Genomic DNA, 56002 nt, shown 5'->3' with positions numbered 1-56002 from the left:
TGAAGACGAGCGCAACGTGAATGACGACGAAGACGCAGTAGAAGGCCATGCCCAGGAAGTGGATCGAACGCGCCGTCTGGCGGTTGCGGAAGATCTTGACATACCCGGGGAAGCGTCCCGCGAAGGTGGGGGACATGATGGGGCCGGTCGCGATCATGAGGGGCGCGACGATGAAGACGACCGTGAAGTACATGAGCTTCTGGAGGGCATCATAGGGCTGGAAGTGCTCGATGGAGGGAATCTGCAGGCCCATGTAGATCTTTGCGCTCTCCCAGGCCTCGGGGAAGATGGACCACGAGGTGGGGACGATGCGTCGCCACTGGCCCGTCCCGAAGAGGAGGGCGACGTATACGAAGCCGTTAATGAGCCAGATGGCCGTGACGAGCGCGTGCCACGCGCGGCCCAGGCCGATCTGTCCGCGTCCGGGCAGGGAGATCAGCGGGTGGAGGTTGCGTTGGTCGTCGCGCGCCGTGAACTCGCCGGGGACGGTCGACACCTTGTCCTTCGTGAACTTGAGCCACTCGGATCCGGGTGTGCAGTGATTGTTCCAGTACAGACGTGGGTGTGATGCGAGGACCTCCCAGCCGGAACGGATGAGGAAGCCCATCATGATGAAGTTGATGAAGTGGGTGATCCTCAGCCAAGCGGGAAAAGTGTCGAGGTCGACGGCACCGGCTGCGCTAGCCAATGCTGCGAGCGCGTGCATGACGGTTCCTCCTGTGTGACGTGATCGAAAGAACGCTTCGTAGATTAGAGGGGAAATGCACGCAAAAATAGCTGTCAAAACACAAAGTGTTGCAATGGGCTACAAGTTATGAGCTTGTCTAGCTCTCTTTAAGAGGGTAAAAACCATTCTTTTAGAAAAAAGAATATTGTTAAAATGCGGGTTTTAGCCATGAAAAACGAGGCCGGGGCCAGGTCGTGCGATGCAACCCAGCCCCGGCCTCGTTCCCGGAGATGTGAATGACCTACAGGCGCGGGATGTTGCGCATGTTGGAGGTGGCCATCGAGAAGGCCTCGGCTATGCCGCGGTTGAGAACGATTTTGCTCATCGCGGTCGCGAAGCCGACGACCTGGCCGCCCGTGATGGCCGGCGGGAGCGAGAGTGCGTTCGGATCCGTGATGACCTCGATGAGGGCGGGGCCGGGCGCGGCGAAGGCCTCGCGGTACGCGTCCTCCAGGCGAGACGCGTCCTCGACGCGCTCGGCGTGGAAGCCAATTGCACGGGCGATCTCCGCGTAATTCGTATCGGGGACATCCGTCTGGAAATCGGGAAGGCCGTTGACCAGCATCTCCAGCTTCACCATGCCCAGCGTCGAATTGTTAAAGACGACCACCTTGACCGGCAGGTCGTACATCTTCGCGGTGATGAGCTCGCCCAGCAGCATCGAGATGCCGCCGTCGCCCGACACGGACACGACCTGGCGATCCGGGTAGGCGACCTGAGCGCCCAGTGCCATCGGCAGGGCGTTCGCCATCGACCCGTGCAGCAGCGAACCGATGAGGCGACGCGTGCCGAGCGGATCGATGTAGCGGGCGGTCCACACGTTGCACATGCCCGTGTCTGCAGTGAAAATCGCGTCCTTCGCGGCCGTCTCGTTGAGGAGGTGTGCGGCGTACTCGGGGTGGATCGGACGCATCTTCTCCACGTTGCGCGTGTAGGCGCCCACGGGAGCGTGCATGATCTCCGAATGCTTCTTGATCTTGGACTTCAAGAATGAGTCGGAACGGTTCTCACGCAGGTGGGGGAGGAGCGCCTCGATGAAGGGCTTGACCTGCGCGTGGATAGCGAGGCCGACGTCCGTGCGGCGGCCCAGCTTCTCCGCGTGCGTATCCACCTGAATGGTCGGGGTGTCAGGCAGGAACTGGTCGTAGGGGAAGTCGGTGCCCAGCAGGATCAGCACGTCGGCGTCGTTCATGCCCTCGGCGGCTGCGCCGTAGCCCAGCAGGCCCGTCATGCCCACGTCGAAGGGGTTGTCGTACTGGATGAAGTGCTTGCCGCGCAGCGAGTGGCCGATCGGAGCCTTGAGCGCGTCCGCCAGGGCGATGACCTCGTCATGGGCGCCCTCGACGCCCGCGCCGGCGAAGATCGCGACCTTGTCAGCCTTGTTGAGGAGGGCTGCGGCCTCTTCAACGTCGGCGGCGTTGGGAGCCAGCGTCGCGGGGCGCGCAGGCGCGTAGGTGGGAATGTGCTCGACGGCCTTGAGGTCCGAGACGTCGCCGGGCAGGGTGATGACCGAGACGCCGCCCAGGCCGACAGCGTGGCGGATCGCCGAGTTCACCGTGCGCGGCGACTGTGCCGCGGAGGAAATGAGTTCGTTGTAGACCGAGCACTCCTCGAAAATGCGGTCCGGGTGAGTCTCCTGGAAGTACATCGTGCCGATCTGCACGCTCGGGATGTGCGAGGCAATGGCCAGGACGGGCGCACCTGTGCGGTTCGCGTCGTACAGGCCGTTGATGAGGTGCAGGTTGCCCGGGCCGCACGAGCCTGCGCACACGGCAAGCTTGCCGGTGAGCTGGGCCTCGGCCGATGCAGCGAACGCCGCCGCCTCCTCGTGGCGCACGTGGATCCAGTCGATGCCGCCCTTCTTTGAGCCGCCGGTCTTGCGCACGGCGTCAACGATGGGGTTGAGCGAGTCACCGACGATGCCGTAGATCCGGTGGACCCCAGCGTCAACGAGCTGAGCCACAATCTGTTCTGCGACGTTCATGCCATCTCCTTCATGTCTTTGGCTGTGAACTGCTCAAATAACCATAGGCATGACCAAGGTCCTATGTCGCTTCGGCGTGATCGACAGATCAAGGCGAAGTGTCGGTGGAAGAGGTCCGCGTTCCTCCGATAGGATGGCACCGCCCCAATAGCTCAGTCGGTCAGAGCAGCGGACTCATAATCCGTGGGTCGTCGGTTCAAGCCCGACTTGGGGCACCAATGCATCAGCATCTCGCCGCCTGGCAGATTTGAAGGGTGCGGGGATCCATCCGCCCATTCCGTCTGGGGTGGGCATGAGGTCCGCGGGCTCGATGCCAAAGAAGCTGGCGGCAGTTAGTAGTTCTGTCACCGACCAGCCGACGCTTCCTCGCAGCTTGCGACTTACTGTGGCTCCGGAAACCCCGATAACTGGCCCAAAACTATTGCCAGACATCTTGCGCGCAAACAAGTGTTGATTGATTGTCATGCCGATCGCTTCGTCGGGCGCTAGTCCGTGTTGAACCTTCATTGTTGCCATGCTGCAATAGTACACAAACGCTGCAGAAACTGCAATGATATCTCTTGACGGTAACACTGTATGGATGCATCATATATGGTATGACACTGCAAAAAATGCAACAGCTTATCACTTCTGGCGAGGCTGCCAAGCTTGTAGGTGTTTCTCCGGACACTCTGCGGCGGTGGGCGAAGGCGGGGCGTGTTCGGCATGTGGTGACGCCGTCGCGGCGAATTCTGTTTGACCCTGCGGACATTGAGGCGATGTACAGGACTGTTGATCCTGATAGCGAGTCGTCGGTGCCGGATGTTCCGCTACCTGGTTTGGGTAGGGCGGGGAGGTGACTCATTGTGAGCATCTACGGTGTCGCTTGGGCGTTGGATAGGGTTCGTGGGATCTCGGTTGGCGCGAAGATCGTGTTGATCTCGTTGGCGGAGTTCGCTAACGAGCAGGATGTGACGTGGGTGTCGCGAGAGCGTCTCATTAGCCGTGTGGAGTGCTCGACACGCGCGCTGAGTGGGTACTTCAAGGAGTTGGAAGCGTGCGGGGCGCTGACTCGCGAGGCGCGCTACGAGTGGTGCACGTCCGAATCGTGCTCGCGCACGGGTGAGCATAAGCATCGTCGTGGCACGGTCTATCGGATTCATCCAGAGCTGCGTATCGACATGCGCGAGGCCACAAGCGCAGATTCTGCGTCTGTGACGGAATCGTTGGAATCTCAACGAAAGTCTCACAGTGGCAGTATCTGCTCCAGTGAGGACACAGTGGCAAATTCACGTCGTTCACAGGCGCAGACGTCTGCGACCATTACTTATAGGAAAGAACCACCAATAGAACCACCAAACCTAACCCCCCCACCCCCTGTGGGTGACGGTTCGGTTGGGTTGGGGACCGGCTTCGCCGATCGAGTGGCTGCCGAGGGGGATTCTGCGTCGCCGGTGGCGACATCAGCGCCCCCAGAGGGTCGCAGAGGCCCTCAGAAGCCCCGTAGAAGTCCGAAGTCTGAGGCTGATCGTGGTGCTGAAAGTGCCTCAGAGGCTGATCTGGCGATTTTGGCGGCGTGTGTACCTGCGTCGATGCGGGTGATGGACGCGCGGGGTCTGGGCCTCGTCGTTGATTTGCTGCGCGAACGGCTGGATGCCGGATGGACGTCAGGGGAGATCAAGCGGTTGCTGGATTCGCCGTTGCCTGATCGCGTTGCTCGGATGTCGGGTTTTGTGGCTTCGCGGCTGCGTCGTCTGGTGGCTGTGGGGGAGTCTCCTCGAGCTCAGGCTGCAGCTGCCGCGCGTGAGCGTGAACGCCTTGAGGCCGAGCGAGCTGCCGCCGAGGATGAGCGCGTGGCGCAGACGGCTCCGTCGTTGTTGCACATGCGGATTCATGACCTGGCGAAGGAGATGGCTCCGGGGTTGTCGCCCGCTCGGTGCGCAGTGGTTGAACTTGCGGTTCAGCAGGCTCTTGTGGATGCGTGGCGTCGTGAGAACCCTCAAGGAGGGAAGCCGTCGCCGTCAGTGCTGCTGGAGGTTCTCGCGGCATCTGGTGAGCAGATCGCGGGTCGCGTGATTGCTGAGCATGTGGACGGGGAGGTGGCCTGAGATGGTGGATGTGGTCTTGTCTTGGCCTGCATGGGCCCGAGCTCAGCGAGGTTTGGGGGCTTCGGCCCGCGCGTGTTTGCGTGAGCTGGCTTCCTTAGCGGACGATCGTGGGGCCGCGATCGTGGAGATCAGCTGGTTGGCTGAGGCAACGGATCGGTGTCATCGGACGGTGTGGCGTGGTCTAGCGGAGCTAGAGGATCGCGCGCTGATCGTGCGTGAGGAGCGCCGAGAGGCGGGGCATCGCGCGCCGTCACGATTCCAGCTGGTCCGTGACCCCGCGGTTGCCGTTGAGCGGACCCGTGATCGGATGCAGAGCCTGGGTGTCGTCGTCGATGTCTTCACTGGAGGCGCGGTTGATCCGGATGACAACGAGGGGTTACGCGCTGTCCTTGTTGAGGCGTGCCAGGCGGGCTGGGTTGGACGGGGGGCAAGCCGGCTAGCTGTGACGTTACTGGAGCACGGTCCGAAGCAGTTTGGGCGTCTGGCGGTTCGCCAGGCACGCTTCGAAGGAGAGGTGGTGTCAAACGCTTTGGCTGATGTCTTGACGTTGGCGTGGCTGGAGGCGCGTGCCTCCGCTGCGTCGATGATTCGTGCCCGCCGACCGTGGGCGGTCTGGTCGCGGGCCGTTGAGTGCGCGGTTGCGGAGGAATCGTTGGCAAGCCTGGAGGATCGCAACGCTGTGACCACTGCGGGGATTGTCCCTGAGGAGGGCGTGCCTCTCGCTGGTGGGGCGGGGGAGTTGTATGTGGGGATTGATGAACTGACGGGACCGTTTGTGCGCGTCATTGACGCGTTGCGCGACGCAGGTATGCCGTCGACGCTCGCGTGGGCGGGTAGCGTGCGTATCGCGCAGATTGCGGCTCATGTCTCGGTCGCGAATGCTCACACGATGGCAGCGCGTGACGCCATGCTCGCTTCTCTTGGGGTGAGTCCTACAGCTGCCCGAGCGTGGATGACACTGCTGGTTGGGTCACGGCGTGGAACGGTCGCGAATGCTCTCGACGCTGATCAGAAATCGCTGCATGAACAGGCCGCTGTCGTCGCATCTGCGTGGCGCAACACAATGCTTATTGCGTAGATCACAAGGGCGCCTTGAGGTGCCTGACGAAAATGTCAGGTAGCTACGTTTCCGTTGGAGTTCCGGGCCTTTTATGGTTTGTCGGGAAATGTATAGCCGTCGATGTCGCGAATGTCTTTGATGATGTCGTCGATGAGTTCTTGATCGTCAATGGTGGCGTCGTGTTCGACCCATTCGCTCTTGATGGTGATTTCGAGGCGTTGGAAGACGCGCATGCGTGACATGTCGATGCCTTGGCGCATCGCTTTGTCGATGGCTTGCGCGATCGCGTAGTCGCGATCGGTGGAGGGCCAGCCTGCGGTGTTGAGCTGGCCACCGGCGCCGGGAGGGCGGCCGTCGAAGGTGACGGCCCAGTATTGGAGATGTTCAGGCTGGGAGTCATGGTTCATGAGGGGTGCTCCAGGAGGTGTCAAGTGATCTGTATTAATGATGCCATCTTGGCTGGTTGTCGGCGTGCACGTCGGTGTGCGTGTACGTGCTGACGGATAGGGCGTAGAGAGAGGAGCGCACATGCCGTCTTATCCGGATCTAGGTCTGACCTCACCTGCACAAGAATCGTGGCAGGCCCCTAAAGGTTCGTCTGTGCCGATTCCACCCCCGCCCGCTGTGGCCGCTGCGCGCCCGTTGGCCCCGGGCGTCGATGGGCTTGCTGTTCGTCGGCACATCCGGCGCTCCGCCGTCGATGGTGCCCCTCTCCTGTGGATTGTGGGTGCCCACGGCGGCGCAGGAGCCTCGACCTGGGCGCATCTGCTTGGTGCCGGTGATGCTGGTGTTGCGTGGCCGCAGCACGTCAACCCAACGCGACTTTTGCGCATCGTGGTCTGTTGCCGCTCAACTGCGGCGGGGCTGCGTGCCGCGCAGGACGTGGCTATCGAGTGGGCGTCGGGTGCCCTCCCTGGGCAACTCGTCGGCCTCGTTGTTGGGGCTGATGCCCCCGGGCGTCTCCCTCGTGAGCTCCGTGATCAACTCCAGATCACGTCGGGCGCATTCCCGCATTGTGCATTCGTTCCGTGGCAGGCGCACTGGCGCTTCGCCAAGGAAAGCGAAGTGAATACCGATCATTCGCGCCGTATCAATAAGATCGCCGCCACCGTAGCGGCATGGACCGAAAGGATACTCGGATGATGATTTCGACTCGACTGGCTACGCTACTCGGGACTGATACGTCGGTTGTTCCCGACGTGAAGCCGAAGACCATTGCAGGACTGGTGAGTCAGATCAGTGATCTGTTGGGCAATGCCATGTGGATTGGCATTATCTGCGGAGTGCTTGGATTAATTATCGCAGGCGGAATGATTGCCCTTCACAACCGGCAGGGCCCTGGAGCTGGTGGCGAAGCCGTAGAAAAAATCGGGTGGACCATTGCCGGTGTTCTCATCGTCGTGTCGGCGCCGATCATTATCAGGCAGTTTGTCTAAAGGAGCGATGCGATGAGCGAGAGCGATGAGGTAAGGGAACGAAGTCCATTCGCATCCCCATGGGTCATTGCGTCCGGGTTGGTTGTCATTGTCATTGTGGCGATGGGGATTGGACTGGGAGTTGGGCTGGCGCTGCGCGGCTCCAGTGAGGAGCCGTCGAATCAGTCAGGCCTGCCGACCGGCAGGCCAACGGTGATCACGCCGTCACCAAGTGCATCGCCATCGCTCATGCCCTCCCCGACACCCACGGAGGGGGTACTCGGAATGGACTACGTCTCGCAGCCATGTTACGTCGACGAGGTCAATATGTTGCCATTGGGGCAAACCCCTCGAGCGACGCGCGTGAGCACTGTCCAGGGAGGGCGGTCGGTCGAGGTGGCAACTAAGGCGGGACCCTTCGCTGCTGCAGATCGCACAAATCTGTCGTACTGCTACTCACATACGGCCGAAGGTGCGATCACAGCAGGTGCGAACTTCCTCCTGCATTCAACATGGGATGCCGAACGACGCGACTCGATCGCGATGGACCTTGCAGACAATTCCGACGGCGCCCTCGCCGGTAAGGTTTTTGACTCGAGTCGCTCGCAGGCCGGTGTCTACTCCATGCAGCAGGCACATATCACGGGCTACTACTACGAAATCCGTGATGAGAACAATGTGCTTGTCGTCTATACCTTCACGCTCGGAGACGATCCAAAGACGCTGACCATTCCACTGCGCATGACGTGGGTGAAAGACTGGAAAGTCGTCTACCCCGAAACCCCTGATGCCTGGGGAATCGGTGAACTCACTGATGAGGCAAAAACGCGCATCACCCCATGGAGCGTGAACTAGCATGGGGATGCTCGAAAACTTTGTCAGTGAGGTGACAAAGTCGCTAGGAGAAATCGTTCTCAATCTGGGAACGTGGTGGGTGAAAGCACCTGTCCCCTCGCTCATCATCACGACTTCTCCAGCATATAAGCTGCAGGATTACTTGCGCTTTCTCCTCGCTGCCGTGATGATCGCGTCCCTCATATGTGCTGGAATCAAAGTCATCATCGACGGTCGTGGTGATTCACTACGCCAAGTCGCCCAATCTCTTGTCACAGTCGTCGTCATTTCGGGAGCTGGGCTCGTGTTGGCATCCGCGCTCATTAGTATTTTCGATGACACGGCGGTGTGGCTCTTGGATTCGGTCACGGAAGAAAGTGCAGAAACCTTCGGTAAACGAATCATTCCGGTTCTATGGGAGAGTACCCAGGTTCCGGGTGGTACAGTCCCTGTTCTCTTGCTCGCGCTGGCGGGGATCCTCGCGAACGTCATTCAGATGGCGATGATCTGGATTCGATCGATCCTACTCATGGTGATCATGGGGTTGGCACCGATCATCGCTTCAACGATTAGCACGTCATGGGGGCGCGCATGGGCGGGGAAAATCCTGGGCTTCTTCTCAGGACTTGTCCTATACAAGTTGGCCGTATCGGTCATTTATGCGACAACAATCCTTTTCCTGACCTCGGAGAGTGGCCTGGAGGGGTTTGTTTCTTTTCTTGTTGGTGTCATGCTCATGGTTTTCGCGGCCGTGTGTCCGTTTGCGCTCGTGGGGCTGCTTGTGCCCACGGGAGCGATGATTGCTTCCTCAATGGGTGGGGTCGGCGGCGCGGCTACAGGCGCAGCGACGGTCGCCTCGGGCGCGGTCGACGTGGTGCATAGGGGGCATGTATCGGCAGATGCATCACCGGCGCCGTCATCTCATGACGGTGGAACAGGTGGATCTCCGTCAGGAGCTACTACTGCGCCCGATGCCGGAGCGGTGGGCTCGAGTGGTGCCGCCGGTGCAAGCAACGGTGCAGCCAGTGGAGCGGCTGCCGGGGCGGCCGAAGGTGGTGCCGCTGCAGGCGGCGCAGCTGCTGGAGCAGCTACTGGCGGCGCGGCCCTCATCGTGCAGGCCGTCGCAGATGGCGCTTCGCAGGCACAACAAGGCATCAGCGACATGGTTGAGACCAGTGCGGAAGGAGCACACGCATGAGCACGATCGGTGCAACAGAGACACAGATCCGTACGTATGGGAACTGGCGTCACCCACGCCTAGCGGGCCTGGGCAAACTGAGCTTCTTCCAGACGATGGCGCTACTGGCACTGCTCATCGTGTCAATCCTCGTCTATGGATCGCTTGGCCTCGCGCACGCAGCTGTTCTGTTACTTTCAGGGCTGTCCGTTTTGGGGGCAATGGAGATCAGAGACGCCCACGGCGTGAGCGTGTGGGACAAGATGGTTGAGCGTGTGTCGTTTGCTCGGCGCCGTCGAACTCGGCGGACCGTGTACAGGTCCGGGCCGATCGGCGTTGTCCCGGGTGGGCGCGCGCGCCTTCCTGGCCTGCTCTCAGGATCGCGCATCAGCGAGCATGTTGATTCGTACGATCGACCGTTTGCCCTCACCCACCACGGTAATGGCCACGTGAGCATCATTATGGGCGTCGCTCCGTCGGGTATTGCCCTGGTCGATCAGGAACGCATCGACCAACAGGTCGCACACTGGGGTGCCTGGCTTGCCGACCTGGGAAGCGAGATCGGCATCGTCCAGGCCAGTGTCTGCGTGGAGACAGTACCCGATACAGGCGGTGCCCTCGAGCGCCAGGTGAACGCTCGCCTCGACGCGAACGCTCCGGCGATCGCGCTGAGCGTTGTGCGCGACGCTGTCTCGCAGTACCGCTCGGGCGCGGCGCAGCTGCGCTGCACAGTGACCCTCACCTTCGACACGAAGCGCATGAGCGTGAAGAAACGCTCAACCGACCAGGTAGCCCGCGAGATCGGGACACGCCTGCCCTACTTGACGCACTCGCTGGAAGCGGCCGGGACGGGACCTGCCCACCTCCTCACAGCCGCCGACGTGACACGCTTGGTGCGTGTGGCCTACGACCCGGCGTCCGAACCGCTCTTCGAAGAAGCAACGGCCGCTGGACAGGAGATTGACCTGGACTGGGAGGACGCTGGCCCCGTCGGTGCCCGCACCTCCTTTGACTCGTTCCGTCACGATTCGGGCCTGTCACGCACCTGGGTACTGACTAAGGCACCGACAGGCGTCGTACAGTCGGGTGTCCTATCGAAACTGGTGTCAATCTCTCGGGACGTTGAGCGCAAGCGCGTCACCCTCTTGCTTCGGCCCATTGATGCCGCCATGACAGGTGACATCGTCGAACGTGACATGACGACGGCCGCCGCGGCGGCCGGCATGTCGAAAAAAGTCACGGCGCGCGCCGCGCGCGAGGTCGCAATCGCGAGGAAGAACGCGCAGGAGGAAGCTAGCGGTGCGGGTCTCGTGGACTTCACAGTCCTAGTGACAGCGACTGTGACGGGGGATGAGCTCGACGACACGGCTGCGGCCGTTGCCTCGCTGGCGTCCGCATCGAAGTTGCGCATGCGGCCTGCCTACGGAGCGCAGGATTCTGCGTTTGCACTCGCCCTTCCCCTGGGCGTCGTCCCTTCGTGGCAAAAGGTGTGGTCGATATGAGCATGAGGATAACGGTCGCGGATCTCAACCGCCCCGGCGGTGGCGGTGTCACGCCGCTTCCCCGCATTCACGACTATCGCGGCACGAGCGTCCAGGTGTGTGGCCTGTACCCATTCGTCGCGGGTGGGACCCCGCCACCTGTTGGCGTTCCCCTTGGACGGGCGACGGACGGGACGGGCGCGGTATGCGCCGACCCTATTAGCTGGTTTCAAAAGGGGCTTATCTCTGCTCCGTCGGCCATGGTTCTAGGCCTAAATGGCTTGGGAAAATCCTCTTTGATCAGGAGAATGGTTCTCGGTGCCGAAGCATTCGGCATCCACTCCATGGTCGTCGGAGATGTCAAGGGCGAATACGCCGACGTTATCGACGCGCTGGGCGGACAAATCATCGCGATTGGACACGGGAAGACAGGCCTGAACCCATTGGACGGTGGTAATGCCGCCGAAGCGGCGGAGATGCTGCGGGCAGCCGGGCACGTCCGCGAGGCCCAGGAAGTGACGGAAGCAGCTCACGAGCGCAAGAAACAGCTGGTGTGTTCGCTGATCCAGATCATTCGTCGACAGGCACCCACTGATCGTGAGGAAACGATCGTCGACGCCGCTATCCGTGTCCTCGAGGAGACGCACGCTGGCACGCCGACTCTCGCCGATGTTCTCCGGGTCGTCCAAGATGGCCCTGAGCAGCTCCATGCGGCCGCCCTCGATAAAGGAAAAACCGGAGAGTATGAGCGGTTGACCAACGACCTCGAGGCCTCACTCCAGGCCCTGCTCATGGGCCGCTTTGGATCACTGTTCGCAGCGAAGAAAACCGTATCCATGCGCATGGATACTTCCGTCGTTTTCGACGTGTCCTCGCTCATGTACGCCGACGAAGACCTGCAAGCAGCGGTCCTGCTGTCATGCTGGTCATACGGTTTTGCCACCGTCGAGGTCACTCAGGTTCTCGCCGACACGGTGCTGATTGCCCGGCAGCGCTATCAGCTCATCATGGATGAGCTATGGCGCATCCTTCGGTCTTCACCGGGCATGGTCGAGCGCGTCGATTCGCTCACCCGCCTTAACAGGACTGTGGGTGTCGGACAGATCATGATCACCCACTCCGTTGCGGACTTCCAGGCCTTACCGTCGGTCTCTGATCGACAGAAAGCACAAGGGTTTATCGAGCGATCAAAAATGTTGTTCATCGGCGGTGTTCCCCCCAAAGAGGTGCGCGAGCTCAGATCTGTCATGGCGTTCTCACACCGTGAGGAATCCCTAGTGTCATCGTGGAACGCCCCTGGGGAGTACGACCCGATCACGGGGGGTAGTGCGGCCCCCATCGGCCGCGGAAAGTTCCTTCTTAAAACGTCGGACGCACCGGCCTACCCATTCCAGGTTGACTTCACGCCGGTGGAATACGAACTGTCCAATACAAACAAGAGGTGGTGACATGTGGGACTCAATGAGTGATAGCGGACGAGCCATCTGGCTTCTTCTCATCACACTCGGGGTCGGTGGAGCATGCCTGTATGGTGCACGCGCCCTGTACACCTGGTGGACGGGGATCGAGTTGCCCTCGAATCTTCTGGACCTAGCAGGGGGGATTATTCGCGGTCAGCAGCCACGCGCAGTGGCCGTTCTCGCTCTCCTCATTCTCCTGACCGGCTTCGCGTGCCTGGTCGGTGTCACCCGGTGGCGACACCGAGGCCCGCGTCGGCGTAAACGCGGAGATAAAGTTGCTCGCAAGGCTGCCGCACGGCGCGAGGTGGCTGTTCTGGGGGAACGGGCGGTGGCCTCGCAGGCATCCCGGCTGGGTGTCGTGGCCGATTCTCCTGGTTTGCCGATCGGGCGCATGGTGCGAGGAAACGCGTGGTTGTTTTCGTCCTGGGAGTTCGTGTGCCTGATGATTGCAGGTCCGAGGACGGGTAAGACCACGGCGTGGCTGGTCCCGCGGATTCTCGTAGCGCCCGGAGCAGTCCTCGCGACCTCGAACAAGCGTGACATCGTTGATGTGACTCGTCTGGAACGAAGTAGATCTGGCAGAGTCTGGGTATTTGATCCCCAAGGGATTGCGGGGGAAGACCAATCGTGGTGGTGGAATATCCTGGCGGGGGTGAAGAATCCCGTTGAGGCCATTTCGCTGGCGGAGGTTTTCATCGATTCTCAGCGCGATCCAGGTGCCATCAAGGATGCGTTCTTTGATGGGGCGTCGAAAGATCTTGTCGCTGCGCTTGTATTGGCGGCTGCCCTCGGTGGCCGAGACATTCGGATGGTGCATGAGTGGCTGACGCGGCCTCTCGATGATGAGCCGGTGGGGATCCTTGAGCGTGCCGGGCAGATGATGACCGCACAGTCACTGCGCGGGATGATGAATCTGCCGGCAGAAACCCGAGGTGGCGTGTATGGCGGTGCCTCCCAAACGATGTCATTCCTACTCAACGATGAGGCGCTGCGCTGGGTCCTGCCTCCGACAGCTAAGGACGGTGAGACCGACATGATGGAGTTTCGCCCCACCGACTTTGTGACATCAACCGATACGCTGTATTGCCTGTCGCAGGAGGGCCGTGGCAGTGCATCCCCGATCGTGACGGCACTGACTGTCGCGGTCATTGAAGCCGCCCTCGAAAGCGCAAAAACCCAGCCTGGTGGCAGGCTCGCTCTCCCGCTTTTTGTTGCCCTCGATGAGGCCGCGAACGTCTGCCGGTGGCGCGAACTCCCCGATTTGTACTCCCACTTCGGATCTCGGGGTATCGTCGTCGACACGCTGTTGCAGTCGTGGAGCCAGGGAGTGAGCGTATGGGGCGAACCGGGCATGAACAAGCTCTGGAGTGCTGCCAACGTCAAGGCGTTCGGCGGTGGCGTCTCAGAGGACAAATTCCTCCAGTCGCTGTCGACCCTGATTGGCATTGAGTATGTCGATCAGGTACAGACGTCCTCAAGTCGGCAGGGGACCTCGAGGAGTGTGTCTGTAGGGGCAGCTCAGCGTCCGATTGCCCCGGTGTCGGAACTTATGGCCATGCCCCCCAACCGGGCGTGGGTGTTTGCATCAGGGGCGCCTGCCGTCTACGTGCGTACCGTGCCCTACTGGGAAACCAAGAATCGATAGGAGAAACCCATGAGTGCTGACCAGATCGAGCATCAACTATCCACGCAAGCCGCGCAACTGATGCGGGCAGCAATCATGATTGCTCGTGCGTTCGCTGTGCGTGAGGTGGACGCTCGCCGTGCGGCCGCGCGCGCCTCCCTCGAGCACGCTCGCGCCCTGCGCGTAGTCACCGAACAGCAGCGGCGTCTCGCAGCGCCGATCTATCGTGCGGCGCGCCGCGACGGCTGGTGGGATGACCCCAAGATCAGCGCGACAGAAAGAGCTCGAGTAGTCGGCTTAGCCGAGCGTTTTGCGCACGTCGATGAGGATGCGCGGGAAGTAGCGGCGGAGGCGCATCGGCGCCTGGAAGCCGAGGCCCGTGCCCGACAGGCTGCTGAGGCACGAGCTCGCGAGGAATCCCGCAACCCACAATCATTCCGAGACCAGCGTAAGGATGAGTTCGTTGACATGACACTCGTCTCTGTGGCAGAGCTGGCCGCTGTCGCGCCCCTCGTCGACGGGGAAAAGCTCGAGCAATCCCTTGAGGAAATCCTCGAGGAAATTCGTATGTCGGATTCGGTAGCCGCGCCTAAGCCCGCGCCTGACCGCGGGGACATCTATACGGCGACACAGATGCTCGCCACCGCGCCGGATACCCCAGTGCCTGCCCAGGCGCTGGATTCGCCTGAGCTGACCGACAACACTACCGCGATAGCGTGGGATACACCGCAGGCGCGTCACGCCTGGGCACAGCATCTGCTCGATGCCGGCGTCGACGCCGAGGGAGTGAGGGCCTTCACAGTCGCATCGCAGGCCCAGCCTGCGCCCGCACAGGACATGGTGTCGACACCGGTGAATGTGGCTGCCGACCGAGTGCCGGCCGCACCCCTCGAGGAGGTACACACGATCCACCGCTAGAGTGAACGCGTGTGGGTGAGGTAGCCATATCGGCTACCCCACCCACACGTTTGCATCCGTTATTGGCGCTCGTCGACGAGCTCGGGCGGCGGTGGCGTCGTCGGCAGTACGCGCCCGGGGTGGGGCGCGGAGTCGTCTTTGTGTTCGCCTTTGCGGTGTCTCTCGTCGGGCTGGCACCCCTTGAAAGGTCCATTCTCGGCCATGACCCGATCCATGATCGGGTTTAGGTACTGCACGATCCACGTTGCCATTGCCGTGAGCTCGCCGGTTGCCCGCAATCCTTCCCATGAGTGCCACAGGGCGGTCAGGTAGAAAACCGCCTCAGTGTGCTTCCACCACTCCGAGCACCAGTTGAGGCCGGTTCCTAGAGGGCGGTCGTAGATCTGCGTGAGGAATTCGTCGACGAACGCATGCACGTCCCTGTAGTACAGCTGCGGTTCGTCCCTCGGGGGATGATCTGTGGGCGCTACGTCCTCGAGGTCGCTGGGCGGCTCGACGTCAATAGGAGGGACATCCTCGTATGGGTCACGAGCATTCACAGTGATCGCCCTTCAGCTTCGTAAATGGTTGGCGTGGGGACCCATTGCATTGGTCTCGTTGTGAACGCCTGAGTTCCGAGATGTGGAGCGATCTTCCCGAGCATCTCAGGGGGAATAGACGAACGTTGAGTAGCTCGAGCAGCTGCCTCAGTGGTGGGTTGTGCTCTCGTGGCTGCTTTGATCGCTTGGGCGAGGGTGGGAACTCCCGGCGCATGCATGGCATCGTAGTGGATCTTGTCCAGGTCGTCGGAGAGTGTGGTTAGAAACGCCGTGAGACTCTCACGCCGTATGCCCATCATGTGGGGGAGACGGGAGAAATCTGGACTGGCGATGATGTTGTCAAGTTCATCGAGTGCATGTCCGTGGAGGCGGGCCCACCCACCCCCAGCGATGCTAGAGGTGTGCAAATCGATCATGGGGTCGCCGTTGAGATCAGTGAGAGTGAGGGTGAGGTCTTCAGTGTCGATGTCGACGATGGGAGCATGTGCGAGTGCCCACGTAGTGAGGGTGGGGTTGTCCTCGGCTAACTCGGTGACGCGCGCCATGATGTGTGCATGTGCCGTGTCCTGGCGAATACGATCTGCGTCCTCGCTTTTCCAGGCAACAGCCTGGCGTACATACTCTCGACAAGCTGCCTCCCCGGCCACGGTGATCGCCTGTTCGTCATCAGTTGTCGTGGGATCGTATACGGTTGCTTCGAGGAGACGGCCGGTTTCGCTCGTTTTGATGACGGTTGGCCGGTTGAACGTCCAGTAGTCGTAGAAGATCGTAGAATCCTCATCCTGGACCGGAGTCGAATCAATGACATTTGGATGCCGTGTCCCCAGGTGTAGACCAAGGCGCGCAAGCTCATTGCGGCCCGCGTCGATCGCGTTCATACGAGTCCCTCCAATTTTGTGGTACGAAGGCACCCGTGTTGGGCACCTCTCACCACTCATCGTGAACACGTACACGCACAACGCGGAGTCTTACCTGGATGGGCCGGAGTCCTTGTGTTGTGCCCGCTGGGCGGCCTCGGCTGCGCGGCGCTGGGCCTCATCCGTGCTTATTGCCGCGGGCTTGAACGTGCGCGGCTGACCACCCAGAACGTCACGCGGAATACCTGGCTGTGCACCTCGAGGCCGAGAAGACGCGAGCGGCATGCGGGCCGCGTCTAGTACGGTGCGGACACGGTGAAGGTCATTGTCAACCGACGCGTCGGCGAGGGCCTGGGCGTCGCGGACGATCGCACTGTCCTCCTTGGGTGCCGGCGGCGGGGGAAGAGACGGTACAGCCTCACGCTGTGCGGGCGCGGAGGCTCGCTCAAGACGCTCATAGGCAGACGCGAGGGCGTCGACGTCGACGCGAGGGTACGTGTTCACCCGATCAAACATCGCCTGCGCGTCGCGCTCAATCGCTGCGGCGGTGGACGCCTGGCCTGCAGCCTCATGCAGATTAGCGATCGTCTGTACGAGGTCGGCAGTCGCGTGTGCGAGGGCGACGGCCGCCATGTGGGGGCTTGACGTAGCGGCGATCGTGAGTGCAAGGTCTGAGGCTACGCGTGCGCCCACGTCGACCAGACGCTTGTCGGTTGGCCGAGTTTTGAGCTGTGCGCACCTGCCTACCTGGACGGCCGCACGCTCGAGCATGTCCCGTCCGCCCGACGTGCGAGCCGTAATCGCCTGGGCGTGCAGGAGTCCCGCGATGTCAGCGGCGGCGTTTGCGAGTCCCACGTGGTCGGTGGGGGAGAGGCGATCGAGGTGCGTGCGGAAGTGCTCAAGGGCGCGGATGCGGTCCTCCCACAGTGGCCCATCGTAGGGCGCCCGCTTTGGGTAGTGACCCTTCCAGGCTTCCACGGCCTCGAGGGCGCTTGAGGGAGTGTCCTGCCAGCGTGTGCGCAGCTGTGTGAGGGTGAGGTCGCGGGCGATTCTGCCGCCGCCCCACCAACGTGTCTGTTGCCCGTCCTCGGTGCGGAGCGCGGCGCTGTACCCGACTACGATGTCGGTGCGCCCGCTCGCAAACCTGGGATGCAGACGTACCCCGAGCCGACGAGCTCGACGCACGAAATCAGCTTCACTCGCTGCCGCGGTTGCAGCTGCGCGCAAACGTTCCTCAAGGACAGCGCGGTCCGTGCGCGAGGCACCCGCGCGCTTCGCGGCGTTCTGTGCGGCCGCGCTGTCGCACCTCGAGCCGCGACCGTGCTCGCGTGACTCCACAACCAGGAGTCCATAACGGTGCTCGAGCACGTTGCATGCCTTCTGAGCTCGCCGCTGGTCGTACCACGAGCTCCATTTCGTGCCATCCTCACGTACAACGTTCGCCGCGATGTGGATGTGGTCTCCGCCGTTTTTCGCGCTCCCGTGATGGATCGCGACCCACCGGCATGGCGCTTTTCCGTCTGACCCGGTAAAGCCCATCTCACTCATGAAGTCCGCGGCGATGCGTCCCCAGACTTCGTCCCTCAAGGCAGCTTCTTCTGGTGACAGGGAGAGCGAGCAGTGCCAGACATGGGTGGCTTCGATCTCGCCATTCCACTCCACCGCTCCGGTGGCCGGATTGAAGCGGCGTGCCTTGCCTGTGGGGAAGGTGCCTGTTTCATGCATATACGCGTCCAAGCGCGTTGCGAGCTCGTCGGCCTGCGAGACGCTGATCGTCTCCCACTCACCCCACTTGCGCACGATGTCGCGCGAGCCCGCGATCACGTGCGGGTTCTCGTGCTCATTGGCGCGCCCCGGCCCCACCAGGTAGCGCATGAGCCCGCCAGTGTCGCCGCCGGTGACGATGTTGGGAATCATCGCCGTACCCCATCGAGGCGAGCGTTAATGTCTTCGATCGTATCGGCCACGCCCGACACGACAGACGCAAAATCCTTGGGCACCTCGTGCACCGTGTTCGCATGGTGCGCAATCTGATTAAGGTTCGTCATCGCGCCCTCAAGCTGACGCCGATAGACACGAAGCAACTCAATCAACTCTTCCGCCTGAGCTGGCCCAACAATCTCCTCAGAGGTGGCGACCGGGTGAAGCGCTGCCTCCACCACAAACCGAGACAGCGACACGCCACGAAGATGAGCGCCCTCCTCAATGAGCGCGCGCTCCGACGACGTCAACGACACAAGCAACCGAGACCGCTGAACCCCTCGCACCGACCGCTGCGCCCTGCGAGCCGTCCGAGAATGCGACACTGCTTCACTACTCATCTGACTCGCTCTCCTCACATGTTCTTCAAGCCAGCGCAGCGATCCTTCGGACCACACTTCCAGTGTGCCATGTGACGCCATATGCGTCGCGCCAAAAGCTTAATACCGATATCGGTATTATACAGCTTGCTACGCGAATCATAGGTAGTGGGATACAGCGAAGACCGCGCATGACAGTGCAAGGACACAACCTTAACGTTCGCCCCCGAAAACTCAGCACAGTTTCTTCGTTCCGGATGGACCGCGAATGCGGTTCGTCCGGGCCCTCGACGCTTACGCTCCGTGCTCTTTCGGGCCGATCTTTGCGTGCTTTGCCGATGCTTTTGTCGCCTTCGTGTCGCTCGAGTGAACAGACAAAACGCTGGGAGACAACACGAGCCTGATGCGCTCATGTCGTTTCGGTTTGGTTGGGGTGGGGCCGTGCCCCCAATGGAGGGGGGCACGGCTGCCGCGTCGCCCCGCTCATTCGCCCGGCCCGCAGGAGCTTCCTTGCGTCCTTATGCTCCTTGTGCGTGCACACCGACACGGCACTAGTACCCGGCACCACACCCGGTGGTGCCACTAATCGAAGGGACGCACATGGATCCTCTACACAAGCTGCTCAAGAAAGACGAAGACCGGGAGGCAGCGGTTCGTGCACTCGGCGATGCTCATCACGCCCTCGATGACGCCGTCGCGGCCTATCGCAGTGCATTCAAGGCAGCCACCTCAATCGGCTGGTCGAAAGCGGACCTCACCAAGGCTGGCTTCCCTGACCCCGTCCGCCTCCCCAAGACCTCGGGACGTACCGCCGACGCCGAAGCCTGACGACTCACTCAACCCCTGAAAGGACACATCAATGAACGGCGTCATTCTCTTTCACATCGCGTGCGGCATCGTCATTGCCCTCACCGGATACTCGATCACCACGCTGCCAGCGATGCACTCTGATGACAGTTTGGAATCTGCGGCGCAACGGCGTCTTCCCACCATGATCTACCAGGTCGTCGGGATCGGTATCTTTCTCGCAGTAGCTGCAGCGATCTACGCCGGCGCAACCTACCTCGCCGCGCACAACCCCGACGACAGCGCATACAGGTCACTCACAAGCGTCACCGGCGCCCTACTCATCATCGTCGGTTGCATACGCATCATGACCACACGAGGACCGCGCCGGGGGATCGGAACAAACACACTCACCCTCATCGTTCTCGGTCTCGCGCTCCTCATCAGCGGCCCAACCCTCCCATAACAACACGGTGGGGTGGCAGCCCACTGGGCTACCACCCCACCACCCAAGTAGATGCACCACTAGGATCCATCACGATGCTTGGCGAGTGCTCGAGTCACCGTCGACCGATGCACCCCCAAGGCGGCCGCGATCTGCTTATGCGTCATTCCCGCCTGAAACATCGTCTCAGCCGCCTCCAGGCGATCCCCAGTCACCCGTGGCCGCCGCCCACCAACACGTCCCTCAGCTCGAGCATGCGCAAGCCCCCTGCGCGTATTCTCGCGAATCGTCGACACCCGTAGTTGGGCCAACACGGCCATGATCCCAATGATCGCTTCACCCATCGGCGTGGACGCGTCGACGTCCAGGAACGGCTCGGTCAGGGACCGGAGTCGCACCCCACGCTTGCCCAGATCGTGGATCACGTCGATCGCGATTCTCTCTGAGCCTGCCAATCGATCGAGCGCGCGGACAACAAGCACATCACCCTCACGCAGGTACTCCATACATGCATCCCATGCGGGACGGTGCTCGAGCCGAGAACTCACGCCGTGGTCGACGAACACCCGTTGAGCGCCGGCCGCCCGCAGCTCTGCTTCCTGCGCGTCCGTGGCCTGCTCACGCGTCGATACGCGTGCATACCCAACGATCGCCACGCCAACCTCCTGAGACATCAACCTGATTACCGCACACCCTAACGTGTGTATCCGTCATACTGTGTCGGCGTATACGGCCGTGTCGACAGCTCATCCGTGCGCTGAACGTGCGCGCGACCGGGTGGTATCACCCCCGCCGGAAACGCAGCTGACGTCACGGCATGAGCCCTACGTGCCTCGACGGGCACAATCGGTCTATGCTGCTTCTCCGCCTCGGTGAGGGGACGAACCGCGTAGGACAACACCTCTGCCATAGGACCGGCATCATGGCGATCCTGGTAGTAGAAACGCGCAGCTACCAACCCGTCGCGTAGCGGGTTGGTCACTCCCGCGAGGATCTGCGCCTGGGACACAGGCGCGAAGGCATCGGCATCCACGTAATAACCTGCATGATGAGCGAGCTCTGAGAAGAACACGAACTGGCTGCGGGTGTTTCCCTCGCGAAACGCATGAATCTGGTTGATGGCGGCCCATCGTTGCGCGAGCGCGTCGACGAAATCATCGACGTCCAGGCCGCGCAGGTAGTCGGCATGACGAATTGCGTCGTACTCGCGCTCGGCTGCTCGCCTCAGCTCAGGACCGGCACGGTAGTACTCATGTGCAACGGAGCGATCCGTCGGATCGTAATCAGGGAATCTGGACACATCTGGTCCATACTTGACCAACGGACCAAGCATTGGGGTCGTACGCTCAACGCCCGCCCACTCGTAAACGTCCTGGAAGATATGCCGGTGAATGGCCTTCATGTGGTCGTAATCAAACAACCCCAGGATCGGATTATCTCGGAGCTCGATAAGGCGCAAGCTCGCCCAGTGTTCCTCCAACGCTCGCAACGCGCGTTCCGAATCAACCCCGTATGGCAACTCGCCGCCGCCGGTGAACTTGTTGCGCAGTACCTGAGTACCTGGGATGAAATACTCATCCCAACTCGGATCCTCACTCATGCGAATACCCGAACTTCTCGTACAGGTACCTTTCTCCCGCACTACCTGCTTCTTCGACCGTGAGCTCGCCCGTGGCCGTCTTCCACTGAAGGTCACGAAGATGAGCATCAGTAACAACGTGCCCAGCAAGATTCAGTGCCGCGTCAGCGAAAGCGATCGACGCTCGTGCTTCCTCATCGGTACGGATCTGATCGTTAGCCATAACGTTCTCCCTTGATTGATCGGCAACGCCGCCGTGAGCTTTCATCGTACGCCGGGGTGCATAAACGGTCAACCATCATCGTTTTGCACCGTTGGATTTGCACCTGGTTTCTGCACCCGATTTCTGGCGACCTTCCGTTCACGTTAGGACTGTTGCGTAGCGGGTGCGATAACGGCCGTTTACGCACCTGCCACCACGCCAAGATTCACGGCCGTCACGAACACCCACACACAGACGAACGCCGCTACTGAGGACACCACGAAAGCGGCGATCGCCGCACCGATATGAAAGCCGACGGACGGATTCATGTGTCTGACGCACATGACGTATAGGGCATGGATCAAGCAGTTCCACCACAGAGTCCCCAGAAACAGGAACGGAATGATCAGGGACTTGGGATCACCACGGTCGACTGCGCCCCCATAGAGCCGCACAACGGCGACAGTAACGACCGTAAGAAACGCCAGACTCGGCAGGGCCCACAAGCGCCACCACCTCCAACGCCACCGGCCCCTCGTCGGCACGGGCGTAGGACCAGGCGTACGCCACGGATTAAGCGGAGCGCTCGAGTGTGGAGTGACGATCGGCTCGAGGTAGCTCAGATCCTCCTGAGTGGCTGCTGGCGCTGCAACGGCTGTCTGCTCAGGCGCGTGTGTACGGCCCCGTTCCTCCTCGAGGGCCATGATCACCGCCCACTCCTCATCAATCGACAAGGCGCGAGGTGCCACGGGGTCACTGCTCTCCTGCGCGGACCGGAACGGGCTCGGTTTGCGGTGAGACTCGTCGTCGATGCTCATACCGTGATCATCCCCCATCGCATGCACACCTGCGTCCATCTCACACCGTCCGGCGAATCGGCCACCACGTCATACCCTGCCAATACGGCGTATCGAGGCGCGTCTCTTCGACAACGCCTCCAACATCGGGTGCATGCACCATGATCGGGTGCTCAGCCGCGTCTGTGCCGGCATAGACACCGATATGGTCAACGTAGCCTCCCGGCGTGTGTGAGAACCCGATCATATCGCCAATGACAAGCTGATCGCGGGCGATCGGTGCTGCGTCAGAGTACTTGGTGATCTGATCGGCCGTGCGCACCGATGCCGGGAACGGGTGGCCGAGCTCAGCATAAGACAGCACGATGAGGCCCGAGCAGTCCACGCCAGCGCTTGTTTCCCCGCCCCACACGTAGGGAGTACCCATGTGGGTACGCGCCTGCGCAAGAAGTGTGCCGTCGCCCGAGGGCTCCGAGGTCACTGTCTCAACAAAACTAGCCTGCGCCTCACGAATACTCTTCACATACCCCTGCGTCTCCCTAAACGGCGGAATCCCACCCCAGGACCTCACCGCGCCCGGCCCCGCATTATATGCCGCGAGAGTCAGGTCGACGCGATCCCCTGAGACGAGGCCGGAGGAAAGCCAGGAGTCAATGTTCTGAGCGAGCTCGCACATGTACAGGCCCTGCGAATAGATCGAATCAGACCCGTTGGTGATGTCAGCTCGCCCATCCCCATCCCCATCATGACCATGGGTGGCCCACGTGGCCGGCATGAACTGAGAGATCCCTCGAGCCCCGGCCGGGCTCGTAATCTGAGGGTCCCACGTGTGTGCGGACTCATGGTCAGCCTGCGCCGCGATCAGCGACGGCGATACAACGTCGCACGCTTGGCCAGCGCGCCACACCACATCCTGGTACGCCTCGGGCACACCCGACACGCGCCCACTCCCACCTCGAGCGTTCCCAGCTGGTGTATTCGACTCACTGAGCATCGCAAGAGGCATCAGAGCTGCTCCAGGAAGCACAAATAGTGCGATGACAAAGACACCCAGCCCCTTCTTCACAGTGCCCTGCCTCGATGTGCCTGCACCTCGGCCGCCGGAGCGGGCACATGGACCTGAGCTCCTTGAACAGTCAGGCGCGCTGGCGTAGCGGCATCAACGATCGCGCGAATCCGATCGGGGCGAAAACCCGCGCTCCTCGAGGTGCCATCGTCAAGGATTGGAGCCTGCAGCAGTCCCTCGCTGCGCATCTGCTCGACGAGATCCGGGCGCCCGCTCAGGTCAATCACCTCGTAGGTGATACCAGCGCGATCCAACGCCTGGCGCGTGAGGCGACACGACGGGCAATTCGGCGTCGTGTAGATCGTAAGCGTCGGGGTATCCGGGGTAGGGTTCATCATGATTCCTCCTTCGCCCCTCCCCGTAACACCGTGAACGCACACGCCCCCTTCTGCGTGGCCACGCCAATGTGGCATACTAAAGGGGAGCCGAACAGCGTCACCTGTCCGACTCCCCGGGTATCCGGGCTGGTCTCAGCGCCCGATGAGAGCGCTGAGTAGGAATGCAATCGCCCAGATCAGCTGCGGCAGTGTCGTTACCACTGCTACAGCGATCTGGGCTTTCTGCTTCCCATCCAGACCCGGCCGCCTCGAGTGAGGCGGCCGATGGCCTTTCGTCATCACCCAGTCACCTCCTCTCGTCGGTGTCAACTCCCCGGCAGGAATACTGCTGGTCCGGGGTCGACGCCGCGGAGGCCCCACAATTCTCTCACGCACACCCATCAACGGCACTAATGCTGCATCCCATTGCTGGCAGTGCTGGCAATACCGACATTGCTGGCATTCAGCGGGGGTGTTAGATCCGCCTGCGGGTGCCGCGTCAACTGTCTTTCGGGGGAAATGGAATTGGAGACTTCCACGTGGCCGCTGTCCCATCAGGCCGAATCCAACGCACGCGGATAGCCCTCGATCCTGACGCTCCCAATGTTTCGGCATATAGGAAGGGGAGGGAAGCATTGGAATCGATGCTCCTCGATTCCAGGCCGTCATCAACCCTGAAGTAGACGTGCTCCGCGAGGCATTCAATTTCAACATCGTCGACGGTCTCCGCACCCGTGTTCACCAGCAGGTAAAGATCGCCGCTGGCCCAGCGCAACTCCCACGGTGGTGCTTGCTGCTGTTTTGCGACGGCATCTGCCAGCACTTCCAGAGATTGGGCCACCTTCTCGGCTGCTTCTCTCTCTTCCTTCGACTTGCGCGCCTGAAACACCGAAACGACGGCGCAGGCAGCGGAAACCAAGCCACCAATGACTCCCAGCAGACTAAGGCACCCTTGAAAGTCCATGATCACCCTCTCTTCCCTCCCATCGAGGTTCTTCGATGAAAAGCACGTTGCTTGGAAACCAATCCTACCGTCGCCCCTTGGGAATCCTGTCTGCTGCAAGCGGCTCATACCTGCGCCCCCGCTTCTTCTCTGCCCGAGCGAGTGCGGCAGTCATCGCCTCGACGATCCACGCCTCGAATGAGGCAGGTCCCCCCTCGAGCACGCCGTCGATGTATGCCGCGCGACACCGGCCAGCAATGTCGGCACTCACTCGCGCAGTCACCTTGACAATACGCTCATCCGTATCGCCAGCATTGCCAGCATTGCCAGCGTTGACGGCTTTGCTGGCGCGTGTGGCACGGCTGGTAGGTGTCGTCTCCTGTGGGGGTGCGATAACGGCGGCGGGACCCGTGCTGAGGTCTGACTTGATCGGTGTTGGCCTACGCGGAGTCATCGGCCGTTCTCCTCGAGGTTGGTGAGCATGGTTGCAGCGTGGTGCGCGTAAGTCTCCAACAACTCGGCGGGGGCGCCGGGGTACTCATCGAGGCCCATTTGGGCCTCCGCAGCGTCGGAGATCACCACGCGCCGGGGGATCGGTGGGTCGAACAGAGGAAGTCCTTTCGACCTGCAGGCTTCTCGCACGTCGTCGATCCAATGCGAGCCAGCGACAGTACCCGCCTCGTGCATGTTTACCAGGACCCCAACGACGCATAGAGTCGGATTGAGGTAGTGCCGTGCAATACTGATCGTGTTGAGCAGATGTGCCAGGCCTGTTGTCGACAGTAGCTTCGATTGGGTGACGATGAGAACGCCATCGGCCGCGGCCAGTGCATTCGAGGTCAGTAGATCCAAAGCCGGTGCACAGTCGATCAGAACGACGTCAAAGTCTTCATGGATGAGGGCGAGTTGTTCGCCGAGTCTCACCTCGCGGCCAGGGCCAGCGATGACCAGCTCGTCGCGTACAGCTGCCAAGGCCTCACCTCCTGACGGAGCGAGGAATACGCGCTCCCACATGGTGGTTGTAATGACGTCGGGGAATGAAAGGTCGGAGCGTGTTGACAGGGCGTTGGCCACCCCTGCCTGATTCTCAACCAGTGGAGGGGAAGCAAGCAGAGAGCTGGCGTTGGCCTGGGGATCCAGGTCGACGACCAAGACGCGGTGACCGACGTGGGCCAGGGCGTTGGCAAGGTGGAAGGTGGTCACTGTCTTGCCGACTCCACCCTTCTGATTGGCGATTGCGATGACGTGCATGATGGTTTCTCATTTCTCTGAAATCGTTGGGACTGTTAACGGCTGGCATTGCCAGCCGTGCCGGTTAGGCTGGCTGTGCTGGCAATATCGGGCTGTTTGGAGATGCTGGCGAGTGGATGCGGGTTGCTGCGAGAACTGCGTTGCGAGCTCGGGGGGATGGCGCGATGTAGCGGACGGTAGTCTGGAGCGATGCATGGCCCAGGAGTTCGCGCACAGTGAGCAGGTCATGCTCGGCCGAGTACGCCTTCGTTGCGTACCGATGGCGTAGCTTGTGCAGCGTCCATGTGCCAGGCAGAATACGGCGTCCGATCTGTGAGACGGAATTGGCGGCCATATGTCCGCCGCAGCGCCCAGGAAATGCGAACTGCCCCGTCGATGCGCATCTGTCGGTGATTGCTCGAGCCAGGTCAGCCGTGATCGGTACAGTTCTCGTCCGTCCCCCCTTCCCTCGCACGAAGAGGTTCCAGCCGTCAGCATCCTCGTATACATCACCGGCCTCGACCTGAGCGATCTCCACGCACCGCAGGCCAGCCTCGGCCGCCAACCGCAGAATGAGAGCATCACGTGGACTCGCACGATCAACACAGTCGACCAGGACGGAGTCAGGGATGGGGCGTGGGGCTCCTGAGGGGCGGCGTATGCGCGGGAGCACAGCGGCGATGTTGCCACAATGGGAAGTGGAGTCGAGCCATCCGAAGAACTTCCGGAACGTGCTGTAGTAGGCGTGTCTCGTTTCATTGGCCCATGTCCGCAGGCCACACCACTCCACCAAGGATCCTGGATCAAGATCTGTGGGAGAGGTGTCGGGGAACGCGCGAGCCAGTTGCAGCACATGGTTCCGTTTAGTGCGGATTGAGGTCGCAACGAGCCCCTGAGAGCGCAGGAAGACGATGAAGTTGTCAACGTGCTCCTCCCACATCAGAGGCGTCGGCAGTTCCAAGACATGATGACGGTGAGTGCTCATGGTCCTCAACGTTTCCACCTACGCGGAAATGACAGGACCCAGCGTTCGCTGCTGGCAATAGTGGCGATGCTGGCTTAGCTGGCAGTGCCGGTAATGCTGGCATACATGACAATGCTGGCAAACAGGTAAGTATGTCGAGGATCGCCAAGGTCGCCAGTAAAGAAATATGACGGAAAGTCAAGGCGTATCCGTGGGTCGTCGGTTCAAGCCCGACTTGGGGCACCATCATCCCAGCCCGGGTATCGCCAGCATCGCGCCCGACGAACCAGCTGGCCACGGCCTCGTTCCCGTGAAACCCTGCACATATCACATCCTGCCTTGACTCGCGATGCGACTCACGGTAGCCTGAGTATTTGCGCCTTATCATGCCCGAGGTGACCCGTATCCAGCCGTCGTAACAGGCGCTTGACGGACCAGGACGCGTCAGATAATGGGTGATAAGGCAGCGTGCGCACCGTTCATGCAGGGAAGGATCCCCTTTGGCTGCCAACAGCACCGCCAAACAGCCCAAGCACCGCATCTCATTCGCTAAGCTTCGTGAACCCCTCCAGGCCCCCAATCTGCTGGGCCTGCAGGTCGAAAGCTTCGACTGGCTGCTGGGTAACGACGCGTGGAAGGCCCGCGTCGAAGCCGCTCAGGCATCCGGCCGTAACGACGTCCCCGACGTCTCCGGCCTCGAAGAAATCTTCCACGAGATTTCCCCCATTGAGGACGTTGCAGGCACCATGAGCCTGTCGTTCCACGACCACCGCCTCGAATCCCCCAAGTACTCCATGGAGGAAGCCAAGGCGAAGGACTACACGTACTCCGCACCCATGTACGTGACCGCCGAGTTCATGAACTACGAGACCGGCGAAATCAAGTCCCAGACCGTGTTCATGGGCGACTTCCCGCTCATGACCCCCCGCGGTACCTTCATCATCAACGGCACCGAGCGTGTCGTCGTCTCCCAGCTCGTGCGTTCCCCCGGCGTGTACTTCGAGAAGCTCTCGGATCGCTCGTCGGACAAGGAGACCTTTGGCGCGAAGATCATCCCCTCGCGCGGCGCATGGCTCGAGTTCGAGATCGACAAGCGCGACACCGTCGGCGTGCGCATCGACCGCAAGCGTAAGCAGTCGGTGACCCACTTCCTCAAGGCCATCGGCATGACCGAATCCGAGATTCGCGACACCTTCGCCGACTACCCGGTCCTCCTCGAGACCCTCGAGAAGGACACGGTCGCCACGCAGGAAGAGGCCCTGCTCGACATCTACCGCAAGCTGCGCCCCGGCGAGCCTGCGAACGTCGACGCCGCCCAGACGCTGCTCAACAACTTCTACTTTGACTCTCGTCGCTACGACCTGGCCAAGGTCGGCCGCTACAAGATCAACAAGAAGCTGGCCATCGAAGCCGACCCCAAGGCCTCGACCCTGTCCCTCGAGGACATCGTCGCGACCGTCAAGTACCTCCTCGCCCTGCACCAGGGCGACAAGACCTTCGCCGGCACCCGCAATGGCGAGCCCGTCGAGGTTCGCGTTGAGGTTGACGACATCGACAACTTCGCCAACCGTCGTATCCGCGCCGTCGGCGAGCTCATCCAGGGCCAGGTCCGCACGGGCCTCGCCCGCATGGAGCGCACCGTGCGCGAGCGCATGACCACCCAGGAGACGGACTCGATCACGCCCCAGACGCTGATCAACATCCGCCCCGTCGTGGCCGCGATCAAGGAGTTCTTCGGAACCTCCCAGCTCTCGCAGTTCATGGATCAGAACAACCCCCTCGCCGGCCTGACCCACAAGCGCCGTCTGTCGGCCCTGGGCCCCGGCGGTCTGTCCCGTGACCGCGCGGGCATGGAAGTGCGAGACGTCCACCCCTCGCACTACGGCCGCATGTGCCCGATCGAGTCCCCTGAAGGCCCGAACATCGGCCTCATCGGCTCGCTCGCGACCTTCGCGCGCATCAACCCCTTCGGCTTCATTGAGACGCCCTACCGCGTCGTCACGGACGGCAAGGTCACCGACGAAATCCGCTACCTCACCGCGGACGACGAGAAGGGCCACTTCATCGCCCAGGCCTCGTCGCCCCTCGAGGCCGACGGTTCCTTCGCCGAGCACGACGTCCTGTGCCGTGTCGCCGGTGAAGACCCGACCCTGATCGCCCGCGATCGCGTCGACTACATGGACGTGTCCGCACGTCAGATGGTGTCCGTCGCTGCGGCGTTCATTCCCTTCCTGGAGCACGACGACGCGAACCGAGCCCTCATGGGCGCGAACATGCAGCGTCAGGCCGTGCCGCTGCTCGCCACGGAAGCCCCGCTGGTCGGCACCGGCATGGAGATGCGCGCCGCGCACGACTCCGGCGAAATGATCCTCGCCGCCCACTCCGGCGTCGTCTCCGAGGTCTCCGCGGACCTGATCGTCGTCTCCACGGACGAGGGCGGCCGCGACTCCTACCGCCTCGAGAAGTTCGAGCGCTCCAACCCCGGTAACTGCACCAACCAGCGCGTTATCGTGGACGAGGGCGACCGCGTCGAGGTCGGCGACGTCCTGGCCGACGGCCCCGCCACCTCCAACGGCGAGGTCGCGCTCGGCAAGAACCTGCTCGTCGCCTACATGTCGTGGGAAGGCCTCAACTACGAGGACGCCATCATCCTGAGCCGTCGCGTCGTGGAAGAGGACATCCTCACCTCGATCCACATCGAGGAATACGAGGTCGACGCCCGCGAGACCAAGCTCGGTGAGGAAGAAATCACCCGCGATATCCCCAACGTCTCCGAGGAATCCCTCGCCGACCTGGACGAGCGCGGCATCATTCGCATCGGCGCCGAGGTCACCGCAGGCGACATCCTCGTCGGCAAGGTCACCCCGAAGGGCGAGACCGAGCTGACCTCCGAAGAGCGCCTGCTGCGCGCCATCTTCGGTGAGAAGGCGCGCGAGGTGCGCGACACCTCCCTGCGCGTCCCCCACGGCGAAGAAGGCATCGTCATCGGCGTCCGCGAATTCAACGACGACGAAGACGACCTCAACCCCGGCGTCCGCCAGACCGTGCGCGTCTACGTCGCCCAGCGACGCAAGATCACGATCGGCGACAAGATGGCCGGCCGTCACGGCAACAAGGGCGTCGTGTCCAAGATCCTCCCGGTCGAGGACATGCCCTTCCTCGCCGACGGTACGCCCGTCGACATCATCCTCAACCCGCTGGGCGTCCCCGGTCGAATGAACGTCGGCCAGGTGCTCGAGTACCACCTCGGGTGGCTCGCCCACCAGGGCTGGGACGCCTCGGCCGCTGTCGAGGCCGGCGAAGAGTGGGCGGCACACCTGCCCGCCGACGGTATTAAGACCAAGCCTGGCACCCACGTCGCCACCCCCGTGTTCGACGGCCTCGAGGCCGACGAGCTCGCGGGTCTGCTGCGCAACGTGAACCCGAACCGCGACGGCGACGTCCTCACCAACTACGAGGGCAAGGCGCGCCTGTTCGACGGCCGCTCCGGCGAGCCGTTCCCGTACCCGATCTCGGTGGGCTACACCTACATGCTCAAGCTCCACCACCTGGTCGACGACAAGATCCACGCCCGCTCTACGGGCCCGTACTCGATGATCACGCAGCAGCCGCTGGGCGGTAAGGCCCAGTTCGGCGGCCAGCGCTTCGGCGAGATGGAGGTGTGGGCCCTGGAAGCCTACGGCGCCGCCTACGCCCTCCAGGAGCTGCTGACCATCAAGTCCGACGACACCACCGGCCGCGTCAAGGTGTACGAGGCCATCGTCAAGGGCGAGGACATCCCCGAGCCCGGCATCCCCGAGTCCTTCCGAGTCCTCATCCAGGAAATGCGCTCGCTGTGCCTGAACGTCGAAGCTCTCGACGCGGCCGGCAACGTCATTGACCTGCGTGAGCAGGACGAAGACTTCAATGCGCGTGAGGACCTGGGCATCACTCTTGATGCTCGTCCGAACGCTGCGGCGACCATCGATGCGATCTGATAGGGAGAGATAACTTTGCTGGACGCCAAAACGTTCGACAGCCTGAAGATCACCCTGGCCACCGGCGACGACATCGCCGTCTGGAGCCACGGTGAGGTCAAGAAGCCGGAGACCATCAACTACCGTACGCTCAAGCCCGAGCGCGACGGCCTGTTCGGTGAGCAGATCTTCGGCCCCACCCGCGACTGGGAGTGCGCGTGTGGCAAGTACAAGCGCGTGCGCTACAAGGGCATCATCTGCGAGAAGTGCGGTGTCGAGGTCACTCGCTCCCGCGTCCGCCGTGAGCGCATGGGTCACATCGACCTCGCCGCCCCCGTCACGCACATCTGGTACTTCAAGGGTGTTCCCTCGCGCCTGGGCTACGTGCTCAACCTCGCGCCCAAGGACCTCGAGAAGGTCATCTACTTCGCTGCCTACATGATCACCGAGGTCGACGAAAAGGGTCGCCACGAGGATCTGGCTGAACTGCGCGCCGAACTCGAAGTGCAGAAGAAGCAGATGGAGAACAACCGCGACGCAACGATCAACGACTTCGCGGAGCAGCTCGAGTCCGATATCGCCGCCCTGGAAAAGGACGGCGCCTCGCAGGCCGAGCGCGAGCGCGCTCGCAAGCAGGGCGAGCGTGAGATGGCCAAGATTCGTCGCCGCTTCGACGGCGACATCGAAGGCCTCGAGGCCGTGTGGGAGCGCTTCAAGGACCTCAAGGTCGGCGACCTTGAGGGCGACGAGCGCCTCTACCGCGCGATGGTGGCCCGCTACGGCACCTACTTCAAGGGTGACATGGGCGCAGCCGCCATCCAGAAGCGCCTGGAGACCTTCGACCTGGAGGCCGAGGTCGCCGCGCTGCGTCAGACCATCGCCTCCGACTCCGGCCCGCGCAAGGCCCGCGCCATCAAGCGCCTGAAGGTCATCAACGCCTTCGTCGCGACCGGCAACTCGCCGGCCTCGATGGTCCTCACCAAGATCCCCGTGATCCCGCCGGACCTGCGCCCCATGGTTCAGCTGGACGGTGGCCGCTTTGCGACCTCCGACCTCAACGACCTGTACCGTCGCGTCATTAACCGCAACACCCGACTCAAGCGTCTGCTCGAGCTGGGCGCCCCCGAGATCATCGTCAACAACGAGAAGCGCATGCTTCAGGAGTCCGTTGACGCTCTCTTCGACAACGGCCGCCGCGGCCGCCCCGTTGCGGGCCCGGGCAACCGTCCGCTGAAGTCGATCTCGGACATGCTCAAGGGTAAGCAGGGTCGTTTCCGTCAGAACCTGCTCGGTAAGCGCGTCGACTACTCGGGTCGTTCCGTTATCGTCGTCGGCCCGCAGCTGCAGCTGCACCAGTGTGGTCTGCCCAAGCAGATGGCCCTGGAGCTGTTCAAGCCCTTCGTCATGAAGCGCCTGGTTGAGAAGAACTACGCGCAGAACGTCAAGGCCGCCAAGCGCAAGGTTGAGCGTCAGCGCCCCGAGGTGTGGGACGTCCTCGACGACGTCATCCGCGAGCACCCCGTGCTGCTCAACCGTGCACCTACGCTGCACCGCCTCGGCATCCAGGCGTTCGAGCCCCAGCTGATCGAGGGTAAGGCTATCCAGCTGCACCCCCTCGCCTGTGGCGCGTTCAACGCTGACTTCGATGGCGACCAGATGGCTGTTCACCTGCCGCTGGGCGCTGAGGCGCAGGCCGAGGCCCGCATCCTCATGCTGTCGACGAACAACATCCTCAAGCCCTCCGACGGCCGCCCCGTGGCCATGCCGTCGCAGGACATGATCATCGGTCTGTTCCACCTGACCTCGAACCCCGACCCGTCGGTCCCGGTCGAGAAGGACGAAGACGGAAACCCCGTGATTCCGTACTTCTCCAGCCAGGCGGAGGCCCAGATGGCGTTCGACGCCGGCAACCTGGACCTGAACGCGACCGCGCGCATCCGCTTCGCCGACGGCACCGTGCCGCCCGAGGGCTGGGAAGCCCCCGAGGGTTGGGAGAGTGGCGACGAGCTGATCCTCGAGACCAGCCTCGGCCGCGCGATCTTCAACGAGCAGCTGCCCACCGACTACCCGTTCGTCAACGAGGTCGTCGGCAAGAAGCAGCTCGGCAACATCGTGAACACGCTGACCCAGCGTTACCCGAACGTGCTCGTGGCGGACTGCCTCGACGCGCTGAAGTCGGCAGGCTTCCACTGGTCGACCTGGTCGGGTATCACGATCGCGTTCTCCGACATTCAGGCCTCGCCGCGCAAGCGCGAGATCCTGGCCCGCTACGAGGCCAAGGCCGCCGAGATCGTCGAGCAGTTCGAGACCGGTATCATCCTCGAGGAAACCCGCTACGAGGAGCTCGTCAAGCTGTGGCTGCAGTGCACCGAAGAGGTCGCGGAGGACATGCGCGCGAACTTCACCGAGCGTAACACCGTGTACCGCATGGTGAACTCGGGCGCCCGTGGTAACTGGTCGCAGGTTCAGCAGATCGCCGGTATGCGTGGCCTCGTGTCGGACCCGAAGCAGAAGCTGATCGAGCAGCCCATTAAGGCGAACTACCGCGAGGGCCTGACCGTTCTCGAGTACTTCATCGCCACGCACGGCGCCCGTAAGGGCCTGGTCGATACGGCTCTGCGTACCGCCGAGTCGGGCTACCTGACCCGTCGTCTGGTCGACGTCTCGCAGGACGTCATTGTTCGCGAGGCCGACTGTGGCACCCGCGCCGGCCTGAAGATCGACATCGCTCACAAGAACGAGTTCGGTGAGTGGGAGGCGTCCGAGACCATCGAGACGACCGCCTACGCCCGTAACCTCGCCCGTGACGCGGTGAACGAGGCCGGAGAGGTCGTCATGCCCGCGGGCACCGACCTGGGTGATGACCAGCTCGCCGAGCTGGTTGCCGCCGGCGTCGAGCAGATCGTCTGCCGTTCCGTCCTCACCTGTGAGTCGCAGGTCGGCACCTGTGCGGCCTGCTACGGCCGTTCGCTGGCCACCGGCAAGCAGGTCGACATCGGCGAGGCCGTCGGCATCATCGCCGCCCAGTCGATTGGCGAGCCCGGCACGCAGCTGACGATGCGTACGTTCCACACCGGTGGCGCCGCCTCCGCTGCGGATATTACGCAGGGTCTGCCCCGTGTTCAGGAACTCTTCGAGGCCCGTAGCCCGAAGGTCGAGGCGAAGATGAACGAGGCCGCCGGCCGCGTCCACATCGACGACGAAGACCCGAGCGCGCGTAAGGTCGTCATCACCCGTGACGACGGCAAGGAAGACCTGGTCATCGAGGTCTCGCGTCGCCAGAAGCTCCTCGTGTCCGAGGGCCAGCACATCGAGGCCGGCACCCCGCTGACCGAAGGCCAGCTGGATCCCAAGGAAATCCTGCGCATCATGGGCCGCAACGTGGCTCAGAAGATGCTCGTGGACGAGGTTCAGAAGGTGTACCGCGACCAGGGTGTGGGCATCCACGCCAAGCACATCGAGGTCATCGTCCGTCAGATGCTGCGCCGCGTCACCATCCTGGAGCCCGGCGACACGACGTTCATGCCCGGCGAGCTCGTCGACCGCATGGCGTACCTGACGCAGAACCGTCGCGTCGCAGCCGAGGGCGGCCAGCCCGCCTCCGGCCGCCAGATGCTGATGGGTATCACGAAGGCGTCGCTGGCCACGGATTCGTGGCTGTCGGCCGCGTCCTTCCAGGAGACCACCAAGGTCCTGACCGAGGCCGCCATGAACGGCAAGTCGGACTCCCTGGTGGGCCTCAAGGAGAACGTCATCCTCGGTAAGCTCATCCCGGCTGGCACCGGCCTGTCGCGCTACAACGACGTCATCGTCGAGCCGACGGCTGAGGCCATGGCGAACTCGAACTACTCCGAGGCCGACTTCGGTGACGGCTCCGTGTCCGAGGACTTCCTCGACGCGCTGGGCGCCATCGACTTTGGCATGAACTTCCGCGAGTAATCGGGATCGTTCACCTGTGAGGGCCCCGGCCTCGTCCGTGCGAACGCGACGAGGCCGGGGTTCTTTGCATGCTTGGGATCGGCTGGTGCGTGTGGTGGGGGAGCGTGGCTGGTGCCCGCGGATGCTCGCTGTCAGAAGCGCCAACAGGGGAACCCCGGCCGCGAACATGTGCGACGAGCCGTGCGGCGAGATGACGAGCCTGATGGCTGGCAGGCTGCGCCCGTCGATGCGCACGTTGGCCGCGAGACGTGCACATGGGCCCTTTGATTCGCACGTTAACCGCTAGATGTGCGCGTGGGCGACGTTGCCCACGTGCAAGTGATCGGGTTTGCGTGCGTATGAAGCGGTTAACGCGCGGGTTATCGGGCACAGTGCGATGGGGCAGCGCGTCGTGCGGCAGATACGGCCGGGTGTCATTCCGAAACTGAAGGTGTCGCTGCGCGCAGACGAGTATGGAAAGCCAGGTACTGCTTTACAGGTGGACTTTCCTCCGATGATGACGACGGTGGTGTGGGTAGAAGTGAATCTCCGCAGTGCTCTCCTACTTGAGAGTCCTTTGTGTGCGGGGTACATGCTGTTGTCGGGGCTCTGCCCACAGGCGGAGTGATTGCTGCGTTAGCGGCAGGTGCTCGATCTGTATCTGTGCTGCGATGTTCGTTCGGAAGGTAACGAGATCCTCCGTATCGTGCCAGCGGACGCGTATGACCCTCCACCCCGTGTTGGTCAGATCGTGCTGACGGGCGAGCCACTTACCGGTGTTCTCGCGTACTTCCTGCTCGGTGTCTCCGAACTTCTTGCGGCCGTCGGGTTCAATGATGACCTTGAGATCAGGGAGAACGATATCCCCGAAATAGATGTGGTCTTCGACCGCGATCGGGAACTGGGTAACGACGCGACCCGAGTACAGGCTTTTGATGATCCATAGCACCGTGGCCTCAAAAATGTTGTCGCATCCGCCGTCCGTTGCTTCGATGAGTGCCTTGGCGCGAGGAAAACCGTGGTGGCTGGAGAAACGTGAGAGTTCTTCAAGCATCTCGAGCCGAGTCTGCTCGCATCGACGTCGTGACTCTTCTAGCTTGAATCTGTCGAAATGCGTGAGAACATGCGTCGCCATGCATAAGGCAACGAAAGCATCGCGAGGTTGCTCATTGAGGGCGAGACGGACGACGGCCTCAATGGGAGATTCTGCTTCAAGGCCGCCGATGTGCACGATTGTGCGTGGCGGCCTGCTTCGACTGATAACCGGAGTACTGGGGACGACTGTTTGACGGTGTCGCACCGCAGGAAAAGGACGAAGGTGGAGGACCGTCTTGCTCGGCCATGCCTCGATCCATGAATTCGTTGACCAGGTCGGAATACCGTGAAGCAGTAGGGAGCTGTTCCCGGTGAAAACCACGCGTTGTGTGGACTGGTAGTCGAGTGCATGCAGACGTGCGATGTTGATACTCCGCCAGATTTCCCACGGCTGGGCATTGTGGTCACCGTGCAGACGCACGCGGTATCCACGGCGAATCACTAGGACATCCGGGTCATCAACGATATTGCGAGGACTGTGTCGGTGCGTTCTGAAAGTCTCGAGAGTGATCATGTGCTTGGTATATATCCCAGAGGAAGAGGAGTGCCAGCAGAATTTAGGCGTCTGTGGATAACTGTTGTAGTGCGCCGTTGCCTGTGGACAGACACTCTCACTAGCTGATTCGATGCCAATTGATCAGTCTGTCACTCGCGATCGCGCCCTGCGAAGAACCCGTAAAGGCGTGGATGTGCGCGTGGGCCCATTGATTCGCACGTTAACCGCTAGATGTGCGCGTGGGCGACGTTGCCCACGCGCAGGTGGTCGGGTTTGCGTGCGTATGAAGCGGTTAACACGCAGGTTATCCGGTTTGCGTGCGAGTTGGAAGCAAGGTCGGGGTCTTTGTATGCCCGGGCGCGGCTCCTGGGGCAGCCGGCTCGCGGGGGGAGTGGTGGGCGCGCGCTGCGCAGCGGACCGAGACGCTGTCGAAGGCGAGAGTGTGCGACAGATTGTGCGCCCAATCCGACAGAACGCACGAGGTCCCACATGAGGCGACCGACCGTGCAGTTGAATAGGGGGAATGAACTGCGCCCAGGGGTTTTCTGCATGCCAGAGGCTGCTCACCTGAGCGCCGCCACCAGCCTGCCGGTGAATGGTCGCCCAGTCTTCACCCGAGCCTTGCACCAAGTTAACTTTTTAGCCACATAACCCATAGACCATCAAAGTGCTCGACATTTCTACTTGTCAGAGCTTTCAAGCACATAGAGTATCCTTTGGAAAGGTGCGCCACCTGCGGGTGCTGCGCTTACGGATATTCACCAACCACATACGAAATGAGGACTTTCATGTCTGAAAACACCCCGCACCCGGTTGCACCGCAGCAGCCGCAGTTCACTCAGCAGGCACCCGCCGTACAGCCCGCATCCGGCCCTGTTGAGGCACCGAACAAGAAGAAGTGGGCGGCAGTGACCGCACTGGTTCTGGGCATTATCTCCGCCCTGACCGGCATCTTTGTCATTGGCTCGTTCCTGACCATCCCGACCATTATTTTCGCTGTGATCGCTCTGGTTATGGTCAAGAACGGCACCGGCAAGGGTAAGGGCATGGCGATTGCCGCTCTCGTGCTGGTTCTGGTGGCATATATTGAGACCTTTGCTTTCTTCCAGATTCGTGCGGCGAACCTTGAGAAGTCTAACCGAGAGGCTCGTGAGGTTATCCAGAAGTGCGAAAACCACGAGCCCGGCTATTACATTACTGAGGAGAACGGTAAGCGTTACTGTAACGCTGGCGGCTGGGTCTACGAGATGGATAAGTAAACCGGCTCTTCCGAGTTGAGTGTGGGTGACCGGTTGTTGGTCGGGGGTTGCAGGTAGAGGTCGAGGTCCTTGATGATGAGCGGCCTTCTACCCCCGCTGTCGTCAAGGACCTCGGGCGGTGTCTCACCCTACCTGCTGCTGCTCCGTGTCCGAGGACTTCCTCGACGCGCTGGGCGCCATCGACTTTGGCATGAACTTCCGCGAGTAATCCGGTTTGTGACCGCTTGGGGCCCCGGCCTCGTCCGTGAAAACGCGACGAGGCCGGGGCCTCTTATCGTGTCTGCTCGCTTGCCCTGAGCGCGTCGGGGATGCCTCACGGCGGCGCAGATCAAGCACCAGCGGCGACGGTCGAACATGACAAGTTCAACCATTTGGAAAGCTGGCGCGCGGATGCTAGATTGGCCGCACACTATCCATAAACGCTTAAGGATGTCCTCTCATGCGCCTGTCCAAGAAACTGGTCATTGCTGCGCTCGGCTCCGCGACCCTCGTTCTCAACCCGTTGGCGGCCCTTGCGGCTGGTCCCACGATTGAGGATACGGACGGACCGCTCGTTCGGATTGCCATCTCCGACACGCTCAACTGCTCGATCAACTACAAGGGCGATAGATACAACGAGTTCTACAACGGTAACTCCACTACGGATCCAGCCGACTGTGGAACGTTCCTCGCTGTAGGATCTGAGCTCTTCGGTCCGGGGGAGCTGAATTCGCGTCAGGCACGGTCTATGAGTGCGATCGCCTGGACGCCGGTCTCGCAATCCAAGTCAGGAATGGGCACTCAAGCCGATCCGTGGGTCCTCACGACTGTCGTTCGCGGCGGTGGATTCGAGATTACGCAGACGGACACCTACTCCACGGGCAATGACTTCTACGCGACGACCTCGTCGGTGAAGAACATTTCGGATGCCGCTCAGGACTTTACTCTCTACCACGCGGCGGATTGCTACCTCCAGGACGATGATTACGGCTTCGGCGAGTACGACGCGAACACGGGGACGGTCATCTGCCGAGCGAAGGATCCGGAAACCGGCGGGCATTCGGATCGTGGCCGAGTCGAGCAGTTCGTCCCGACGACCGCCGGTTCGAACTACTACTACGGTGGCTTTTACGAGGTCTGGGATAAGCTCAAGGATCGTGCGCCGCTGCCCAACATGCTCGCGTACGCAGATTCCAACCGAGATAACGGCATGGCTGTGAGCTGGACTCGTACGCTCGAGCCGAATATGACGGCCGACTACTCTCTCATCACCTCCTTCTCGCCGAAGGGCCAGGTCGCGCTGTCCTCCGCGACATGCGCCGTCGCCCAGCCGGGCGCCGACTCCACCGCAACGCGCACCATCGGCGTGACGATCACGAACCCGAACCGTGATGTCAAGTCGGTTCAGACGGTCATTGCGACACTGTCGGACGATGCCACCTACGTTCCCCAGTCGGCCAGCGGCGCCCCCGAGCCGGCGGTCGCGGGCAAGGTGCTTACCTTCAAGGATCTGGAGCTTCCCCCCAACGGGTCGGTGAAGTTCTCGTTCCTTATCACCGGCAGCGCTGAGGTTACTCCGCTCGTGAAGATCTCGGGGACGACGACGAGTGGCGCAGCCATTGCCGAGTCCGATACCTCGGCGTCTTCGACGTGCGATTTCCCCGAGCTTCCGACTCCCGAGCAGTCCCAGCCGACTCCTGAGCAGTCCCAGCCGACTCCTGAGCAGCCGCAGCCCACTGTCGAGCAGTCCCAGCCGACTCCTGAGCAGCCGCAGCCCACTGGCGGCAAGAGCACTGAAGGCAACAAGCTTGCCAGCACTGGCGCAAACACCGGAGTTGCCATCGCGCTCGTCGGCCTGCTAGGCGTCGCCGGCGTCGGCCTCGTAGCAGCGAGGCGTCGCGCACGCTGATCGTAAATCCGGCCGACAACGGTACAGGGCCCGGTCCCCGCGAGGGGGCCGGGCCCTCGCGCATCCCCTGTGGCTATCCTCGTCGGTGGCGGGGAGAGTTGCTGTCCGCGTAGGCGGTGAAACCTGCGGGGCACCAGGCTGCCCATTCTGACAGATTGTGCGCCCAATCCGACAGAACGCACGAGGCCCCACGGCGCAGGGCCGACCGTGCGGTTGAATAGGTGGTGGCGGTTCCCATCTGCCCTCTGGTCTGCGGCGACCCATGTCTATGGAGACACAAACGGGGATGGAAAGGGAGCCGATCTGGCTCTGGGATGCAGGGTTTCGGAACTGAAAGAGGACATCAACAATGCTTTCCATCAACTGGTCTGATGTGTGGAAGATGGTTGAGTCGATCAAGGTCCCCTTGATCGTCATCGGCGTGGCGCTGGCGCTCGCCATCATCGTCTCCCTCGCTGTTTTCAAGATGGGCAAGCCTGCCCGCAAGCTCACGCGCTCGACGGCCTGGGTCGCGGCGCTCGTCGCGGTCGTCGTGGCCGTCGTGTCGATGATGTACGGCGGCTTCAAGACGGTGCTCGACCTGGCGGCCGGCACCGGTGCCCTCACGGACGCATCGAAGGCCCAGGTGGAAGATCTGGGCAACGATATTTCTGACGAGGGCATGGTCCTTCTGAAGAACAACAACGGTGCCCTGCCGCTCGCCAAGGGCTCCGCGATCAACGTGTGGGGCTGGGGGTCGACGAACCCGATCTACGGCGGCACAGGCTCCGGCTCGCTGTCGAAGGACAACCCGACGACCTCCCTCCTGGATGGCCTCCACAACGCTGGCTTCACCACGAACGATGAGCTGACGAACCTGTACACCTCCTACCGCGCTGAGCGCCCGGAGGTCGGCATGTTCAAGGCCGATTGGTCGCTGCCCGAGCCGACACAGGACAAGTACTCCGACGACCTGCTCTCCAACGCGGCTGCCTTCGGCGATACGGCGGTCGTGACGATCGCTCGCTCCGGCGGCGAGGGATTCGACCTGCCGCGCGATGTCAATAAGGAGATGGCTGACAACCCGTACTTCAGCTACACGAACAACTCCGATGAGTACACGGACTTCGAGGACGGCCAGGGCTACCTTGAGCTGACGCGTCCCGAGAAGGACATGATCGAGCTGGCGAAGAAGACGTCGACGAAGACGGTTGTTGTTATCAACGCTGCGAACGCGTTCCAGCTGGGTGACCTCCAGGATGACCCGGAGATCGACGCGATCGTGTGGGCGATCCCCGGCGGTCAGGTGGGCTTCAACGCGCTGGGCCGCATCCTGGACGGCGAGGTGAACCCCTCGGCGAAGACCCCCGACACCTTCGCGCGCGACATTAAGGCTGGTCCCTCGGCGAACAACTTCGGCGACTTCCAGTACACGAATATGACGGAGTTCGCCCAGGATGACCCCTTCAACAAGGGCACGCAGACGCAGCCGTCCTTCGTCAACTACAACGACTCGATCTACGTCGGCTACCGCTGGTACGAGACGGCGGCTGCGGAGGGCGTCATCGATTACGCAAACGCGGTCGTCTACCCCTTCGGCTATGGCCTGTCCTACACGACGTTCTCCCAGTCGATGGGCGATATCTCGGTCGACGAGGCCACGGGTGCCATGTCCGCGGATGTGACCGTGACGAACACGGGTCAGGTCGCCGGTAAGGACGTCGTGCAGATCTACGACAACCCGCCCTACACGGACGGTGGCATCGAGAAGGCTGCAGCTAACCTGCTGGCCTACGACAAGACCAAGGAACTCGCGCCCGGCGAGTCCCAGACGCTGACGGTTTCCTGGAACCGTGACGATCTCGCGTCCTACGATGCGACGAACGCGAAGGCCTACGTGCTCGAGGCCGGCGACTACAAGATCTCCGCGCGCTCGAACTCGCACGACGTCATCGATGAGAAGACGTACACGGTGGATGCGACGCAGACCTTCAACACCGCTGACAAGACGCACGATGGTGACAAGGTTGTGGCCACCAACCAGTTCGACGATGCGAAGGATGACATCATCTACCTGTCCCGTGCGGGCCACTTCGCCAACCTCGCGGCGGCCACTGCCGCCCCACGAACTTCGAGATGAGCGAGGCTGATAAGGCGAAGTTCCTCGCGAACTCGAACTACGACGCGGCGGCCGCTGACGCCGACTCCAATGCAACGATGCCGACCACGGGCGCGAAGAACGGCCTCGTCCTGGGTGATCTCGCGGGCCTCGATTACAACGACCCGAAGTGGGATCAGCTCCTCGACCAGCTGACGATCAAGGAGATGAACACGCTCATCTCCAAGGGTGGCTACGGCTCCCCGGCGATCTCCTCGATCGGCAAGCTGCGCGTGTCCGATGTGGACGGCCCTGCCTCGCTGAACAACAACTTCACGGGCGTCGGCTCGATCGGTCTGCCTTCCGCGGTCTCCGTGGCGGCCACCTTCAACAAGGAGCTCGCGCACTCCTTCGGTGACGCGATCGGCACGATGGCACACGACATGCAGGTCTCGGGCTGGTATGCGCCGGCGACGAACACGCACCGTTACGCATACGCGGGCCGTAACTTCGAGTACTTCTCGGAGGATCCGGTGCTGGCCGGCTCGCAGGTCGCCGAGGAGATCAAGGGTGCTCAGGCCAAGGGCGTGTACGCCTTCCTCAAGCACTTTGCCCTCAACGATCAGGAAACCAACCGCACGCATATGCTGGCGACTTGGACGAATGAGCAGGCGATGCGTGAGGTGTACCTGCGTCCCTTCGAGATCGGCGTCAAGGACGGCGGCGCGCACGCGATCATGAGCGCGTTCAACTACATCGGCCCCGAGTACGCGGGTGCGAACTCGGCGCTGCTGAAGAATGTCCTGCGTGACGAGTGGGGCTTCCGCGGCATGGTCCTGACCGACTACTTCGCCGGCTACGGCTACCAGAACGCCGACCAGATCACCCGTAACGGTGGCGACATGATGCTCGCGACGCTCGACATGCCGATCGCGACGGTGAACGTGCAGGATGCGGCGGGCGTGACCGCGCTGCGCACTGCCTCGCACGACATCCTCTACACGGTTGCCAACTCGTGGATGTACGAGAACGGCCAGCCCGAGGTCACCCGCAACGCGTGGGAGTACATCACCTGGGTGGTGGCAGGAATCCTGATCCTGTCGCTGCTGGGCCTTGAGGTGGTGGCGATCCGCCGCTACCGGACCCGCAAGGCGCAGGCCGTGATCACCGTCGAACCCAACGCTTCGATTGACGAGGCGGGGGCTGAGAATACGGAAGAGTGACCGATCCGGGATTGCCCGGACGGCGCGATCCTCGGGGGCGGTGAGTATCGCTGACCCGTGGGGGAGGGGCCCGCAGGCAAGCACCTGCGGGCCCCTCCGCGTCGCGAATAGGATGACATAACCGCTGAAGAACGCTGCAAGAGTGTCTCGGACGCGGCAGACATGTTCTCGGAGTGGAAAGACGAGCTACCCCAGTACTGAACGGCGTGAGCGCTACCCGGCCCCGGCCTCGTCGATGAGGGGGGAACCACACGTCAGCCCCTTTGACGAATGGCGACGTTTCCCACTATCCTTGAGGGTGGTTCCCGCCTCTGTGGGACCTCTGTGCCCGGGAAACCGGGAGCGGGCTCCGTCCGTCGGAGCTCCGGGCGTCATTCTCTGACCCTCGTGGTTATCATGGCGCGCCGGCCCCCAGCGGACACGTGTGCCCACGCGGGGGTCATGCAGTCGCGGAAGACTGACAATCAGGGCCGCCCCTCGACGTGAGGGGAGGCCGCCGACGGAAAGAAACTGGAGACCCAGTGCCTACCATTCAGCAGCTCGTCCGCAAGGGACGTGTCTCGAAGCGCGCGAAGGTGAAGACCCCCGCGCTGAAGGGCTCCCCCCAGCGTCGCGGCGTGTGCACCCGTGTGTACACCACCACGCCGAAGAAGCCGAACTCGGCTCTGCGAAAGGTCGCTCGTGTGCGCCTTTCGTCCGGCATCGAAGTCACCGCGTACATTCCCGGTGAGGGCCACAACCTGCAGGAGCACTCGATCGTGCTCGTGCGCGGTGGTCGTGTGAAGGACCTGCCCGGCGTGCGTTACCGCATCGTCCGCGGCTCACTCGACACCCAGGGTGTCCGCGGCCGTCAGCAGGCTCGTTCCCGTTACGGCGCGAAGAAGGAGAAGAAGTAATGCCTCGTAAGGGCCCCGCTCCCCGTCGCCCCCTCGTCGATGACCCGGTTTACGGCTCCAAGGTCGTGACCCAGCTGGTCAACCGCGTTCTCCTCGACGGCAAGAAGACCGTCGCCGAGCGCATCGTCTACGGCGCACTTGAAACCGTTCGTGAGCGCACCGAGCAGGAGCCCGTCTCCGTGCTCAAGCGCGCCCTCGAGAACATTCGTCCGGCCCTTGAGGTCCGCTCCCGCCGCGTCGGCGGTGCGACCTACCAGGTCCCCGTCGAGGTTCGCCCCGCGCGCGCCACGACGCTGGCCCTGCGCTGGCTGGTCGACTTCTCGCGTCAGCGTCGCGAGAAGACCATGACCGAGCGTCTCGCCAACGAGATCCTCGACGCCTCCAACGGCCTCGGTGCCGCCGTGAAGCGTCGTGAGGACATGCACAAGATGGCTGAGTCCAACCGCGCCTTCGCGCACTACCGCTGGTGATTTAAAGACGAGGCCTGGGCAACCGGGCCTCGTCTCACGCAGCAAGAACACCCATTACTTCGAACGAAGGAACCACACTCGTGGCACTAGAGGTGCTGACGGACCTCAACAAGGTCCGCAACATTGGCATCATGGCTCACATCGATGCCGGCAAGACGACCGTGACGGAACGCATCCTGTTCTACACGGGCATCAACTACAAGATCGGCGAGACGCACGACGGCGCCTCGACGACCGACTGGATGGAACAGGAAAAGGAACGCGGCATCACGATTACGTCCGCCGCCGTTACCTCTTTCTGGAACGGTAACCAGATCAACATCATTGACACCCCCGGTCACGTTGACTTCACCGTTGAGGTTGAGCGCTCGCTGCGCGTCCTCGACGGCGCCGTCGCCGTGTTCGACGGCAAGGAGGGCGTTGAGCCCCAGTCCGAGACCGTGTGGCGTCAGGCCGACAAGTACGACGTCCCGCGTATCTGCTTCATCAACAAGATGGACAAGATGGGCGCCGACTTCTACTTCTCGGTTGGTACCATTCGCGACCGCCTGCACGCGACCCCGATCGTCATGCAGCTCCCGATGGGCGCCGAGAACGACTTCGTCGGCAACATCGACCTGCTGACCATGGAGGCCCTGACCTACCCGGCCAAGGACGACAAGGGCAACGACACGCTCGGCTCCATCGTCGAGCGCGGCCCGATCCCCGCCGAGTACCAGGAAAAGGCTGAAGAGTACCGCGAGGCGCTCGTTGAGGCCGCCGCCGAGGGCTCCGACGAGCTGACCGAGGCCTACCTGGAGAACGGCGAGCTGACGATCGAGCAGATCAAGGAAGGTATCCGCCTCCTGACCATCTCCTCGCGCGCGTTCCCCGTCTACTGCGGTACCGCTCTGCGCAACATGGGCGTGCAGCCCGTCCTCGACGCCGTCGTGGACTTCCTGCCCTCCCCGCTCGACATCGGCGACGTTCGCGGCTTCCTCCCCGGCTCTGAGACCGAGGAAGAGACCGAGGTCCGTAAGCCCGACGAGAACGAGCCCTTCTCGGCTCTGGCGTTCAAGATCGCCGCTCACCCCTTCTACGGCAAGCTCACCTTCATCCGCGTGTACTCCGGTAAGGTCGAGTCCGGTTCCCAGGTCCTCAACTCGACCAAGGGCAAGAAGGAGCGCATCGGCAAGATCTTCCAGATGCACTCCAACAAGGAGAACCCCGTCGACGTGGCACACGCTGGTCACATCTACGCGGTCATCGGCCTGAAGGACACGACCACGGGTGACACGCTTGCCGCTATCGACAAGCCGATCGTCCTCGAGTCGATGACCTTCCCCGCCCCCGTTATCCAGGTCGCCGTCGAGCCCAAGTCGAAGGCCGACCAGGAGAAGATGGGCGTTGCCATCCAGAAGCTCGCGGAAGAGGACCCGACGTTCACCGTCGAGCTTGATCCCGAAACCGGCCAGACCATCATCGGTGGTATGGGTGAGCTCCACCTCGACATCATCGTCGACCGTATGCGTCGCGAGTTCAAGGTCGAGGCCAACGTGGGTAACCCGATGGTTGCCTACCGTGAGACCATCCGCAAGACGGTCGAGAAGTACGAGTACACGCACAAGAAGCAGACTGGTGGTTCCGGCCAGTTCGCGCGTGTCATCATCGCCCTGGAGCCCCTCCCGGCCGACTCCGAGGAAGAGTACGTGTTCGAGGACAAGGTCACCGGTGGACGCGTTCCTCGCGAGTACATTCCGTCGGTCGACGCGGGCATCAAGGACGCCATGCAGTCCGGCGTTCTCGCCGGCTACCCGATGGTTGACATCAAGGCCACGCTGCTTGACGGCGCCTACCACGAGGTTGACTCCTCCGAAATGGCGTTCAAGGTTGCTGGCTCGATGGCGCTGAAGGAAGCTGCTAAGAAGGCTAACCCCGTCCTCCTCGAGCCGATCATGGCCGTTGAGGTTCGTACTCCCGAGGAGTACATGGGCGATGTCATCGGCGACCTCAACTCTCGTCGTGGTCAGATCTCGTCGATGGACGAGCAGCACGGCGTGCGCGTCGTCAAGGCCCAGGTGCCGCTGTCCGAGATGTTCGGATACGTGGGCGACCTGCGCTCCAAGACGCAGGGCCGCGCTGTCTACTCCATGGAGTTCGACAGCTACGCCGAGGTTCCGCGCGCCGTCGCGGACGAGATCGTCGGCAAGTCTCGGGGCAACTGAGTCCCACCGGGGGCTCGCGGGGCAGGTCATCTGCCCTGCGAGCCGCCTCACACACAAGTAAACCCAGTAGGTCTCAAGCCCCAGGGGTGTTAAAGTGGCACCTAGCCGTAGGCTGAGAATATCTACCCGAGTCCAGGAGGACACAAGTGGCGAAGGCCAAGTTTGAGCGCACCAAGCCGCACGTCAACATCGGCACGATTGGTCACGTTGACCACGGCAAGACGACGCTGACGGCAGCTATCACCAAGGTGCTGCACGACAAGTACCCCGAACTCAACGAGTTCACCCCCTTCGATCAGGTCGACAACGCTCCCGAGGAGCGCGATCGTGGTATCACGATCAACGTCTCCCACGTCGAGTACCAGACCGAGGCGCGTCACTACGCGCACGTTGACGCCCCCGGCCACGCCGACTACGTCAAGAACATGATCACCGGCGCGGCCCAGATGGACGGCGCGATCCTCGTGGTCGCCGCCACCGACGGCCCCATGGCCCAGACCCGCGAGCACGTTCTGCTCGCCCGTCAGGTCGGCGTCCCCACCATCCTCATCGCCCTCAACAAGGCCGACATGGTCGACGACGAGGAGATGCTGGAGCTGGTTGAGGAAGAGTGCCGCGACCTGCTCGAGTCCCAGGACTTCGATCGCGACGCCCCGATCATCCAGGTTTCCGCTCTGAAGGCCCTCGAGGGCGACCCGGAGTGGGTTGCCAAGGTCGAGGAGCTCATGGACGCGGTGGATTCCTACATCCCCACCCCCGAGCGCGACATGGACAAGCCCTTCCTCATGCCGATCGAGGACGTCTTCACGATCACCGGTCGTGGCACGGTCGTCACCGGTCGTGTTGAGCGTGGCAAGCTGCCCATCAACTCCGAGGTCGAGATCCTCGGTATCCGTGAGCCCCAGAAGACCACGGTGACCGGCATCGAGATGTTCCACAAGTCGATGGACGAGGCCTGGGCTGGCGAGAACTGTGGTCTGCTGCTGCGCGGCACCAAGCGCGACGAGGTCGAGCGTGGCCAGGTTGTGGCCGTTCCCGGCTCCATCACGCCTCACACCGAGTTCGAGGGCCAGGTCTACATCCTCAAGAAGGAAGAGGGCGGCCGTCACAACCCGTTCTTCTCGAACTACCGTCCGCAGTTCTACTTCCGTACCACGGACGTGACCGGCGTCATCACCCTCCCCGAGGGCACCGACATGGTCATGCCTGGCGACACCACCGAGATCTCCGTTGAGCTGATCCAGCCCATCGCTATGGAGCCCGGCCTCGGCTTCGCCATCCGTGAGGGTGGCCGCACCGTTGGTTCCGGTCGTGTCACCAAGATCATCAAGTGAATCGACCTCTGAGACTTTCTCAGATTTGATTCGCTGCTGATCCAGCGGCATTGAGGGCCCCGCCTCTTGTGAGAGGCGGGGCCCTTAGCTCTCTTCAGCCGGGTGTCGCGTCGGTGGGGAAGGTGGGGTGGAAGATGGTGGGGTAGTGGTGGGTGCCTGCCTGGGAGACGTTTCCCCCGAGGAGCCCAGGCCTCGTTGACGAGAATGTGACCGATCCCCGGTTGCGACACGCCCGAGTGCGGGGTACGGTAGTTTCTTGGTGACGGTCCGGACTGTTTCACGCAGCTCAGACCATTGTCGCTGCCACTCTGTCGGTGGTTTCACATGCGAGAATCCCCCTCCGGGTTTGTACTCGCGGGTGGAACTCCGACAGAATGGCACGGATGCCCCAGCGTCTCTGGGGTGGTCCATGCGTGCCATCACGTATGGATCGGGCAATATGCCCAAGATCTTTGGACAAGACGTCGGTCCAGCGCGAGCAATCGCGCGCACAACGGCTGCGACACGCCCGAGTGCGGGGACCGGCGGCGAATCTGTACGAGAAGAGGTAAGACGGCATGGCGGGACAGAAGATCCGCATCCGGCTCAAGTCGTATGACCACGAGGTCATCGACAGCTCCGCGCGCAAGATCGTGGACACCGTACAGCGTGCTGGCGCCACGGTCGTGGGCCCGGTGCCGCTGCCGACCGAAAAGAACGTTTTCGTCGTCATTCGGTCGCCCCACAAGTACAAGGACAGCCGCGAGCACTTTGAAATGCGCACGCACAAGCGGCTCATCGACATCATCGACCCGACCCCCAAGGCCGTCGACTCGCTTATGCGCCTCGACCTGCCTGCGGACGTCAACATCGAGATCAAGCTCTGAGGACATCTGCAATGACTAAGAAGAAGCAGCACGCTGCCGCGCCCGTCAAGGCGCTGCTCGGCCGCAAGATCGGCATGACCCAGGTTTGGGATGCCGACGGCCACCTCGTGCCCCTGACTGTCGTGCAGGTCGGCACCAACGTCGTCACCCAGGTTCGCACCGACGAGGTCGACGGCTACTCCGCTATCCAGCTTGGCTTCGGTGAGATTGACTCCCGTAAGGTCACCAAGCCCCTGCAGGGCCACTTCGAGAAGGCCGGAGTTGCTCCGCGCCGTCACCTCGTCGAGGTCCGCACCTCCGAGCACGACTCTTACGAGCTCGGCCAGGAGCTCGACGCCGCCACCTTCGAGGCTGGCCAGGCTGTCGACGTCTCCGGCACCACCAAGGGCAAGGGCTTCGCCGGCGTCATGAAGCGTCACGGCTTCGCTGGTGTTTCCGCCTCCCACGGTGCGCACCGCAACCACCGCAAGCCCGGTTCGATCGGCGCCTGCGCGACGCCCGGTCGCATCTTCAAGGGCCTGCGCATGGCCGGCCGCATGGGTGGCAACCGTCGTACTGTTGAGAACCTGACGATCCAGGCCGTCGACACCGAGAAGGGCCTGCTGCTCATCAGCGGTGCCATCCCCGGCCCGAAGAACGGCGTTGTCCTGGTTCGCTCCTCCGTGAAGGGTGCGTGATCATGGCTGACGATCGTAACGTTGACGTCATCGACCTCAAGGGCAAGAAGGCGGGTTCCGTCGTTCTCCCCGGGTCCATCTTTGACGTCCCCACCAACATTCCGCTGATGCACCAGGTTGTCGTCGCTCAGCTTGCGGCCGCCCGCCAGGGCACGCACGCGACGAAGACCCGCGGTGAGGTCGCTGGTGGCGGCAAGAAGCCGTTCCGCCAGAAGGGCACCGGTAACGCCCGTCAGGGCTCCATCCGTGCGCCTCACTTCACCGGTGGCGGCATCGTCCACGGCCCCCAGCCGCGTGACTACGACCAGCGCACCCCCAAGAAGATGAAGCAGGGCGCTCTGCGTTCCGCTCTGTCCGATCGTGCGCGCGCCGACCGCATCCACGTTGTCACCGCCCTGTTCGAAGGCGACAAGCCCTCGACCAAGGCTGCTCTCGCCGCTCTGCGCGCGATCGTCGAGGACCGTCAGGCTCTCGTCGTCCTCGAGCGTGGCAACGAACTGACCGCGCTGTCCCTGCGCAACGTTCCCGAGGTTCACGTTCTGTGGGCCGACCAGCTGAACACGTACGACGTCCTGGACGCCGATGACATCGTCTTCACGCAGGCCGCCCTTGAGTCCTTCCTCGGTACCAAGGAGGAGACCAAGTGAGCACGATTGAAGCGGGTAAGAACCCCCGCGACATCATCCTGAAGCCGGTCACCACCGAGAAGTCGCTCGCCCTCATGGACCTGGGCAAGTACACCTTCGAGGTTGACCCCCGCGCGAACAAGACCGAGATCAAGATTGCCCTCGAGCGTATCTTCGGCGTCAAGATCGGTTCCATCGCGACCCAGAACCGCAAGGGCAAGACCTACCGCACCCGTAACGGGATCGGTAAGCGCAAGGACGTCAAGCGTGCCATCGTCACCGTGCGTGAGGGCACCATCGACATCTTCGGCGATCAGGCCTGAGGACCGAAGGGACATTTGAACAATGGGAATTCGCAAGTACAAGCCCACGACTCCGGGCCGTCGCTTCTCGTCCGTCTCTGACTTCGTCGAGATCACCCGCGACACCCCCGAGAAGTCGCTGCTGCGCCCGCTGCACAAGACCGGTGGCCGTAACAACAACGGTCGCGTGACCTCCCGCCACCGCGGCGGCGGCCACAAGCGCCAGTACCGCGTGATCGACTTCCGTCGTCACGACAAGGACGGCGTCCCGGCAACGGTCGCTCACATTGAGTACGACCCCAACCGCACCGCTCGCATCGCTCTCCTGCACTACGCGGATGGCGAGAAGCGCTACATTCTCGCTCCGACCGGCCTGAAGCAGGGCGATCAGATCGAGGCTGGCGTTGGTGCCGACATCAAGCCCGGCAACTCGCTGCAGCTGCGCAACATCCCCCTGGGTACCGTTGTGCACGCCGTTGAGCTCTACCCGGGTGGCGGCGCCAAGATCGCTCGTTCCGCTGGCACCTCCGTGCAGCTCGTCGCTAAGGAAGGCCGCTTCGCCCAGCTGCGTATGCCGTCCGGCGAAATCCGCAACGTGGAGGCCACCTGCCGCGCCACCATCGGTGAGGTCGGCAACGCCGAGCAGTCGAACATCAACTGGGGCAAGGCCGGCCGTATGCGCTGGAAGGGCAAGCGCCCGCACGTCCGTGGTGTCGTCATGAACCCGGTTGATCACCCGCACGGCGGTGGTGAAGGCCGCACGTCCGGTGGTCGTCACCCCGTGTCGCCTTGGGGCAAGCCCGAGGGCCGTACGCGTCGTCCGAAGAAGGCGTCCGATCGTCTGATCGTCCGCCGTCGCAAGACCGGCAAGAACCGCTGAGTAGGAGTCGATTGAAATGCCGCGTAGTTTGAAGAAGGGCCCGTTCGTCGACGACCACCTGCTCAAGAAGGTCGACGCCGCGAACGAATCCGGCTCGAAGAACGTCATCAAGACCTGGTCGCGTCGCTCGGTCATCACCCCGGATTTCCTGGGCCTGACCATCGCCGTCCACGACGGCCGTAAGCATGTGCCCGTTTTCGTCACCGAGTCGATGGTGGGCCACAAGCTCGGCGAGTTCGCTCCCACGCGTACTTTCCGCAGCCACGACAAGGACGATCGTAAGGGACGTCGGCGCTGAGCCGGCCCCACGGAAGAAGAGGCAGATACATGGAAGCCAAGGCGCAGGCGCGATTCATCCGCGTCACGCCCCAGAAGTCCCGCCGTGTTGTGAACGAAGTTCGCGGCAAGCGTGTTCTGGAGGCCGCCGACATTCTGCGGTTCGCCCCGCAGGCCGTCGCCACCGATGTCCGCAAGGTGCTCCTGAGCGCCGTCGCCAACTCGAAGGTCAAGGCTGAGAACGCCGGCGAGACCTTCAACGAGGCCGACCTGCTCGTCCTGGAGGCATACGTGGACGAGGGTCCGACCATGAAGCGTATTCGTCCCCGTGCACAGGGGCGCGCCGGTCGTATCCTGAAGCGCACCTCCCACATCACCATCGTGGTGGGGACCAAGGAAGACAAGAAGAAGGGAGACCGCTGATATGGGTCAGAAGGTCAACCCCCGCGGGTTCCGTCTGGGAATCACCACTGACCACCGGTCTCGCTGGTTCTCCGACTCCACCACCAAGGGACAGCGCTACGCGGATTACGTGGCGGAAGACGTCGCGATCCGCAAGTTCCTGACCGACAACCTCGAGCGCGCTGGTATCGCCGAGGTCGACATCGAGCGTACGCGTGACCGCGTTCGCGTCGACCTGCACACCGCTCGCCCCGGCATCGTCATCGGCCGCCGCGGCGCCGAGGCCGATCGCCTGCGCGTGCAGCTCGAAAAGCTCACGGGCAAGCAGGTTCAGCTGAACATCCTCGAGGTGAAGAACCCCGATCTCGAAGCGCAGCTCGTTGCGCAGGGCATCGCCGAGCAGCTTGCTGCCCGCGTGTCCTTCCGTCGTGCGATGCGTAAGGGCATCCAGTCCGCGCAGCGCGCTGGCGCCAAGGGCATTCGTGTCCAGGTGTCCGGCCGTCTGGGTGGCGCCGAAATGTCCCGCTCCGAGTTCTACCGTGAGGGCCGCGTGCCGCTGCACACCCTCCGCGCGAACATCGACTACGGATTCCACGAGGCCCGTACGACCTTCGGTCGCATCGGCGTCAAGGTGTGGATCTACAAGGGCGACATCACCGAGCGCGAGTTCGCTCGCCAGCAGGCCGAGCAGGCCCAGCGTGGCGGACGTCGCGATGGCCGCCGTGGCCCCCGCCGCGGTGGACGCCCCAACCAGGAGACCGCTGCGCAGCAGGCACCCCGTGAGGCTTCCGCCTCCGAGGCCGCTGCGCCCACGACCGGATCGGAGGCCTGAGCCCCATGCTCATTCCCCGTCGGACTAAGTACCGCAAGCAGCACCGTCCTCACCGCACTGGCTTCGCCTCCGGTGGCACCGAACTGGCGTTCGGCGATTACGGCATCCAGGCCCTCGAGCCCGCCTACATCACCAACCGTCAGATTGAGGCGGCTCGTATTGCCGTGACCCGTCACATCAAGCGTGGCGGTAAGGTCTGGATCAACATCTTCCCGGACCGTCCGCTGACGAAGAAGCCCGCCGAAACCCGAATGGGTTCCGGTAAGGGTGCTCCGGAGTGGTGGGTTGCCCCCGTCAAGCCCGGACGCGTCATGTTCGAGCTGGCAGGCGTCCCCGAGGAGCTCGCTCGCGAGGCCCTCAGCCGTGCCCAGCACAAGCTTCCTATCAAGACCCGCTTCGTGGTCCGAGAGGGTGGTGACATCTGATGGCAGATAAGGGTCTGACCACCGAGCAGCTCGACGCCATGGACAACTCCCAGCTGTCCAAGGAGCTGGAAAAGGCTAAGGCCGAGCTGTTCAACCTGCGTTTCGCGCAGGCCGTTGGCAACCTCGAGGATCACGGTCGTATGAAGACCGTGCGTCGCGACATTGCCCGGATCTACACCATCGCGCGTGAGCGGGAGCTTGGCTACCGCACCGCCCCGAGCACTGAGGAGTGAGCCTGATGGCAGAAACCACCGCTCGTAACGAGCGTAAGGTCCGTCGCGGCTACGTCGTCAGCGACAAGATGGACAAGACCGTTGTCGTCCAGATCGAGGACCGCGTCAAGCACGCCCTCTACGGCAAGGTCATGCGCAAGAACAAGAAGGTCAAGGTTCACGACGAGCACAACGAGTGCGGTGTCGGCGATCTCGTCCTCATCATGGAGACCCGCCCGCTGTCGGCCACCAAGCGCTGGCGCGTTGTGGAGATCCTCGAAAAGGCGAAGTGACCTTCGCTCACAGACCGAAATCCGTTCGGCAAGGCTCGACCGGTACAATCCGGGAGAGAACCGGCACGACGACAGGAGTCAATAGAAAATGATCCAGCAGGAGTCGCGACTGAAGGTCGCCGATAACACAGGGGCCAAGGAGATCCTGACCATCCGTGTTCTCGGTGGCTCGGGTCGGCGCTACGCGGGTATCGGCGACACCATTGTCGCTACCGTGAAGGACGCCATCCCCGGCGGCAACGTCAAGAAGGGCGAAGTCGTCAAGGCAGTGATCGTTCGCACGCGTAAGGAAACCCGCCGCCCCGACGGTTCCTACATTCGTTTCGACGAGAATGCGGCCGTCATCATCAACAACAATGGCGAGCCGCGTGGCACGCGTATCTTCGGCCCCGTGGGCCGCGAGCTGCGCGACAAGAAGTTCATGCGTATCGTCTCCCTCGCTCCGGAGGTGATCTGATCCATGGCAGCCAAGATTCGTAAGAATGACCTCGTGGAGGTCGTTCGCGGACGCACGTCCGACGAGAAGGCGCTGGCCAAGCGCAACGCCCGCCGCGCGGAAGAGGGCCTCGAGCCCCTCAAGCCCGGCGACAAGGGCAAGCAGGGCCGCGTCATCCAGGTGTTCCCGGCCGAGGGCAAGGTCCTTGTCGAGGGCATCAACCTGAAGACGCGCCACGTGCGCCAGGGCCAGCAGGGCAGCGCCGGCGGCATCGAGACCATCGAAGCCCCCATCGCTCTGTCGAAGGTCGCTCTGGTCGACCCCGAGACCAAGAAGCGCGTTCGCGTCGGTTTCCGCGAGGACACCGTCGAGCGCGGCGGCCGCACCCGCACCGTCCGAGTCCGCGTGACTCGCGGCGGCGCGCAGCGCGGCATTGAGCAGGGCAAGGAGATCTGAGCATGGCCCCGCGTCTGAAGGAAAAGTACGTCTCCGAGATCCGCGAGGCGCTCCGTGCTGAGTTCAAGCACGAGAACGTCATGCAGGTCGGCGGACTGACGAAGATTGTCGTCAACATGGGTGTCGGCGAGGCCGCTCGCGACTCGAAGGCACTCGAGGGCGCTATCCGCGACCTCACCGCGATCACCGGCCAGAAGCCCGTGACCACCCGCGCCAAGAAGTCCATTGCGCAGTTCAAGCTGCGTGAGGGCCAGGCGATCGGTGCGCACGTGACGCTTCGCGGCGACCGCATGTGGGAGTTCCTGGACCGCCTCCTCTCGACGGCGCTTCCCCGTATCCGTGACTTCCGCGGACTGTCCTCTAAGCAGTTCGACGGTCACGGTAACTACACCTTCGGTCTCACGGAACAGTCGATGTTCCACGAGATCGACCAGGACTCGATCGACCGAGTGCGCGGCATGGACATCACGGTTGTCACCTCGGCCACCACCGACGAAGAGGGTCGCGCCCTTCTCCGTCACCTCGGCTTCCCGTTCAAGGAGGACTGACCCATGGCCAAGACATCCCTGAAGGTCAAGGCTGCCCGCAAGCCGAAGTTCGGCGTGCGTGCCTACACCCGGTGCAACCGTTGCGGTCGTCCGCACTCGGTGTACCGCAAGTTCGGACTGTGCCGCGTGTGCCTGCGCGAGCTTGCCCACCGTGGCGAGCTCCCCGGTGTCACCAAGAGCAGCTGGTAAAACGAACGTCGCAGGTCCCGGGTAACCGGAGAAACCGCGACGAGGAAGGGGAATAAACCCCCATGACAATGACAGACCCGATTGCAGATATGCTGACGCGTCTGCGCAACGCGAATCGTGCGCACCACGATGCGGTCTCCATGCCGTACTCGAAGCTCAAGAACGCGATTGCGAACATCCTGGTCGAGGAAGGCTACATTGCCTCGACCTCCGTCGAGGATGCCCGCGTGGGCAAGACCCTGACGATCAACCTGAAGTACGGCTCGCACCGCGAAGCCGCCATCCAGGGGCTCAAGCGCGTGTCCAAGCCCGGTCTGCGCGTGTACGCCAAGTCCACCAACCTGCCCAAGGTCCGCGGCGGCCTCGGCGTGGCGATCCTGTCCACGTCCTCCGGCCTGCTCACCGACCGTCAGGCAGCCGAGAAGGGTGTGGGTGGGGAAGTCCTCGCCTACATCTGGTGATGAGGAGGCTGAACAATGTCGCGAATTGGTAAGAACCCCATCGCTATCCCCGCCGGCGTCGACGTTGCGATCGACGGCCAGAACGTGACCGTGAAGGGCCCCAAGGGCACCCTCTCCCACGTTGTCGCCGAGCCGATCACCGCGAAGATCGAGGATGGCCAGGTTGTCGTCGAGCGTCCGAATGACGAGCGCACCTCGCGTTCGCTCCACGGACTGTCCCGCACCCTGATCGCCAACATGATCATCGGCGTGACCGAGGGCTACAAGAAGGATCTCGAAATCACGGGCACCGGTTACCGCGTGGTCGCCAAGGGCAAGGACCTCGAGTTCTCCCTGGGCTTCTCCCACACGATTACCGTCACCCCGCCCGAGGGCATCGAGTTCACGATCGCTCCGAAGTCCCAGACGCTGTTCACGGTGTCCGGAATCGACAAGCAGCTCGTCGGTGAGACCGCTGCTCGCATCCGCAAGCTGAAGAAGCCGGAGCCCTACAAGGGCAAGGGCATCCACTAC

Annotated in this window: 58 protein-coding genes and 1 tRNA gene (2 of these 59 only partly in view); 41 read left to right on the top strand and 18 right to left on the bottom strand. The window is 62.5% G+C overall.

Going from position 1 to position 56002, the window contains the following annotated elements; all coding sequences use genetic code 11:
* Together HMPREF1478_RS01780 and HMPREF1478_RS01775 are read right to left on the bottom strand one after the other, a co-directional pair.
* Positions 1–706, bottom strand: the beginning of a protein-coding gene (locus HMPREF1478_RS01780) for a molybdopterin-dependent oxidoreductase (protein WP_016460365.1). The gene continues 860 nt to the left of window position 1, outside the view; the window shows 706 of its 1566 coding nt (coding positions 1–706); it begins with the start codon at positions 704–706; its stop codon lies off the left edge, out of view.
* Positions 707–968: 262 nt separating this feature from the next.
* Complete coding sequence (locus HMPREF1478_RS01775) at positions 969–2711, bottom strand: pyruvate dehydrogenase (protein ID WP_016460364.1); 1743 nt, start codon at positions 2709–2711, stop codon at positions 969–971.
* A 141-nt stretch (positions 2712–2852) separates the two neighbouring features.
* On the opposite strand from HMPREF1478_RS01775, the gene HMPREF1478_RS01770 reads away from it, so the two are divergent.
* Positions 2853–2929: transfer RNA gene (locus tag HMPREF1478_RS01770), tRNA-Ile, on the top strand.
* Here HMPREF1478_RS01770 and HMPREF1478_RS10985 read toward each other — a convergent pair.
* The gene (locus HMPREF1478_RS10985; RefSeq protein ID WP_353579747.1) at positions 2886–3176 is read right to left on the bottom strand and encodes a helix-turn-helix domain-containing protein; all 291 of its coding nucleotides are present in this window, start codon (positions 3174–3176) and stop codon (positions 2886–2888) included. The genes HMPREF1478_RS01770 and HMPREF1478_RS10985 overlap by 44 nt on opposite strands.
* A gap of 131 nt (positions 3177–3307) precedes the next feature.
* On the opposite strand from HMPREF1478_RS10985, the gene HMPREF1478_RS10980 reads away from it, so the two are divergent.
* The 3 genes from HMPREF1478_RS10980 to HMPREF1478_RS10800 all read left to right on the top strand — a co-directional run bounded on the left by HMPREF1478_RS10980 (position 3308) and on the right by HMPREF1478_RS10800 (position 5876).
* Positions 3308–3550 (top strand): helix-turn-helix domain-containing protein, encoded by a 243-nt coding sequence (locus tag HMPREF1478_RS10980; protein ID WP_034474802.1) that lies wholly within the window; start codon positions 3308–3310, stop codon positions 3548–3550.
* Between the two features lie 741 nt (positions 3551–4291).
* Complete coding sequence (locus HMPREF1478_RS01760; protein ID WP_148332940.1) at positions 4292–4798, top strand: hypothetical protein; 507 nt, start codon at positions 4292–4294, stop codon at positions 4796–4798.
* Between the two features lie 517 nt (positions 4799–5315).
* Positions 5316–5876 carry a hypothetical protein gene (locus tag HMPREF1478_RS10800; protein ID WP_232207404.1) on the top strand — a complete coding sequence of 187 codons (561 nt, stop codon included), beginning with the start codon at positions 5316–5318 and terminating at the stop codon, positions 5874–5876.
* A 71-nt stretch (positions 5877–5947) separates the two neighbouring features.
* On the opposite strand, the gene HMPREF1478_RS01750 is transcribed toward HMPREF1478_RS10800, so the two are convergent.
* On the bottom strand, positions 5948–6265 hold the full coding sequence (locus tag HMPREF1478_RS01750) for a hypothetical protein (protein WP_016460361.1): 318 nt from the start codon (positions 6263–6265) through the stop codon (positions 5948–5950).
* Between the two features lie 193 nt (positions 6266–6458).
* Between HMPREF1478_RS01750 and HMPREF1478_RS10200 the strand changes: the two genes are divergently transcribed.
* The 8 genes from HMPREF1478_RS10200 to HMPREF1478_RS01715 are packed head-to-tail and all read left to right on the top strand — an operon-like array spanning position 6459 to position 14767.
* Positions 6459–7001 (top strand): DUF6668 family protein, encoded by a 543-nt coding sequence (locus tag HMPREF1478_RS10200; protein ID WP_148332939.1) that lies wholly within the window; start codon positions 6459–6461, stop codon positions 6999–7001.
* Positions 6998–7294, top strand: coding sequence for a hypothetical protein (locus HMPREF1478_RS01745; RefSeq protein WP_016460359.1), 297 nt, complete (start codon positions 6998–7000; stop codon positions 7292–7294). Before HMPREF1478_RS10200 ends, HMPREF1478_RS01745 begins: the two co-directional genes overlap by 4 nt.
* Before the next feature lie 12 nt (positions 7295–7306).
* On the top strand, positions 7307–8128 hold the full coding sequence (locus HMPREF1478_RS01740) for a DUF8175 domain-containg protein (protein ID WP_016460358.1): 822 nt from the start codon (positions 7307–7309) through the stop codon (positions 8126–8128).
* 1 nt (position 8129) lies between these two features.
* Positions 8130–9305 carry a TrbL/VirB6 family protein gene (locus HMPREF1478_RS10505; RefSeq protein ID WP_016460357.1) on the top strand — a complete coding sequence of 392 codons (1176 nt, stop codon included), beginning with the start codon at positions 8130–8132 and terminating at the stop codon, positions 9303–9305.
* Positions 9302–10786 (top strand): SCO6880 family protein, encoded by a 1485-nt coding sequence (locus HMPREF1478_RS01730; protein WP_016460356.1) that lies wholly within the window; start codon positions 9302–9304, stop codon positions 10784–10786. Before HMPREF1478_RS10505 ends, HMPREF1478_RS01730 begins: the two co-directional genes overlap by 4 nt.
* Positions 10783–12213 (top strand): putative type IV secretion/conjugal transfer ATPase, encoded by a 1431-nt coding sequence (locus HMPREF1478_RS01725; RefSeq protein ID WP_016460355.1) that lies wholly within the window; start codon positions 10783–10785, stop codon positions 12211–12213. The genes HMPREF1478_RS01730 and HMPREF1478_RS01725 overlap by 4 nt, the downstream gene beginning before the upstream one ends.
* A 13-nt stretch (positions 12214–12226) precedes the next feature.
* The gene (locus HMPREF1478_RS01720; RefSeq protein ID WP_232207403.1) at positions 12227–13870 is read left to right on the top strand and encodes a type IV secretory system conjugative DNA transfer family protein; all 1644 of its coding nucleotides are present in this window, start codon (positions 12227–12229) and stop codon (positions 13868–13870) included.
* Positions 13871–13879: 9 nt separating this feature from the next.
* The gene (locus HMPREF1478_RS01715) at positions 13880–14767 is read left to right on the top strand and encodes a hypothetical protein (protein ID WP_016460353.1); all 888 of its coding nucleotides are present in this window, start codon (positions 13880–13882) and stop codon (positions 14765–14767) included.
* Positions 14768–14826: 59 nt separating this feature from the next.
* Here HMPREF1478_RS01715 and HMPREF1478_RS01710 read toward each other — a convergent pair whose 3' ends face one another.
* From HMPREF1478_RS01710 to HMPREF1478_RS10915, 4 genes are all read right to left on the bottom strand, one after another.
* A complete protein-coding gene (locus tag HMPREF1478_RS01710) occupies positions 14827–15306 on the bottom strand; it encodes a DUF4913 domain-containing protein (RefSeq protein WP_016460352.1) in 480 nt (159 codons plus the stop codon).
* Positions 15303–16184: a hypothetical protein gene (locus tag HMPREF1478_RS01705; RefSeq protein WP_016460351.1), complete on the bottom strand. Its 882-nt coding sequence runs from the start codon at positions 16182–16184 to the stop codon at positions 15303–15305. Before HMPREF1478_RS01705 ends, HMPREF1478_RS01710 begins: the two co-directional genes overlap by 4 nt.
* Before the next feature lie 90 nt (positions 16185–16274).
* Positions 16275–18080: a relaxase/mobilization nuclease domain-containing protein gene (locus tag HMPREF1478_RS01700; RefSeq protein WP_016460350.1), complete on the bottom strand. Its 1806-nt coding sequence runs from the start codon at positions 18078–18080 to the stop codon at positions 16275–16277.
* Positions 18077–18484, bottom strand: a complete 408-nt coding sequence (locus tag HMPREF1478_RS10915) for a plasmid mobilization protein (protein WP_016460349.1) — start codon at positions 18482–18484, stop codon at positions 18077–18079. Before HMPREF1478_RS10915 ends, HMPREF1478_RS01700 begins: the two co-directional genes overlap by 4 nt.
* 579 nt (positions 18485–19063) lie before the next feature.
* Here HMPREF1478_RS10915 and HMPREF1478_RS01690 point away from each other — a divergent pair.
* Together HMPREF1478_RS01690 and HMPREF1478_RS01685 are read left to right on the top strand one after the other, a co-directional pair.
* The gene (locus HMPREF1478_RS01690; RefSeq protein ID WP_016460348.1) at positions 19064–19291 is read left to right on the top strand and encodes a hypothetical protein; all 228 of its coding nucleotides are present in this window, start codon (positions 19064–19066) and stop codon (positions 19289–19291) included.
* Between the two features lie 31 nt (positions 19292–19322).
* The gene (locus HMPREF1478_RS01685; RefSeq protein ID WP_016460347.1) at positions 19323–19715 is read left to right on the top strand and encodes a hypothetical protein; all 393 of its coding nucleotides are present in this window, start codon (positions 19323–19325) and stop codon (positions 19713–19715) included.
* Between the two features lie 59 nt (positions 19716–19774).
* On the opposite strand, the gene HMPREF1478_RS01680 is transcribed toward HMPREF1478_RS01685, so the two are convergent.
* From HMPREF1478_RS01680 to HMPREF1478_RS10970, 9 genes are all read right to left on the bottom strand, one after another.
* Positions 19775–20350: a recombinase family protein gene (locus HMPREF1478_RS01680; protein WP_016460346.1), complete on the bottom strand. Its 576-nt coding sequence runs from the start codon at positions 20348–20350 to the stop codon at positions 19775–19777.
* 38 nt (positions 20351–20388) lie between these two features.
* Complete coding sequence (locus tag HMPREF1478_RS01675; RefSeq protein ID WP_016460345.1) at positions 20389–21294, bottom strand: Fic/DOC family protein; 906 nt, start codon at positions 21292–21294, stop codon at positions 20389–20391.
* Positions 21287–21496 (bottom strand): hypothetical protein, encoded by a 210-nt coding sequence (locus HMPREF1478_RS01670; RefSeq protein ID WP_016460344.1) that lies wholly within the window; start codon positions 21494–21496, stop codon positions 21287–21289. The genes HMPREF1478_RS01675 and HMPREF1478_RS01670 overlap by 8 nt, the downstream gene beginning before the upstream one ends.
* 179 nt (positions 21497–21675) lie before the next feature.
* Positions 21676–22293 carry a hypothetical protein gene (locus HMPREF1478_RS01665; protein WP_148332938.1) on the bottom strand — a complete coding sequence of 206 codons (618 nt, stop codon included), beginning with the start codon at positions 22291–22293 and terminating at the stop codon, positions 21676–21678.
* Between the two features lie 40 nt (positions 22294–22333).
* Positions 22334–23212 (bottom strand): C40 family peptidase, encoded by an 879-nt coding sequence (locus tag HMPREF1478_RS01660; RefSeq protein WP_016460342.1) that lies wholly within the window; start codon positions 23210–23212, stop codon positions 22334–22336.
* 122 nt (positions 23213–23334) lie between these two features.
* Positions 23335–23676 carry a glutaredoxin family protein gene (locus tag HMPREF1478_RS01655; protein ID WP_009054648.1) on the bottom strand — a complete coding sequence of 114 codons (342 nt, stop codon included), beginning with the start codon at positions 23674–23676 and terminating at the stop codon, positions 23335–23337.
* A gap of 478 nt (positions 23677–24154) precedes the next feature.
* A complete protein-coding gene (locus tag HMPREF1478_RS01650) occupies positions 24155–24727 on the bottom strand; it encodes a hypothetical protein (RefSeq protein ID WP_034474797.1) in 573 nt (190 codons plus the stop codon).
* Between the two features lie 321 nt (positions 24728–25048).
* Positions 25049–25849, bottom strand: a complete 801-nt coding sequence (locus HMPREF1478_RS01645) for a ParA family protein (RefSeq protein ID WP_016460339.1) — start codon at positions 25847–25849, stop codon at positions 25049–25051.
* A gap of 64 nt (positions 25850–25913) precedes the next feature.
* A complete protein-coding gene (locus tag HMPREF1478_RS10970) occupies positions 25914–26768 on the bottom strand; it encodes a tyrosine-type recombinase/integrase (protein ID WP_353579746.1) in 855 nt (284 codons plus the stop codon).
* A 524-nt stretch (positions 26769–27292) separates the two neighbouring features.
* Here HMPREF1478_RS10970 and rpoB point away from each other — a divergent pair.
* Positions 27293–30769: a DNA-directed RNA polymerase subunit beta gene (rpoB, locus tag HMPREF1478_RS01640; protein WP_016460337.1), complete on the top strand. Its 3477-nt coding sequence runs from the start codon at positions 27293–27295 to the stop codon at positions 30767–30769.
* A 15-nt stretch (positions 30770–30784) separates the two neighbouring features.
* Positions 30785–34687 carry a DNA-directed RNA polymerase subunit beta' gene (locus tag HMPREF1478_RS01635; RefSeq protein WP_016460336.1) on the top strand — a complete coding sequence of 1301 codons (3903 nt, stop codon included), beginning with the start codon at positions 30785–30787 and terminating at the stop codon, positions 34685–34687.
* Positions 34688–35228: 541 nt separating this feature from the next.
* Here HMPREF1478_RS01635 and HMPREF1478_RS10790 read toward each other — a convergent pair.
* Positions 35229–36275, bottom strand: coding sequence for a putative endonuclease domain-containing protein (locus HMPREF1478_RS10790; protein ID WP_232207401.1), 1047 nt, complete (start codon positions 36273–36275; stop codon positions 35229–35231).
* A 770-nt stretch (positions 36276–37045) separates the two neighbouring features.
* Here HMPREF1478_RS10790 and HMPREF1478_RS01620 point away from each other — a divergent pair.
* The 25 genes from HMPREF1478_RS01620 to rplF form a co-directional block, all read left to right on the top strand.
* Positions 37046–37516 (top strand): DUF4190 domain-containing protein, encoded by a 471-nt coding sequence (locus HMPREF1478_RS01620; protein ID WP_016460334.1) that lies wholly within the window; start codon positions 37046–37048, stop codon positions 37514–37516.
* A 439-nt stretch (positions 37517–37955) separates the two neighbouring features.
* Entirely contained in the window at positions 37956–39404 is a 1449-nt protein-coding gene (locus tag HMPREF1478_RS01615) for an LPXTG cell wall anchor domain-containing protein (protein ID WP_016460333.1), read from the top strand.
* A gap of 349 nt (positions 39405–39753) precedes the next feature.
* Complete coding sequence (locus HMPREF1478_RS10785; RefSeq protein WP_016460332.1) at positions 39754–41523, top strand: glycoside hydrolase family 3 C-terminal domain-containing protein; 1770 nt, start codon at positions 39754–39756, stop codon at positions 41521–41523.
* Positions 41520–42704, top strand: a complete 1185-nt coding sequence (locus HMPREF1478_RS10780; RefSeq protein WP_016460331.1) for a glycoside hydrolase family 3 N-terminal domain-containing protein — start codon at positions 41520–41522, stop codon at positions 42702–42704. The genes HMPREF1478_RS10785 and HMPREF1478_RS10780 overlap by 4 nt, the downstream gene beginning before the upstream one ends.
* 521 nt (positions 42705–43225) lie before the next feature.
* Positions 43226–43600 (top strand): 30S ribosomal protein S12, encoded by a 375-nt coding sequence (gene rpsL, locus HMPREF1478_RS01605; protein WP_003790639.1) that lies wholly within the window; start codon positions 43226–43228, stop codon positions 43598–43600.
* Entirely contained in the window at positions 43600–44070 is a 471-nt protein-coding gene (rpsG, locus tag HMPREF1478_RS01600) for a 30S ribosomal protein S7 (protein WP_003790637.1), read from the top strand. The genes rpsL and rpsG overlap by 1 nt, the downstream gene beginning before the upstream one ends.
* 80 nt (positions 44071–44150) lie before the next feature.
* Positions 44151–46274 carry an elongation factor G gene (gene fusA / locus HMPREF1478_RS01595; protein WP_016460330.1) on the top strand — a complete coding sequence of 708 codons (2124 nt, stop codon included), beginning with the start codon at positions 44151–44153 and terminating at the stop codon, positions 46272–46274.
* Positions 46275–46420: 146 nt separating this feature from the next.
* Positions 46421–47608 carry an elongation factor Tu gene (gene tuf, locus HMPREF1478_RS01590; protein ID WP_016460329.1) on the top strand — a complete coding sequence of 396 codons (1188 nt, stop codon included), beginning with the start codon at positions 46421–46423 and terminating at the stop codon, positions 47606–47608.
* 557 nt (positions 47609–48165) lie between these two features.
* Positions 48166–48474 carry a 30S ribosomal protein S10 gene (gene rpsJ, locus HMPREF1478_RS01585; protein ID WP_003790631.1) on the top strand — a complete coding sequence of 103 codons (309 nt, stop codon included), beginning with the start codon at positions 48166–48168 and terminating at the stop codon, positions 48472–48474.
* Between the two features lie 11 nt (positions 48475–48485).
* Positions 48486–49151, top strand: a complete 666-nt coding sequence (gene rplC / locus HMPREF1478_RS01580) for a 50S ribosomal protein L3 (RefSeq protein ID WP_016460328.1) — start codon at positions 48486–48488, stop codon at positions 49149–49151.
* Positions 49152–49153: 2 nt separating this feature from the next.
* Positions 49154–49798, top strand: a complete 645-nt coding sequence (rplD, locus tag HMPREF1478_RS01575) for a 50S ribosomal protein L4 (RefSeq protein ID WP_009054699.1) — start codon at positions 49154–49156, stop codon at positions 49796–49798.
* Positions 49795–50100 carry a 50S ribosomal protein L23 gene (gene rplW / locus HMPREF1478_RS01570; RefSeq protein WP_003790626.1) on the top strand — a complete coding sequence of 102 codons (306 nt, stop codon included), beginning with the start codon at positions 49795–49797 and terminating at the stop codon, positions 50098–50100. The genes rplD and rplW overlap by 4 nt, the downstream gene beginning before the upstream one ends.
* A 22-nt stretch (positions 50101–50122) precedes the next feature.
* Positions 50123–50959 carry a 50S ribosomal protein L2 gene (gene rplB, locus HMPREF1478_RS01565; protein ID WP_009054709.1) on the top strand — a complete coding sequence of 279 codons (837 nt, stop codon included), beginning with the start codon at positions 50123–50125 and terminating at the stop codon, positions 50957–50959.
* A gap of 16 nt (positions 50960–50975) precedes the next feature.
* A complete protein-coding gene (gene rpsS / locus HMPREF1478_RS01560; protein ID WP_003790621.1) occupies positions 50976–51257 on the top strand; it encodes a 30S ribosomal protein S19 in 282 nt (93 codons plus the stop codon).
* 29 nt (positions 51258–51286) lie between these two features.
* Complete coding sequence (gene rplV / locus HMPREF1478_RS01555; protein WP_003790620.1) at positions 51287–51658, top strand: 50S ribosomal protein L22; 372 nt, start codon at positions 51287–51289, stop codon at positions 51656–51658.
* A gap of 1 nt (position 51659) precedes the next feature.
* Positions 51660–52469 carry a 30S ribosomal protein S3 gene (rpsC, locus tag HMPREF1478_RS01550; RefSeq protein WP_016460327.1) on the top strand — a complete coding sequence of 270 codons (810 nt, stop codon included), beginning with the start codon at positions 51660–51662 and terminating at the stop codon, positions 52467–52469.
* Positions 52470–52474: 5 nt separating this feature from the next.
* Positions 52475–52894 (top strand): 50S ribosomal protein L16, encoded by a 420-nt coding sequence (rplP, locus tag HMPREF1478_RS01545; RefSeq protein WP_016460326.1) that lies wholly within the window; start codon positions 52475–52477, stop codon positions 52892–52894.
* Positions 52894–53127, top strand: a complete 234-nt coding sequence (gene rpmC, locus HMPREF1478_RS01540) for a 50S ribosomal protein L29 (protein WP_003790613.1) — start codon at positions 52894–52896, stop codon at positions 53125–53127. The genes rplP and rpmC overlap by 1 nt, the downstream gene beginning before the upstream one ends.
* A 5-nt stretch (positions 53128–53132) precedes the next feature.
* Positions 53133–53399 (top strand): 30S ribosomal protein S17, encoded by a 267-nt coding sequence (gene rpsQ / locus HMPREF1478_RS01535; protein ID WP_003790611.1) that lies wholly within the window; start codon positions 53133–53135, stop codon positions 53397–53399.
* Positions 53400–53487: 88 nt separating this feature from the next.
* On the top strand, positions 53488–53856 hold the full coding sequence (gene rplN, locus HMPREF1478_RS01530) for a 50S ribosomal protein L14 (protein WP_003790609.1): 369 nt from the start codon (positions 53488–53490) through the stop codon (positions 53854–53856).
* 3 nt (positions 53857–53859) lie between these two features.
* A complete protein-coding gene (gene rplX / locus HMPREF1478_RS01525) occupies positions 53860–54291 on the top strand; it encodes a 50S ribosomal protein L24 (RefSeq protein WP_016460325.1) in 432 nt (143 codons plus the stop codon).
* 2 nt (positions 54292–54293) lie between these two features.
* On the top strand, positions 54294–54839 hold the full coding sequence (gene rplE / locus HMPREF1478_RS01520) for a 50S ribosomal protein L5 (RefSeq protein ID WP_009058550.1): 546 nt from the start codon (positions 54294–54296) through the stop codon (positions 54837–54839).
* A gap of 3 nt (positions 54840–54842) precedes the next feature.
* Positions 54843–55028 (top strand): type Z 30S ribosomal protein S14, encoded by a 186-nt coding sequence (locus tag HMPREF1478_RS01515; protein WP_003790603.1) that lies wholly within the window; start codon positions 54843–54845, stop codon positions 55026–55028.
* A 62-nt stretch (positions 55029–55090) separates the two neighbouring features.
* A complete protein-coding gene (gene rpsH, locus HMPREF1478_RS01510) occupies positions 55091–55489 on the top strand; it encodes a 30S ribosomal protein S8 (protein WP_009054660.1) in 399 nt (132 codons plus the stop codon).
* Between the two features lie 15 nt (positions 55490–55504).
* A protein-coding gene (gene rplF, locus HMPREF1478_RS01505; protein ID WP_016460324.1) for a 50S ribosomal protein L6 crosses the window boundary here: on the top strand, positions 55505–56002 show its 5' portion. The gene runs 45 nt beyond the window's last position; the window shows 498 of its 543 coding nt (coding positions 1–498); it begins with the start codon at positions 55505–55507; its stop codon lies beyond the right edge, outside the window.

Source organism: Actinomyces sp. HPA0247 (assembly GCA_000411415.1).
Classification (GTDB): Bacteria; Actinomycetota; Actinomycetes; order Actinomycetales; family Actinomycetaceae; genus Pauljensenia.
The sequence above is the reverse complement of the archived record's forward strand: the minus strand, read 5'-3'. Positions and strand labels throughout refer to the sequence as shown.

What these genes read in the sequence shown, in the direction of transcription:
- HMPREF1478_RS01655 (WP_009054648.1), bottom strand. Translation starts at nt 23,676, where the DNA reads ATGATGAACCCTACCCCGGATACCCCGACGCTTACGATCTACACGACG.
- HMPREF1478_RS01670 (WP_016460344.1), bottom strand. Translation starts at nt 21,496, where the DNA reads ATGGCTAACGATCAGATCCGTACCGATGAGGAAGCACGAGCGTCGATC.
- rplD (WP_009054699.1), top strand. Translation starts at nt 49,154, where the DNA reads ATGGCTGACGATCGTAACGTTGACGTCATCGACCTCAAGGGCAAGAAG.
- rplP (WP_016460326.1), top strand. Translation starts at nt 52,475, where the DNA reads ATGCTCATTCCCCGTCGGACTAAGTACCGCAAGCAGCACCGTCCTCAC.
- rpsH (WP_009054660.1), top strand. Translation starts at nt 55,091, where the DNA reads ATGACAATGACAGACCCGATTGCAGATATGCTGACGCGTCTGCGCAAC.
- HMPREF1478_RS01775 (WP_016460364.1), bottom strand. Translation starts at nt 2,711, where the DNA reads ATGAACGTCGCAGAACAGATTGTGGCTCAGCTCGTTGACGCTGGGGTC.
- rplC (WP_016460328.1), top strand. Translation starts at nt 48,486, where the DNA reads ATGACTAAGAAGAAGCAGCACGCTGCCGCGCCCGTCAAGGCGCTGCTC.
- rpsG (WP_003790637.1), top strand. Translation starts at nt 43,600, where the DNA reads ATGCCTCGTAAGGGCCCCGCTCCCCGTCGCCCCCTCGTCGATGACCCG.
- HMPREF1478_RS01515 (WP_003790603.1), top strand. Translation starts at nt 54,843, where the DNA reads ATGGCCAAGACATCCCTGAAGGTCAAGGCTGCCCGCAAGCCGAAGTTC.
- HMPREF1478_RS10970 (WP_353579746.1), bottom strand. Translation starts at nt 26,768, where the DNA reads ATGTGGGAGGAGCACGTTGACAACTTCATCGTCTTCCTGCGCTCTCAG.
- HMPREF1478_RS10985 (WP_353579747.1), bottom strand. Translation starts at nt 3,176, where the DNA reads ATGACAATCAATCAACACTTGTTTGCGCGCAAGATGTCTGGCAATAGT.
- HMPREF1478_RS10505 (WP_016460357.1), top strand. Translation starts at nt 8,130, where the DNA reads ATGGGGATGCTCGAAAACTTTGTCAGTGAGGTGACAAAGTCGCTAGGA.
- rplB (WP_009054709.1), top strand. Translation starts at nt 50,123, where the DNA reads ATGGGAATTCGCAAGTACAAGCCCACGACTCCGGGCCGTCGCTTCTCG.
- HMPREF1478_RS01645 (WP_016460339.1), bottom strand. Translation starts at nt 25,849, where the DNA reads ATGCACGTCATCGCAATCGCCAATCAGAAGGGTGGAGTCGGCAAGACA.
- HMPREF1478_RS01685 (WP_016460347.1), top strand. Translation starts at nt 19,323, where the DNA reads ATGAACGGCGTCATTCTCTTTCACATCGCGTGCGGCATCGTCATTGCC.
- rplE (WP_009058550.1), top strand. Translation starts at nt 54,294, where the DNA reads ATGGCCCCGCGTCTGAAGGAAAAGTACGTCTCCGAGATCCGCGAGGCG.
- HMPREF1478_RS10790 (WP_232207401.1), bottom strand. Translation starts at nt 36,275, where the DNA reads ATGATCACTCTCGAGACTTTCAGAACGCACCGACACAGTCCTCGCAAT.
- rplN (WP_003790609.1), top strand. Translation starts at nt 53,488, where the DNA reads ATGATCCAGCAGGAGTCGCGACTGAAGGTCGCCGATAACACAGGGGCC.
- rpsQ (WP_003790611.1), top strand. Translation starts at nt 53,133, where the DNA reads ATGGCAGAAACCACCGCTCGTAACGAGCGTAAGGTCCGTCGCGGCTAC.
- HMPREF1478_RS01750 (WP_016460361.1), bottom strand. Translation starts at nt 6,265, where the DNA reads ATGAACCATGACTCCCAGCCTGAACATCTCCAATACTGGGCCGTCACC.
- HMPREF1478_RS10915 (WP_016460349.1), bottom strand. Translation starts at nt 18,484, where the DNA reads ATGAGTAGTGAAGCAGTGTCGCATTCTCGGACGGCTCGCAGGGCGCAG.
- HMPREF1478_RS01665 (WP_148332938.1), bottom strand. Translation starts at nt 22,293, where the DNA reads ATGAGCATCGACGACGAGTCTCACCGCAAACCGAGCCCGTTCCGGTCC.
- HMPREF1478_RS01700 (WP_016460350.1), bottom strand. Translation starts at nt 18,080, where the DNA reads ATGATTCCCAACATCGTCACCGGCGGCGACACTGGCGGGCTCATGCGC.
- HMPREF1478_RS01690 (WP_016460348.1), top strand. Translation starts at nt 19,064, where the DNA reads ATGGATCCTCTACACAAGCTGCTCAAGAAAGACGAAGACCGGGAGGCA.
- rplX (WP_016460325.1), top strand. Translation starts at nt 53,860, where the DNA reads ATGGCAGCCAAGATTCGTAAGAATGACCTCGTGGAGGTCGTTCGCGGA.
- HMPREF1478_RS01675 (WP_016460345.1), bottom strand. Translation starts at nt 21,294, where the DNA reads ATGAGTGAGGATCCGAGTTGGGATGAGTATTTCATCCCAGGTACTCAG.
- rpmC (WP_003790613.1), top strand. Translation starts at nt 52,894, where the DNA reads ATGGCAGATAAGGGTCTGACCACCGAGCAGCTCGACGCCATGGACAAC.
- HMPREF1478_RS01745 (WP_016460359.1), top strand. Translation starts at nt 6,998, where the DNA reads ATGATGATTTCGACTCGACTGGCTACGCTACTCGGGACTGATACGTCG.
- HMPREF1478_RS01705 (WP_016460351.1), bottom strand. Translation starts at nt 16,184, where the DNA reads ATGAACGCGATCGACGCGGGCCGCAATGAGCTTGCGCGCCTTGGTCTA.
- rpsC (WP_016460327.1), top strand. Translation starts at nt 51,660, where the DNA reads ATGGGTCAGAAGGTCAACCCCCGCGGGTTCCGTCTGGGAATCACCACT.
- HMPREF1478_RS01740 (WP_016460358.1), top strand. Translation starts at nt 7,307, where the DNA reads ATGAGCGAGAGCGATGAGGTAAGGGAACGAAGTCCATTCGCATCCCCA.
- HMPREF1478_RS10785 (WP_016460332.1), top strand. Translation starts at nt 39,754, where the DNA reads ATGCTTTCCATCAACTGGTCTGATGTGTGGAAGATGGTTGAGTCGATC.
- HMPREF1478_RS01615 (WP_016460333.1), top strand. Translation starts at nt 37,956, where the DNA reads ATGCGCCTGTCCAAGAAACTGGTCATTGCTGCGCTCGGCTCCGCGACC.
- HMPREF1478_RS01620 (WP_016460334.1), top strand. Translation starts at nt 37,046, where the DNA reads ATGTCTGAAAACACCCCGCACCCGGTTGCACCGCAGCAGCCGCAGTTC.
- HMPREF1478_RS01650 (WP_034474797.1), bottom strand. Translation starts at nt 24,727, where the DNA reads ATGAGCCGCTTGCAGCAGACAGGATTCCCAAGGGGCGACGGTAGGATT.
- rplV (WP_003790620.1), top strand. Translation starts at nt 51,287, where the DNA reads ATGGAAGCCAAGGCGCAGGCGCGATTCATCCGCGTCACGCCCCAGAAG.
- HMPREF1478_RS01720 (WP_232207403.1), top strand. Translation starts at nt 12,227, where the DNA reads ATGAGTGATAGCGGACGAGCCATCTGGCTTCTTCTCATCACACTCGGG.
- HMPREF1478_RS01760 (WP_148332940.1), top strand. Translation starts at nt 4,292, where the DNA reads ATGGACGCGCGGGGTCTGGGCCTCGTCGTTGATTTGCTGCGCGAACGG.
- HMPREF1478_RS01725 (WP_016460355.1), top strand. Translation starts at nt 10,783, where the DNA reads ATGAGCATGAGGATAACGGTCGCGGATCTCAACCGCCCCGGCGGTGGC.
- HMPREF1478_RS10980 (WP_034474802.1), top strand. Translation starts at nt 3,308, where the DNA reads ATGACACTGCAAAAAATGCAACAGCTTATCACTTCTGGCGAGGCTGCC.
- rpsJ (WP_003790631.1), top strand. Translation starts at nt 48,166, where the DNA reads ATGGCGGGACAGAAGATCCGCATCCGGCTCAAGTCGTATGACCACGAG.
- HMPREF1478_RS01715 (WP_016460353.1), top strand. Translation starts at nt 13,880, where the DNA reads ATGAGTGCTGACCAGATCGAGCATCAACTATCCACGCAAGCCGCGCAA.
- HMPREF1478_RS10780 (WP_016460331.1), top strand. Translation starts at nt 41,520, where the DNA reads ATGAGCGAGGCTGATAAGGCGAAGTTCCTCGCGAACTCGAACTACGAC.
- HMPREF1478_RS01730 (WP_016460356.1), top strand. Translation starts at nt 9,302, where the DNA reads ATGAGCACGATCGGTGCAACAGAGACACAGATCCGTACGTATGGGAAC.
- rpsS (WP_003790621.1), top strand. Translation starts at nt 50,976, where the DNA reads ATGCCGCGTAGTTTGAAGAAGGGCCCGTTCGTCGACGACCACCTGCTC.